The organism is Methyloterricola oryzae (assembly GCF_000934725.1).
GTDB lineage: Bacteria > Pseudomonadota > Gammaproteobacteria > Methylococcales > Methylococcaceae > Methyloterricola > Methyloterricola oryzae.
Genome location: NZ_JYNS01000015.1, coordinates 56450 through 104693 on the forward strand (window position 1 = coordinate 56450; position 48244 = coordinate 104693).

Annotated in this window: 42 protein-coding genes (1 of these 42 only partly in view); 25 read left to right on the forward strand and 17 right to left on the reverse strand. The window is 64.4% G+C overall.

Annotation, left to right across the window (positions count from 1 at the left end):
• Positions 1-604: the 5' portion of an efflux RND transporter periplasmic adaptor subunit gene (locus tag EK23_RS16910; protein ID WP_052808281.1), read on the reverse strand. It extends 593 nt beyond the left edge of the window; 604 of the gene's 1197 nt are visible here — the first part of the coding sequence; the start codon lies at positions 602-604; the stop codon falls past the left edge of the window.
• 446 nt (positions 605-1050) lie between these two features.
• On the opposite strand from EK23_RS16910, the gene EK23_RS16915 reads away from it, so the two are divergent.
• A complete protein-coding gene (locus tag EK23_RS16915; protein WP_158002533.1) occupies positions 1051-1608 on the forward strand; it encodes a DUF4136 domain-containing protein in 558 nt (185 codons plus the stop codon).
• A 55-nt stretch (positions 1609-1663) separates the two neighbouring features.
• On the opposite strand, the gene EK23_RS16920 is transcribed toward EK23_RS16915, so the two are convergent.
• Positions 1664-1930 (reverse strand): YMGG-like glycine zipper-containing protein, encoded by a 267-nt coding sequence (locus EK23_RS16920; RefSeq protein WP_235282168.1) that lies wholly within the window; start codon positions 1928-1930, stop codon positions 1664-1666.
• Between the two features lie 46 nt (positions 1931-1976).
• Entirely contained in the window at positions 1977-2369 is a 393-nt protein-coding gene (locus tag EK23_RS16925; RefSeq protein WP_045226571.1) for a Rap1a/Tai family immunity protein, read from the reverse strand.
• A 221-nt stretch (positions 2370-2590) separates the two neighbouring features.
• Here EK23_RS16925 and EK23_RS16930 point away from each other — a divergent pair, with 221 nt between their 5' ends.
• Entirely contained in the window at positions 2591-2950 is a 360-nt protein-coding gene (locus EK23_RS16930) for a SpoIIAA family protein (RefSeq protein ID WP_045226572.1), read from the forward strand.
• A gap of 19 nt (positions 2951-2969) precedes the next feature.
• On the opposite strand, the gene EK23_RS16935 is transcribed toward EK23_RS16930, so the two are convergent.
• The gene (locus EK23_RS16935; protein WP_158002534.1) at positions 2970-3470 is read right to left on the reverse strand and encodes a methyltransferase family protein; all 501 of its coding nucleotides are present in this window, start codon (positions 3468-3470) and stop codon (positions 2970-2972) included.
• Positions 3471-3800: 330 nt separating this feature from the next.
• On the opposite strand from EK23_RS16935, the gene EK23_RS16940 reads away from it, so the two are divergent.
• From EK23_RS16940 to EK23_RS16995, 12 genes are all read left to right on the forward strand, one after another.
• Positions 3801-4136 carry a hypothetical protein gene (locus EK23_RS16940; protein ID WP_235282169.1) on the forward strand — a complete coding sequence of 112 codons (336 nt, stop codon included), beginning with the start codon at positions 3801-3803 and terminating at the stop codon, positions 4134-4136.
• A gap of 110 nt (positions 4137-4246) precedes the next feature.
• Positions 4247-6856, forward strand: coding sequence for a heavy metal translocating P-type ATPase (locus EK23_RS16945; protein ID WP_082054290.1), 2610 nt, complete (start codon positions 4247-4249; stop codon positions 6854-6856).
• 39 nt (positions 6857-6895) lie between these two features.
• Positions 6896-7426 carry a hypothetical protein gene (locus tag EK23_RS16950; protein ID WP_045226574.1) on the forward strand — a complete coding sequence of 177 codons (531 nt, stop codon included), beginning with the start codon at positions 6896-6898 and terminating at the stop codon, positions 7424-7426.
• Between the two features lie 26 nt (positions 7427-7452).
• Positions 7453-7656 (forward strand): hypothetical protein, encoded by a 204-nt coding sequence (locus EK23_RS16955; RefSeq protein WP_045226575.1) that lies wholly within the window; start codon positions 7453-7455, stop codon positions 7654-7656.
• The gene (locus EK23_RS16960) at positions 7653-10025 is read left to right on the forward strand and encodes a P-type ATPase actuator domain-containing protein (protein WP_052808283.1); all 2373 of its coding nucleotides are present in this window, start codon (positions 7653-7655) and stop codon (positions 10023-10025) included. The genes EK23_RS16955 and EK23_RS16960 overlap by 4 nt, the downstream gene beginning before the upstream one ends.
• The gene (locus tag EK23_RS16965; protein ID WP_145998714.1) at positions 10022-10483 is read left to right on the forward strand and encodes a YbaN family protein; all 462 of its coding nucleotides are present in this window, start codon (positions 10022-10024) and stop codon (positions 10481-10483) included. The genes EK23_RS16960 and EK23_RS16965 overlap by 4 nt, the downstream gene beginning before the upstream one ends.
• 6 nt (positions 10484-10489) lie before the next feature.
• Positions 10490-11314, forward strand: a complete 825-nt coding sequence (locus tag EK23_RS16970) for an EcsC family protein (RefSeq protein ID WP_045226577.1) — start codon at positions 10490-10492, stop codon at positions 11312-11314.
• Between the two features lie 14 nt (positions 11315-11328).
• Entirely contained in the window at positions 11329-11706 is a 378-nt protein-coding gene (locus tag EK23_RS16975) for a hypothetical protein (RefSeq protein ID WP_052808284.1), read from the forward strand.
• 109 nt (positions 11707-11815) lie between these two features.
• Complete coding sequence (gene cax, locus EK23_RS16980) at positions 11816-12943, forward strand: calcium/proton exchanger (protein ID WP_052808285.1); 1128 nt, start codon at positions 11816-11818, stop codon at positions 12941-12943.
• Positions 12944-12957: 14 nt separating this feature from the next.
• Positions 12958-13689, forward strand: a complete 732-nt coding sequence (locus EK23_RS16985; protein ID WP_045226578.1) for an LCIB family protein — start codon at positions 12958-12960, stop codon at positions 13687-13689.
• 12 nt (positions 13690-13701) lie between these two features.
• Entirely contained in the window at positions 13702-14187 is a 486-nt protein-coding gene (locus EK23_RS16990) for a hypothetical protein (RefSeq protein WP_145998715.1), read from the forward strand.
• Between the two features lie 13 nt (positions 14188-14200).
• Positions 14201-15373, forward strand: a complete 1173-nt coding sequence (locus tag EK23_RS16995) for a transporter (protein ID WP_082054292.1) — start codon at positions 14201-14203, stop codon at positions 15371-15373.
• A gap of 213 nt (positions 15374-15586) precedes the next feature.
• On the opposite strand, the gene EK23_RS17000 is transcribed toward EK23_RS16995, so the two are convergent.
• The 8 genes from EK23_RS17000 to EK23_RS17040 all read right to left on the reverse strand — a co-directional run bounded on the left by EK23_RS17000 (position 15587) and on the right by EK23_RS17040 (position 27397).
• Positions 15587-16231, reverse strand: a complete 645-nt coding sequence (locus tag EK23_RS17000; protein ID WP_045226579.1) for a lysozyme inhibitor LprI family protein — start codon at positions 16229-16231, stop codon at positions 15587-15589.
• 1211 nt (positions 16232-17442) lie between these two features.
• Positions 17443-19524: a phosphate acetyltransferase gene (gene pta / locus EK23_RS17010; RefSeq protein WP_045226581.1), complete on the reverse strand. Its 2082-nt coding sequence runs from the start codon at positions 19522-19524 to the stop codon at positions 17443-17445.
• Between the two features lie 49 nt (positions 19525-19573).
• Positions 19574-20416, reverse strand: coding sequence for a polyphosphate kinase 2 (gene ppk2, locus EK23_RS17015; RefSeq protein ID WP_052808288.1), 843 nt, complete (start codon positions 20414-20416; stop codon positions 19574-19576).
• 54 nt (positions 20417-20470) lie between these two features.
• Positions 20471-22192 carry a SulP family inorganic anion transporter gene (locus EK23_RS17020; RefSeq protein ID WP_045226582.1) on the reverse strand — a complete coding sequence of 574 codons (1722 nt, stop codon included), beginning with the start codon at positions 22190-22192 and terminating at the stop codon, positions 20471-20473.
• Positions 22193-22215: 23 nt separating this feature from the next.
• Complete coding sequence (locus EK23_RS17025; protein ID WP_045226583.1) at positions 22216-22503, reverse strand: hypothetical protein; 288 nt, start codon at positions 22501-22503, stop codon at positions 22216-22218.
• A gap of 35 nt (positions 22504-22538) precedes the next feature.
• Positions 22539-23564: a hypothetical protein gene (locus EK23_RS17030; RefSeq protein ID WP_045226584.1), complete on the reverse strand. Its 1026-nt coding sequence runs from the start codon at positions 23562-23564 to the stop codon at positions 22539-22541.
• A gap of 16 nt (positions 23565-23580) precedes the next feature.
• Positions 23581-24771 (reverse strand): acetate/propionate family kinase, encoded by a 1191-nt coding sequence (locus EK23_RS17035; protein ID WP_045226585.1) that lies wholly within the window; start codon positions 24769-24771, stop codon positions 23581-23583.
• A gap of 196 nt (positions 24772-24967) precedes the next feature.
• Entirely contained in the window at positions 24968-27397 is a 2430-nt protein-coding gene (locus tag EK23_RS17040; RefSeq protein WP_045226586.1) for a phosphoketolase family protein, read from the reverse strand.
• A gap of 461 nt (positions 27398-27858) precedes the next feature.
• Between EK23_RS17040 and EK23_RS17045 the strand changes: the two genes are divergently transcribed.
• The 3 genes from EK23_RS17045 to EK23_RS17055 are packed head-to-tail and all read left to right on the forward strand — an operon-like array spanning position 27859 to position 30961.
• On the forward strand, positions 27859-28446 hold the full coding sequence (locus EK23_RS17045; protein ID WP_045226587.1) for a hypothetical protein: 588 nt from the start codon (positions 27859-27861) through the stop codon (positions 28444-28446).
• Positions 28447-28504: 58 nt separating this feature from the next.
• The gene (gene pyk, locus EK23_RS17050; protein WP_045226588.1) at positions 28505-29935 is read left to right on the forward strand and encodes a pyruvate kinase; all 1431 of its coding nucleotides are present in this window, start codon (positions 28505-28507) and stop codon (positions 29933-29935) included.
• Between the two features lie 36 nt (positions 29936-29971).
• Complete coding sequence (locus EK23_RS17055) at positions 29972-30961, forward strand: DUF6929 family protein (RefSeq protein ID WP_045226589.1); 990 nt, start codon at positions 29972-29974, stop codon at positions 30959-30961.
• Between the two features lie 16 nt (positions 30962-30977).
• Here the strand turns inward: EK23_RS17055 and EK23_RS17060 are convergent, their stop codons facing one another.
• A complete protein-coding gene (locus EK23_RS17060) occupies positions 30978-31472 on the reverse strand; it encodes a hypothetical protein (RefSeq protein ID WP_145998716.1) in 495 nt (164 codons plus the stop codon).
• Between the two features lie 584 nt (positions 31473-32056).
• Here EK23_RS17060 and EK23_RS17065 point away from each other — a divergent pair.
• Both EK23_RS17065 and EK23_RS17070 read left to right on the forward strand, forming a co-directional pair.
• On the forward strand, positions 32057-34531 hold the full coding sequence (locus EK23_RS17065) for a C25 family cysteine peptidase (protein WP_158002535.1): 2475 nt from the start codon (positions 32057-32059) through the stop codon (positions 34529-34531).
• A 189-nt stretch (positions 34532-34720) separates the two neighbouring features.
• On the forward strand, positions 34721-35278 hold the full coding sequence (locus tag EK23_RS17070) for a cohesin domain-containing protein (RefSeq protein WP_045226591.1): 558 nt from the start codon (positions 34721-34723) through the stop codon (positions 35276-35278).
• Positions 35279-35567: 289 nt separating this feature from the next.
• Here the strand turns inward: EK23_RS17070 and EK23_RS17075 are convergent, their stop codons facing one another.
• On the reverse strand, positions 35568-37253 hold the full coding sequence (locus tag EK23_RS17075; protein ID WP_045226592.1) for an ABC transporter ATP-binding protein/permease: 1686 nt from the start codon (positions 37251-37253) through the stop codon (positions 35568-35570).
• A gap of 63 nt (positions 37254-37316) precedes the next feature.
• Positions 37317-40994, reverse strand: a complete 3678-nt coding sequence (locus EK23_RS17080; RefSeq protein WP_235282170.1) for a GH36-type glycosyl hydrolase domain-containing protein — start codon at positions 40992-40994, stop codon at positions 37317-37319.
• A 226-nt stretch (positions 40995-41220) separates the two neighbouring features.
• On the opposite strand from EK23_RS17080, the gene EK23_RS17085 reads away from it, so the two are divergent.
• The 6 genes from EK23_RS17085 to queF all read left to right on the forward strand — a co-directional run bounded on the left by EK23_RS17085 (position 41221) and on the right by queF (position 47007).
• Entirely contained in the window at positions 41221-41658 is a 438-nt protein-coding gene (locus EK23_RS17085) for a hypothetical protein (protein WP_052808290.1), read from the forward strand.
• A 69-nt stretch (positions 41659-41727) separates the two neighbouring features.
• Positions 41728-42186 carry a glycine zipper domain-containing protein gene (locus EK23_RS23710; protein WP_045226593.1) on the forward strand — a complete coding sequence of 153 codons (459 nt, stop codon included), beginning with the start codon at positions 41728-41730 and terminating at the stop codon, positions 42184-42186.
• 18 nt (positions 42187-42204) lie between these two features.
• Positions 42205-42990, forward strand: coding sequence for a DUF3313 family protein (locus EK23_RS17095; RefSeq protein WP_045226594.1), 786 nt, complete (start codon positions 42205-42207; stop codon positions 42988-42990).
• A 72-nt stretch (positions 42991-43062) separates the two neighbouring features.
• Positions 43063-45060, forward strand: coding sequence for a DUF3300 domain-containing protein (locus EK23_RS17100; protein WP_045226595.1), 1998 nt, complete (start codon positions 43063-43065; stop codon positions 45058-45060).
• Entirely contained in the window at positions 45057-46076 is a 1020-nt protein-coding gene (locus tag EK23_RS17105; protein ID WP_052808291.1) for a DUF2950 domain-containing protein, read from the forward strand. Before EK23_RS17100 ends, EK23_RS17105 begins: the two co-directional genes overlap by 4 nt.
• 106 nt (positions 46077-46182) lie before the next feature.
• The gene (queF, locus tag EK23_RS17110; protein ID WP_045226596.1) at positions 46183-47007 is read left to right on the forward strand and encodes an NADPH-dependent 7-cyano-7-deazaguanine reductase QueF; all 825 of its coding nucleotides are present in this window, start codon (positions 46183-46185) and stop codon (positions 47005-47007) included.
• A gap of 45 nt (positions 47008-47052) precedes the next feature.
• Here the strand turns inward: queF and EK23_RS17115 are convergent, their stop codons facing one another.
• Complete coding sequence (locus EK23_RS17115; protein WP_045226597.1) at positions 47053-47484, reverse strand: hypothetical protein; 432 nt, start codon at positions 47482-47484, stop codon at positions 47053-47055.
• A gap of 226 nt (positions 47485-47710) precedes the next feature.
• On the reverse strand, positions 47711-48244 hold a 534-nt coding region (locus EK23_RS17120), incomplete at its 5' end, for a methane monooxygenase/ammonia monooxygenase subunit C (RefSeq protein WP_045226598.1).

A 48244-nucleotide genomic window follows, 5' to 3' on the forward strand; every position in this document is an offset into this window, starting at 1 on the left:
GGTCGCCGAGTTGGGCCTTGGAAATACCCGCAATGCCGTCGATGGGCGCGGTGATCCGGGTAAAGCCCAGTTCAAGCTGCGCCTTCTCGTAGGCGGCCCGCGCCGCGAGGACTTCCGCCTGGGTCGAGGCTTCGCGTCCCTCGGCGTTATCGCGGTCGCGCACGCTCACGGCCTTTTCCGGCAGCAGGCGCTTGATGCGGTCGAGATCCAGCCGCGCCGTCTTCAACAGCGCCTCCTGGCGCGCCAGGGTGCTCTTGGCCTCGTCCACCGCCGCCTGGAAGGTGCGGGGATCGATCTGATAGAGCAATTGCCCCTTCTTCACCAGATCGCCTTCCTTGTAGTTCTGCTTGATCAGATAGCCCGACACCTGGGCATTGATCTGGGCGTTGACCATGCCATCCAGGGTGCCCACCCATTCCTCCTGCACCGGGACGGTCTTCTGCACGACGCTGGCCACTTCCACCGTGGGCGTCGGGGCATGCACCTCCGGCTTCTTGTCCTCGCAACCGGCGAGGATCAATGCAAACAGGATGGGTATCGACAGTGGAACGGGGGGAGGGAGAAAGCGAGGGATTCGAACCGCCGGACCTTTATTCTTCGTCATAGCTACTTCCACTGTTCCTGTTTTGGAGGCGATTATCGACCCGACCCATCGGGCCAAGTCCATTCGGGGCTTGGATACCCCTGCGCGGCCACAGGCCACGTCAGGCAAGGCCGGGGCGTATCGGCCTGGGCATGGGCTCGCAATACCGGGCGGTTATCATGGGCCTGATCAATCATTAAAGGGCGACCCACTAAACATCGCAGCTGCATCCGGCCGGTTGCGCTCAGCCTCGCTATGCCGCCCGTCAGCATTGCGCCCAACATCATTCTTGCTTATTTTTCCTTGCCGCTCAATCGCCAACTGCGACACACAGCTGTTCCATGGCAACGCCAAAACCGCCACGCGGCGGCGGCGATCGGAGCTGATATACTCCGGACGCGAGGAACCCGCGCGGGATGCGATATCCACGCGCACCGGCCAACTACGCACTCACGGAGAGACCATCCATGTCACTGTCAGCTCGATTGCCCCTGTTATTCACCGCGGCCGCCTTCCTGAGCGCCTGCTCGACGGTCAGCGTCACCACCGACTACGACCACGCCACGGTCTTCACCAATTACAAAAGCTACGATCTGGCCACGGCCCCGGATCAGCTGCCGCTCTCGCCCACCAGTGAATCGGCGCTGGACGACACCTTACGCGGCGCCATGGCCCAGCGCGGCATCCGCGAGGTGACCAGCGGCGCCGATCTCAATGTAGTCAGCCACGCCTTCACCAAAGACAAGATCAACGTCTATCCCGCCGCGGGATGGGGTTACGGCGTTCCCTACCGCTATGGGCGCTACGGCATGTGGATGGGCGCGCCCATGGGCTACACCGACGTGACCCAGTACACCCAGGGCACCCTGATTTTGGACTTCGTCGACGCCAAGACGAAGAAACTGGTGTTCCGCGGCGTCGCCACCGACACCGTGGGTACCCCGGAGCAGAATGCCGAGAACATTCAGGAAGCCGTCCGCAAGATCATGCACGACTTTCCTTTGCCTGCCCCCGGGCAGCAATGATCCAGAAGTCATCCCAGGCGCGCCAGCCGAAACGGGCGCACCTATGAATGCTTAATCAGCGGCTCTGCTGACCTTGCTGGTAGCCTTGCTGATAAGCCGCCTGCTCCGACTTCTTGTGCTGGTCATACAGATAACCGCCAAGGAGCCCTGCCCCCGCACCAATAGCCGCGCCCATGCCGGCATTGCCGGCAATGGCGCCAATGATGGCGCCGGTCGCGGCGCCGCCCGCCGTACCGCCGGCCATGCGCCGCTGGGAATCGGACATGCCGGCGCAACCGGAAACGATCAAAAACACCGCCAAAAGGGAAAGGATTCGCTTCACTGGTATGTCTCCGCAAGGATCATGCTCAAATAACCGTTCCGCGCTTTCACTTCTTGCACGGCCAGTTCTCGACCAGGTACTTCATGGCCGTGTCCACCGGCCGTTCGTTCTTGTACTCCGGGTGCGCCTTGGCCCAGGTGATGTACATTGCGATGGCTTCCGTGCGCGTGGGTTTGGGGTCCGGCGGACAAACCAGGGGCGTCAGGCCCGGACGGCTATACAGGTCTTCCTGATAGCGGTAGACGCCCACCAGATAGCCCTGACAGAAATGGGTGGCAGCCACGTACAGGGGATCGTCCGGGGCGGCCGTGCACAGTTCCACCATGTCCTGGGTGGTCTGCGCCAGGAAGTTGTCCTGGGTGACCGCACCGCTATCCCCCGCCGCCAGAATAGCCGCAGCGGCTGACAGGCAGAGCCATCGGCGCTTGGATGATTTCATGGGTCCTCCTTTGCTCGCTTGAAATTGAGGTCGGCCCGGATAGCGGCCGCGTGTCCGCGCCCAGCCATGCATCTATAATGGCGACTGAGCGCCCCTGGCAGTTCAGGGCATCGAATATGGCGCGCCTTGATTATCCGCGCTTTCTCCCGAGGCTTGAAGGGCCGCCCCGAAACAAAAATTGGCGTCGGCATGACCGACTGAATGCACGAGGCACACACAGCATGGCTTATGAGATTGAAGGAATCGATGGCGACGTGATCCGCGTGCGCCTGAGCGGTGTCATCCACCTGGCCGATCATCAGGCCATCCAGGATGTGGCGAAAAAGCTCATCGATCAGGGACAAAAGCTCCGTGTGCTGGCCATTACCGAAAACTTTGCCGGCTGGGACAAGCAGGATGACTGGACCGATATCAGCTTCCTGGTGGACTACGGCGACGACATCGTCAAGATGGCCATCGTCGGCCCCGAGGCAGCCAAGGAGGACGCCTTCCTGTTCGTGGGCAAGGGACTTCGGGCGACGGCGATCGAATTTTTCCCCGCCGAGCAGCTTGAGCAGGCGGAGGCCTGGGTCCGCGCCTGAACCCCGGCGGTCCGGCGTGTCACCGGGCGTGCTTGTTCCAGAGCCTAGGCCACCAGCGGCCCACCTGGCGGCAATAGATCCGGTAGGCATCCCCGAAGCGGAGCGCCAGACAAGGCTCTTCGTGAAAGACCAAAGCCAGATGGAATGTCAGCCACAGTCCACCGGCATACGCCAGCACCCGCGCATTGCCCAGAATAAGCCCCTGGCCAGCGATGGCGAGCAGCACCGAGAGGTACATCGGATTGCGCACGTGCCGGTAAAAGCCCGAGACCACCAGGCATTTGGGCGGCGCCGCCGGCGCGGGCGTGCCCTGCCCGTCCCTGGCGAAATGGACCACCGACTGCAGCAGCCCGCACAGTCCAGCCAGCAATACGCCGATCCCGAGCACCGCTATCCAGCCGGAATCGAGCAGCGATGTGTCCGCTTCCCATCCGCTGAGCCAATAGGGAACCAGCCCCGCCACGGTGCCGGGCACCGCGAGCAGAAAAAGCAATGAAACCAGCACAATACGTAGTGACACAGACTTCATCACGGAAGGATCCCGGTACTTCTAAGGTCAAAGGCAGGCGGAGGCCGAGCGAGGGGGGGTCTCAAACGGCCGCAGCGTAGCCACATGATACCCCGCTTGCGGCAAAAGCGCGCCTGGGCAAATGCTCGTCTCCCCAGTAACCATGGGCACGAAGAATGGCTACTAAGGTCCTTATAGAATTCACAAAAATTTAATTGTCGACTCGCTTGACCAACGTTAGTATTGGTCAGGCATATCGAGGAATGGACGGGCGGCGTCACATCGCCTGCCGCCAACCTTCAAACCCAGGCCAGAGCGCCGTTGCCAACCAGGAGTGAATGGATGACCAGCCAGACCGTAACCGAACAAGCCGACCCCCTCAAATCCGTCGCCGACGCCATGAAGGACGCCGTGTCCCAGGCAACCGAAGACGCCGCCCGGGCCAAGGAACGCATCCGCGAAATCGGGCCGGACATCGCCAACTCCGCCTCGCGCTTCGCCTACACGGCCTCCTACATGGTCTCCTACGGTATCGTCTACGCGGCGGTCTTCGTCGCCAAGTCCGTTCCCCAGGAAAACCCGATCGTGGAGGGCTTCATCGACGGCGGACGGGCTGCCATCGAAGCGGTCAACGAAGCCAAGGGCATCACCGCCGGAGACGCTGCAGCGGCCAAATAAAGGGCGGCGCCCGAACGGAATTCCTGCCGAGCCAGGGCGCGCCAGCCTGAGCATCCGGCGAGGTCTCGCGGCCACGCCACCCAAAACGATTTGCCCCAGGGAAGTTTGTCATGTTCCACGACGTGCGCCACGCTTACTCCGCCCGCTACGACACGGCCAGGCCGCCTGCCCGAGCGGGGACATCGGATATCGTCATCTCCTTTCCCTCCCCCGGGATCATCCGCGTCAACAGCGATGCCCTTTTCAGCCACACCGAAAGCGCCGACTGCCGGCATTTTCTCGAACGCGCATTCGCTGTCGCCCAGATCGCGGGGGCGACCATCCACTCGGGCGAAACGCCCTGTGCCGACCTCAAATTCGACGCCTCAAGGCACCGGGCGAAGGACATCCTGACTGACTTGGCCGCGAGCCTGGGAGGAAGCGCGCCTGTATCGGAAACGAATGCGGAAGCGGGCAGCAAGAACCGCCTGCCCGCGGTGGCGCCGGCGGCGACGGCGCAGGACCGGCACGGACTGGTCCATTACCACCGCTACGGGCATGTGGTCACCGGCTTTCAGATCGTGGCCGAACGCACGGGATTCTTGAGAGCCAAAAACCCGGTGCTCTACCGCAAGAGCGGGCTGTGCCAGAGCATCGAGCGCGAACTGATGAGCGTGCTCGGCGTCGACCGCTACAAGACCCACTCCCTGCGCTGCACCGTCGAGGTGGAATTCGACCCGCGCCGTCTGACCCGGCAGCAGGTGCTGGAAATCCTCGACAGCGCCCTGGCGGCAGCGGAACACCAGGCGGAGTTGGACAAGCTGGACCTGGACCTCGCCATTTGCACTGGTTCCCTAGCCCTGGCCGGCGTTGCCCAGTTCGCGGCCCCTGCCCTGGTTCCGGCGGCTGCCGCCGTGTTCGCCTACACCACCATACCCAGCTTCGTCGGCGCCTACGAAGTGGTGTTCAAGGAAAAACGTCTGGGCGTGGACCTGCTGGATTCCATCGTGGTGCTGGGCTGCCTGGGCACCCTGCAGATCTTCCCCGGCGCGGTGCTGGCCTGGTGCCTGTCCTTCGGCCGCTCGCTGGTAAAAAAGACCGAGGACAACTCCAAGAAAATGTTGCTCAGCGCCTTCGGCAAGCAGCCGCGCTTCGTCTGGCTGCTCAAGGAGGGCGTGGAAATCGAGGTTTCCCTGGACCGTGTGAACGCCGGCGACATCGTGGTCGCGCACACCGGCGACATGGTGCCAGTGGACGGGCACATCACCGAAGGGATGGCCATGATCGACCAGCAAGCCCTCACCGGTGAATCCACCCCGGCGGAGAAAGGCGTGGGCGATCGCGTCTATGCCTCCACCATCATGGTGGCGGGCAAGATCTACATCTCGGTGGAAAAGGCCGGCAGCGAGACCGCTTCCGCCAAAATCAGTCAGATCCTCAACGACACGGCGGGCTACAAGCTCACCTCGCAGAACAAGGGCGAGCGCCTGGCGGACACCGCCGTGGTGCCTACGCTGGCGGCTGGCGCGCTGGCCTACAGCCTGCTCGGTCCCCATGCCGGCGTGGCCGTGCTCAACAGCGACCTGGGCACCGGCATCCGCATGGCGGCGCCCCTGGCCATGCTCTCCACCCTGGCCCTGTGCGCGCAAAAAGGCATCCTGGTGAAGGACGGACGTGCACTGGAACTGATGGGCGAGATCGACACGGTCCTGTTCGACAAGACCGGAACCCTCACCCGCGAGCGCCCCGAGGTGGGCCGCATCATCAGTTCCAACGGCTTCAAGGAACTGGACGTGCTGCGCTACGCCGCCACCGCGGAACAGAAATTCCACCACCCCATCGCCCTGGCCATCCTGCACAAGGCCGAGGAACTGGGCGTGGAACTGGCAACCACCGACGAGACCCAGTACCGCATCGGTTACGGCATCAGCGTGGGCATCGACGGGCACACGGTCCGGGTCGGCAGCCGCCGCTACATGGACATGGAAGGCATCGCCATCCCCCCCGCGGTGGAGAAAGCCCTTGCGGCCGCCCACCAGGAAGGCAACACCATGGTGATGGTGGGCGTGGATGACAAGCTGGGCGGAGCCCTGGAACTGCAGGCCTCCGTGCGCCCGGAAGTAAGGGAGATCGTCGAAGGTCTGCGCGCGCGCGGCATCAAGCATCTGGCCATCATCTCCGGCGACCACGAGGCGCCCACCAAGAAGCTGGCGGAGGATCTGGGCATGGACCGCTACTTCGCCCAGGTGCTGCCGGCGGACAAGGCCGACTATGTGGAAAAACTGCAGCAGGAAGGCCGCAAGGTCTGCTTCGTCGGCGACGGCATCAACGATTCCATCGCCCTGAAGAAGGCCAACGTGTCCATTTCCCTGCGCGGCGCCACGTCCATCGCCACCGACACGGCGCAGATCGTGTTCATGGAGCAGGGGCTTGGCAAACTCTGTGAACTGCGAGACATAGCCCACGCCATGGACCGCAATGTCCGCAACAGCTGGATCATGATCGTCGTGCCCAACGTGGTTTGCGTCGCCGGCGTGTTCCTGGCAGGCTTCGGCATCGGCGCCTCCGTGCTCACCAACAACGTCGCCGCCCTGGGCGCGCTGGCCAACGGTGTCTGGCCCATGCGCAAGGTGGCGCAGTTGGAGGCGGAGCGTCGCCACCGGCTGGAACTGGAGCTGAAACAGGCGGGTTTCGGCGGCGAAGCGCAGGAATCGGACCCCGCGCCGCTGTTACCGGCCTGATCTGGATTTCCCCCTTCGAAACTGCAGGAGTGAACAGCGATGGCAACCCGAAAACCCGCCTCGAAATCGGCCGCAGCCGCCAGTGAAGCCACCGCGGTCGCAACCGCCACCGGCCCCACGTCGGAAGAGGCGGGGACGGAGCCGCGCTTTCATTTCTTCCTGATCGACACCGGCTGGAAGTCCACGGCGGCTCGCGTGATCCGCGATAACTTCCGCATGATCCGGGAGTTCCAGAACCATGATCCCTTGTACGTGCTGTCGCGGGAACAGTCGGTCAAGCTGATCCGGGAGAATCCGGACCTGATCGGCAAGGACCCCATCATCCTGGTGCACGACCTGCAGGCCAAGGGCGGGCGCGGTGAATCGGGCTATCATGGCTTTCGCCTGTGCCTGGGACTCATCAAGAACAGCCAGCAGGCCCTCAAGGCCATGCAGGAGTTCCTGCGTTTCTTGCACAGTCATCGCAACTGCGCCGACATTGAACAGGCCATCCGTCAGAAACTGCACCGGCAGGGACTGGAGGGCGCCATCGACGTGATCCGCGAGGGCGCCCAGGAACTCATGGAATAACCCCCCCCAACCCACGAGGTTCACCAATGGACAAGGTCAGTGAAATCGTCACCACACTGTTTGGCGCCGTAGTCATAGCCGCCATGGGATTCGAGATCAACCGCCGGCGCAAGCATTTGCGCGAGGTGTATGACGTCCTCGACTCCGACACCAAGCATGTGGCAGCCACCCTGGAGGAAATGGTCAGCCAGGGCGCCCTGCGGCCCTATCTGGGAGAAACCTGGGAGTGAGCGATTCCGCCGCGCCGCGCATACGCCTTGAGCCCGACGCCCTGCGCATCAATGCCCCGGCGGTGTTCGGGGCCGATGCGGGGGAGCAGGCCCGCCGTTTTGCCGGGCGGGTATTCGCCCTTCCGGAAGTCGATTCCGTTCACCTGCGTCCCGCCTCCGCCGAGGCGGTGGTGCGCTTCCAGGTCGGACCGGACCAGCGGGCGGGCTTTCTTGAGCGATTCTCCGCCCTGCTCGCGGCGGCCGACGAAGCAGCCGGCCGGGTCGCACTTCCGGAGTGGCCGGCAAACCAGCCGGCCAGCCTGTTCCGCTTCGAGTCCCTGGTGTCCCTGTTCGAAGTCACCCGGCTGGAACCCGGCCAGCTGCAACTTCGGCATAGCGCCATCAGCCGCGACCCGGCCCTGCCGGGCCGTCTTGAGCTTGCATTGACGCCACTCCAGGGCGTGTCGCAGGCCAGCGCCAACGGCGCGACCGGCAAGCTCGCCGTGACATTCCAGCTGGACTGCACCGACCTGACGCAATTGATCCGCACCGCCGAATCCCAACTGGCCGCGCCCCAGACCGCCCTCGTGCGGCTGAATCCCACGCCCACCCAGTTGGGACTGGCCAACGCCACCCTGGGCCTCGCGGCGGTGGGCGAGTTGGCCTTGCCGGCGGTACTGCCGGTCTGCGTCGGCATGCTGGTGGCGACCAATCTGGGAACCATCCGCGAAGCCGGCCGCCAGATCAGTTCGGGCAAACTCGGATTGCCTGTCTTGTACACGGCGCTGCTGGGCTGCTCCATCACCACCGGTCAGATCGTGGCCCATGCCCTGATGGAATGGTCGTTCCGCTTCTGGGCCGGACGCACCGAAAAAACCATGGCCGAGCAGTGCCGCAGCCTGATCAACGACGCGCTCCCGGTGCCTGACCATGCCCATGTGGTGCGCTCGGACCAGGTGGACGCGCGCCTGCCCAGCGATATGCTGCGCCCCGGACACCACATCCGCGTCGCTGGCGGCGAATCGGCGCCGGCCGACGGGGAGATCGTGGCGGGCGTGGTCCTGGTGGACGAGGCTGCTGTAGCCGGCACGCCAGGCGCGGTGCGCAAGCGCCGGGGAGACATCCTCCTAGCGGGCTCGCGGGTCCTGGCGGGACGTGCCGAAGTGGCAGTGTCCGCCACCGCCATGAACACACGGGCAGCCGACCTGGCCCAGCAGATCATCGTCGCGGCACGCACGCTGACTACCGACCCTGATCTGCGCGGCAAGGCGCGGCAACTCTCCGACCGGGCCGTTCCGCCCACCCTGGCGGCAGCAGGAGTTGGATGGGCAGTCGGCGGTCTTTTCACCGTGGGCGCCGTGCTGCACCAGGATTACGCCTCCGGCGCCAACTTGGCGGTGCCCGTGCAGACCCTGAAGGACATGGGGCAGGCCCTGCGCTCCGGCTGCGTGGTCCGTTCCGGCTCAGCCCTCTCCCGTCTCGGCGAAAGCCGCTTCCTGGTGCTGGACACCGCGGCGCTCCTTGAGGAACCAGTCTTCGAACTGGCCAGCCTGGAAAGCCGCCTGGCCGAGGGGGAAACCAACAATCTGCTGCGCTACGTCGCCGGGGCCGCCTATTACCTGGGCGACGGACGCTCTTCGGCTTTGGCTGAGGTTTGCCGCAGCCTGGGGCTGGTGGTGCGCGTGCCGCAACTCATCGCCCTGGAGGAACGGCGTGTCGCCGTGCGCCAGGGCCAGCACACCATCGCCCTGAACAGCGATGAGACGAGCCCGGACGATCAGTCGCCGCCACCGCTGGTTGTGGAAATCGACGGGAATGAAGTCGCGCGCCTCTCGTTTCGCACCGGGCAGTTGGCCCGCGCCGCCGAGCCCATCCGTCAGTTGCGGGCTAAGGGCCTTCAGGTGTTCCTGCTGTCCAGCGGCCCGGAGGCGGAAACCGCCGCTCTGGCCCAGCGCCTGGGGATCGAACTCCACGGCGGGGACTTCAACCCTGAACAGAAGATCCGTTTTCTTCACGGCCTGCGCAAGCGCGGCGTCAAGGCGAGCTATGTCGCTCCTCGAATGAATCCCGAACTGGCCCGGGCAGCCCATGTGGCCGTAGCCTTGGGCGGAGCTAACGGCGCCTCCACCGGCGCCGACCTGGCCCTGCTGGGGGATTCGCTGCACGGGTTGGCGGAAGTCACCGCACTGGCCCTGGGTCATGAGAGCCGTGTGCGCGAACTCAGCCGGCGCTCTCTATTGCCGAACCTCCTATGCGTCGCCGGCGGCTATGCCGGGATGCTGAATGGCATCACCGCTGGCGTGCTGGCCAATATTGGCGTTTTCAATGTCTACCGGCAGGCGGCGGATTCCGGCGCTGCGGCAACGGCCCACGAGGGGATACGCGCATGAGCGAAGCTCAAACTCCAAAAAAGCCGCGAGCCAAGCGCAAAACCGGTGGGGATGCACCAGCGGCGGCCAAGCCCGCGCGCAAAAAGGCACAGGCCAGACCAGCACCGCCCCCGCCGGAACCGGAATCCGAGGCTATGCCTTCGCAATCCACCGCGATCGCTGTGGCGCCGGCCGAGCCTATGGACCCGGCCGACGAGCAGGTGGTGGAGCGCGCCGAGCATGTCAGCCGAGGTGCGGGTTGGGCTCTGATCACCGCCGGCATCGTCGGCCTGGTGGTGCCCGGCGTGCTGGGCACGCCCTTCCTGATTCTGGGCGGCATGGCGCTATGGCCGGGTAACCGCAAGCGCATCGAGCGCTGGCGTCAGGGCCATTCCCCCAAGGCGTTCCACGGCGCCATGAAGCAGATCAACCGGTTTCTGGATGATCTGGACAAGCGCTACCCGCGCAAGGGGCCCTGATCCTGCATGAGGGCAGCAAAGCTTCAGGCCAAGCTGCCGCAGCCGGCCCTGAGCGAGTACGAGGCATCCCAGGTCGCCGAAATTGCCGCCTGGAAGGCCAAAAGGCCGAGCCTGGTCACGCGGATCACCGGGGCTCTGGCGGCGCCGGTGGGAAAACTGGCCAACCGGTTGATGCCGCAAGGCGCGGTCAGCGCGGCCATCGAGGGCTTGAACAAGATGGCGGGCAGCCTAGCCCGGGACGACAGCATCCTCAAGGACGCGGAACTTCAGGCGGAAGGCATCCAGTCCCTGGAAGAACTGGCGCGAAAGCCCCTGGAATTTGCCGACGCGCTTTCCGGCCGCATCATCCGGGACGCCGGCACCATCGCCTTGGGCATGGGTGCCGCCACCGGAACCGGCGGCCCGGTGGCCGCCGCCGCGGGACTGCCGGTGCTGCTGGCAGGGGCCATGCGCGTCATATACCGGGTCTCGCAGGCTTACGGGTTCAGCATCGACCAGCCCGGCGACAAGGAACTGATGCTGCATGTGCTCGCCCTCTCCACGGCCAACAGCGCCGCGGATCGCAAGCGGGCCATGAGCAATTACCAACGCCAGATCGAGACGACTTTCTTGCGTCAGGCCTTCGAGGAGTCCGCGCAGAAGGCCCTGCAACGGGCGGTTCTGGGAGCGGAACTGGGCGTGCTGGTGCCGGGCTTCAGCATTGCCTTCAACGCCTACCTGAACCGGGAGTTCGTGAACCGGGCGGGCGAGACCGCCAAACGCGTGTTTCAGGAGCACTGGCTGCGGGAACGGGGCAAGGTCGCCTGGATCACCCCGTCGAGAAGCCTTTAAGAAGGGAAGGCGCCATGAGCGAGATCGAGAGCAAAGACCTGCATACCCTGGAGTCCGACGGCAAGGTCGTCTGGATCCGGGCTAGGCAACAGCCGGAGGCTCCGGAGGCTGCCGCTCCCGACCCTGTTGGCGACGAGCGCTTGCAGCAACTGCCGCGGGACGTCGGCTGGATGCTGTTCGGAGTCGGCTTTGCCGGCTTCGTGGCCCCGGGCATCTTCGGCCTGCCCTTCATGGTGGCGGGTGGCGTGATCCTGTGGCCGCAAACCGCCTCGCGCGTCCAGTCCATGATCGGATTCCGACCCCAGTCGCCCGCCGCCAAGGCCGGCATGAAGCAGATATCACGCTTTTTGGACGATCTGGAGCGGCGCTTCCCCTCACCGGGCAAGCCCTGACCGAACGCTGCCACGATGATGAGAAGGCGCGGCGCAAAAGCAGCCGCGCCAGGCCGGATGAATGGAGCGTAGGACCACGCTGAGCAGAATTTGCGATACAGGAGGCATTATGAGCGTCGGTGAGAAGAAGGCTTCGAAACATTCGAAGGCGTCCGAAGAATCCGGATTCAACGTGCGCAACGGGCTGCTGCTGGCCATCCCCATCGCTCTGGCGATGCGCTGGCTGGACGCAAGCCCCAGCCTGGTGTTCCTGGTGTCACTGGTCGCCATCTATCCCCTGGCCGAGATCATGGCGGAGGCGACCGAAGCCCTGTCGGCGACCCTGGGTTCCACCGTCGGCGGACTGCTCAACGCCTCGCTGAACAACGCACCCGAGATCATCATCGCCATGTTCGCTCTCAAAAACGGCCTGGGCGAGGTGGTGAAGGCCTCCATCACCGGCTCCATCCTCATCGAACTTCTCTTCGGCCTCGGCTTGGCCATGTTCGTGGGCGGGCTCAAGCACGGTACCCAGCGTTTCGACGAAGAAACCATCCAGATTCACGCGGGACTACTGACCCTGTGCGGCTTCGGCCTGATCATTCCCGCCGTTTTCAGCCTGTCATCGCCCAAGGAGGAACTGGAGCTGAGCTGGGAGATTTGCGTGGTCCTGTTGCTCATCTACCTGACCTCCCTCGGCATCACCCTGTTCCGCAAGGTGGAGGCCGAGCCAGGGGATGTCTCCGTCATGCCGGAAGTGGGGCTGGGCGAGGCGCCCGCCGAGGTCTGGTCGCGCGGCAAGTCCCTAACCGTGCTAACGGTATCGACCCTGGTGCTGGCGGTCATGAGCGAAGTGGTCACCGATGCCCTGGAACCCACCAGTGCACAGCTCGGCCTCACCCCCATCTTCAGCGGCATCATCCTGCTGGCGGGCGCAGGCGGCATCGGCGAGATCATCAGCGCCGTCCGTTTTGCCGGCAACAACAAGATGGACCTGGCCATCGAGGCATCCATCGGTTCCAGCATCCAGATGATCCTCCTCGCCGTGCCCCTGTTGGTGTTCAGCGCGCCGCTGTTGGGCGTGAAAATGAACCTGCTGTTCACCTCCGTGGAGGTCATGTCCATCGTGCTGACCGTCGTGGTCATTCGCACCATCACCAATGATGGTCGCTCCACTTGGCTGGAAGGTCTGATGCTGCTGGCGGTTTATTTCATGCTGGCGATCGGCTTCTACTATCTGCCGGTATCCGCGGCCTGACGGGGGCAACCGGAATGATCGCGTCCCACGTCCAACGGCATTACCCCGGCGCCATCACCGAAATCGACTTCGTGGAAAGGCTTCGCACCGAGGTGAAAAAGCACGGAGTGGATCTCACGAAGCTGCTGCTGGCCACCTCGATCTGCGCCGATGACATCATCCCCATGCGGGAGTCGGAGACCCCTTTGGCTAAGGCCAAGTCCAGGCTCAAGAAGGACTTCCTCGGCCCGTTCGCGATGGGGGGATTGGCGGGCCTGCCTTATTCCGGGTTGACCGGCATCCAGGCCCTGGCCCATCACGTGCCCGACGGCGGTTCCGTGCTGTTCGTGTATGGCCCCCACATTGGCATCTCTGCGGAGGGCACGCTGGGAAAACTGCAGCGCCCTGGCCAGCACAAGGAGACGGGTGCCTGCGGCGCGCTGCACGTGGCGGTGGAACATCTGCGCTCTTCCGCCGACTACCGGCCGCCCCACGACGATGACGATACCGAGCAGATGACCCTGGAGCGCCGTCTGCTGCCCTTCCGTGAGCGCATCCTCGCGGCGGAATCGCCCCTGAAGGAGGCCACGGAAGTGGCCTATGCGGTGATACACGAACTGATCCAGCGCTATGTGCGCAGCAAGAGGACCGAGTTCCACTGCGAGTACGTGGCCACGGCGGGCGGTATCATCATCAACACCGGACCTGACAGCGAGGACTACGTGGACCTGCGCCACCTCGACGTCCGCCGCCTGTCCGAACTTTGACGAAACAGGGACATGGCAAGCTGGAAAAGGACTTTGCGACGCTGCTGCCTGGCCCTGACACTCGCCGCCTCCGATGGCATCCAGGCCGACCCGCAGGTTCAGGCTGATGATTCCCTGGCCGCCGCCGACCAGGCCTACGGGCGGGAGCGCAAGCGCATCATCGCCGACAACCTGCAGCTCACGCCGGAAGAAGCCAAGCGCTTCTGGCCGGTGTACGAGCAGTTCGAGCGAGATCTGAATGTCCTGACCGAGCGCCGGCGGACGATCATCGCTCGCTTTGGCGAGAATTACGACGCCATGACCGACGATATGGCGCGGCAGCTGCTCCGCGACCGCCTGCAATTGGAAGAATCGCGGGCCGCCTTGAAGCAGCGATTTCTGCCCCGCTTCGAGCGGGTGTTGCCGATCAAGAAACTGGCGCGCTACTACCAGATTGAAAGCAAGATCTACGCGTCGGTGGAAGCCGGCATCGCGGACGAACTGCCGCTGCTGAAATAGCCGCGTGGCCCGCATGAATCACCGCAGCCCGCGCAACCACCCCGGCCGACGCCTGCCGAGGGGCGGTGCCGCGGGCTGTCTCGCGGGCATCCTGTTGATTTCGGGCTGTGCGCACCCGTTGTCCCCCTCGGATCCGGCAGCCGCTGCGGGCGGCACAGCGACGCCTGCGGCCACTCTGCCCCCCCTGCCCCATGAGGACTCCTTTGCCTACTTTCGCGAATACGGGCGATTGCAGGCGCGCACCGTCTGGTGCCAGTCAAGAGGCGAGCCGGTGCAACGCACGCCCGGCGCAAAACCGGCCTACACGGGTTACGAGCAAGTCCATGCATATGCTCAGCGGCGGGCGGAACAGGTACACGACGATTTCTTCAAGGGCCGCTTCAACCGTTCCCGCGCGCGCCTCCCGGAAAACATCGAACAATGGCGTTCGCAGCCGGACATCGCCAATCCCGGCCCCGACCTGGCCAACTTCCCCAACAGCGCGTTCACCCTGCCCAAGGGCCGTGCCTATGTGGAACTGTCACCCTTCACCTACTACAGCAACAGCCAGGACACACCGGCCCAATACAATGCCGAATTCCTGCTGCGCTACGGAATCAACGACGATGTGGAACTGCGCTTGTTCGGCAATGGCGTCAGTTGGCAGGGCGGTCAGGATTCCACCTGGGGCTTCTCCCCCCTGGCCTTCGACACCAAGATCCAGCTCTGGACCGAAAAGCCGGATTACTTCCTGCCCGCGGCCGGATTCGAGGCCTATATCCAGACCCAGTGGCTGGGCAGCGCCGCCTTCAACGGCGGCACGCAACCTTCGTTCACCTTTAACTTCGATCAGTCACTGCCCTTCGACATCGACTTGGAGTACAACCTGGGCGTCACCCGCGTGCGCGATGCCCTCGGCAACGACGATTGGGAATTCAGCTTCCAGTGGGGCTTGCAGCGCGACCTCTTCAACAAGGATTTCGCCATCTTCGTTCATGGCTTCTACAACGCCATGACCCTGCCGCGCCTGCCCAACGCCCAAAACCCGACCGCCAATCAGAGCGAGAAGCTGACCCAGAATGCGGTCGGCGCCGGCTTCCTGTGGACCGTCAACCAGCGCCTGGCGGTCTATGCGCAGACCAGCGGCGGCACCAACCGCCACACCCCGTCCATCCTCAGCATGGTGGGGCTGGCACTGGCGTTCTGAGGCGCCGCCGAGCGCAGGGCGTGTAAGGCGGAGCGGCTAATGCTGGTGCCGCAGCCGTGGCCGTGTATGACGCCACGCTGGCTCGGGCACAAGGTAATTCCTGCTGGTCCCTTCTCTTCACGCGACTCCGTTACCCGCATTCGAACCAAAGCCCAGTAGGCACCCCCTGCGCCAAGCGAATGGGAGTGCAAGACGACTCTCCACCACCTCCGACTACCGTTTCTTGCACTGCAGTTCGTCGGTATTGCCTGTGTCCGTGTTCAGCCAGCTGAGCTTCAGCTCGTTGCCCTTCTCCTCGAGGCTGACATTCTGTCCCTCGTAGTGTCCGTCGTCGGGGACGCCCACGCGCCACAGGGTCACGGTGCGATCGCCACGCTCCAAGCGAATCGTGGGCGGATCCGTCTCGAAGAAATTCGCCACGACCTCATTCGCCGGATTGTTCTGACAGGCATACGAAACCGTCTTCGGTGGCATAAGCCTCCAGACCGATTGCAACTCCGAGGTGCGGAGGCGGTACTGGGCTTCAACACAGCCCTTTAAGCTGTCGACGGTCCAGGTCGCGGTGATCCAGGTCTTTTCCTTTGCTTTCCAGCAATCGTTACGGCCCTTCACCCAACCCCGCTGTTCGGCTCGCAGTTGCGCCGCCAGCTTGCCGCTGGCCTTGGCCGAAGCGGCCTTGTAGACCTTGTCGAGTTTCTGATCGAGCGCCGCCAGGGAAGCGTCGCTGCAGAGCAGCTTCTCCACCTCCCCCTGCGCCTTTGCACAGTTGAAGGTCGGCTTCTCCGCCAGAGCAACTGCCGGGATGCCTGCGGAGCAAGCAAACAAGACAGGTACAACAACCCACCACCCATGTTTCATTTCGGCTTTCCTCATGTTGTCATTTGAAAGGCAGCCACATGTTACTGCCTGAGCTTCCAGAAATCCCACTCCGCGAGGGTGCCGCGAATTCATGGCTTGGTAATGGAAAGCCCGAATATCCGGCATAGGATGCGCGGGCACAGGTGGCGAGGTTGGGGTCCCTGGCATTAGCTTGAATAGGATGTGCCGACGAAGGAGTCGCATCAACCCAGATAAAAGAGCCGGTTCCCACACAGAGCATGGGAACCAGGCAAGAGAGTTCGGGATTTGCAGCCCGTAGGCCGCGCCGAGCATCGCAGCTTGCAGACGGAAACAGCCCGAAGGGGCGCATCAGGGACGAGGCGCGTCTATCGAGGGGCAGGAGCCCCTTCGATAGACCCCGGCTGGAAGCGAGAAGCGCAGGGAGTAAGCGGCCTCCGGGTCGCCTTTTCTTTGGGTCCTTTCTTTTGGCGACGCAAAAGAAAGGACCTCGCCCCCGGTGCGAAAACCGGAATCAAATAACGTCGCGGAGCGACACATGCAATCACACATCTACCGATGCGCCTCCTTCGTCGGCACATCCTATGCGGGCTGCCGACTCCCGGAGAAAGCGAGAAAAGAACGTCGCAGAGCGACGCATTCGGAACCCCATTCCCGCTGACGTATTTGTTATGGCGAAAAGGTTCGGATTGCCATTTCCAAAATGTGCCAAGCAACGAAAAAAACTGCGCCTGCGATCAGCAATCGGAATTGCCATATTCCAAAAAATTGGGCCCTTTTTATATTGCTATCTAGAGCAGAACGGACACCACGCATCGCCGCAGCCAATAATTCGGGATGATCTGGCTGCTCGGAGTGAACGCCGTTCTGCAACTGAAGCAGAGAGTAATTTGCCATTATGGATGTCTGTACCCAAAGCAAATTTCTACAACCGAAGTAGAAACTAAGTCCCCATAGAAGCACGGCTATTCCGAGCGGGATCATCGGCAAACTCATTTTGGTGCTAGCCGTTTACTGTAATGCGAACCCGACAGCGGCCCCGGCCGCCCCAAGCAAAAAGTAGGTGTACTTTTCTTGCCCGGTTCGATGCTGGCTATGTAATTCTTTCAGAGCATCGTTTGACATAGTCTCCTACGAGCCCATAACAAATATTTAATCGGACCTTTTTATCCTCCCCAACTGGAAGAGAAAAAGAAAGCCGTGACACCTTCACCCAAATACTAATCCGCACTTCACCCCATCTGCGCCTGAATCGCCGTTATGGCGATGGTATTGACGATATCCGGCACCAGGGCGCCGCGACTGAGGTCGTTGATGGGTTTTTTCAAACCCTGCAGCACTGGGCCGATGGCGATGGCGTCGGCAGCGCGCTGCACTGCCTTGTAGGCGTTATTGCCGGCACTGAGGTCTGGAAAAATGAAGACGTTGGCGCGCCCCGCCACCAGGCTGCCGGGAGCCTTGAGCTTGGCCACGTCGGCGTCGATGGCGGCGTCGTACTGCAAAGGACCTTCCACCAGCAAGTCAGGCCGGCGCTGGCGCACCAGGGCGGTGGCGGCCCGCACCTTGTCCACGTCCGGCCCCTGCCCCGATTCGCCCGTGGAATAGGAGAGCATGGCGACGCGCGGCGCGATGCCGAAGGCCTCGGCGGTCTGCGCCGAGCTGATGGCGATGTCCGCCAGTTGCTCCGCCGTGGGGTCCGGATTGATGGCGCAGTCGCCGTAGACCAGCACCCGGTCGTCCAGGCACATGAAGAACACGCTGGAAACGATGGAGATGCCGGGCAGGGTCTTGACGAACTCCAGGGCCGGGCGGATGGTGGCGGCGGTGGTGTGGGTGGCGCCGGAGACCATGCCGTCCGCCTGGCCCAGGTAGGCCATCATGGTGCCGAAGTAGTTGGGGTCGCCCAGCAGGTCGTGGGCCATCTCGCGGGTGATCCCCTTGTGCTGGCGCAGTTGAAAGTACTGCTCGGCGAAAGGCGCGCGCTGCTCGGACTGCAGCGGGTCGATGATGGGCACCTCGCCCAGGTTCAGGCCCAGGGAGGCGATCTTGCGCCGCACATCGTCCACCTCGCCCAGCAGGGTGATGTGGCAGATCTCCCGCAGCACAGCCATTTCCGCCGCCCGCAGCACCCGCTCGTCGGTACCCTCGGGCAGCACGATGTGGCGCTTCTGGCGCTTGGCGCGCTGCATCAGGTCGTATTGGAACATGAGCGGCGTGACACGCTCGGACTTGTCCAGGCTCACCCGCTCGGTCAGTTCCGGGATGCGCATGTGCGCTTCCACCAAGCCCAGGGCCGCCGCGATCTTGCGCCGGTCCTCGGCGCCGATGCGCGATTCCACCGCGTGCACCTGAATGGCGGTGGTGAAGGTGTCGCTGGGCACGCTGAGAATGGGTATGCTGGTGATGCCCAGCCCCGCCAACATCCCCTGGATCTGCGGCGCCGGCTGCAGGTCGCCGGTGAGCACCAGGCCGGCAATGTGCGGGTAGCGGCCGGACAGCCCCGCCGCCAGGGCGCCGAGGATGATGTCGGAACGGTCGCCGGGCACGATGACCAGGCTGCCGTCCTCCAGATGATCGAGGAAGTGGGGCAGCTCCATGGCCGCCACCTTGATGCCGGTGACGCCGCCGGCCAGCAACTCGTCACTGCCGCTGACGATCTCCGCCTGGATGGCCCCAGCGATCTCGCGCACCGTGGGCCGCTCCAGGCGCGGGTCTTCCGGCACCACATAGCAGGGGTAGTCGCCTGGCAGGGCGCGGCTCAACTCCTTCTCCAGGGATTGCAGCGCCTCCGGCTCCGCCCGGTTCACCACCACCGCCAGCACCTCGCAATGGTGATCCCGCAGGGTATTCACCAGCACCTGGGTGGCTTCCAGGGTGTCCGCCAGCGGGCGCTCGCAGCCCTTGATCACCGCCACGGCGGGCAACCCCAGATGATTGGCCATTTCCATGTTGAATTCCAACTCGAACACCGCCGAGGCATCGCGGTAGTCGGTGCCGGCGCAGACCACGAAATCGCACTGGTCGGCCAGGCGCATGTAGCGGTCCAGCACCTGCCCGTACAGGTCCTCGGAACGCCCCGCCGCCATCAAAAGGCGAGCGGTTTCGTAGCTGCAGCCGGCCATGTCCGCGACCGGAAACGGCAGTTGATAGCGCGAGGCCATGAGGCCCAGCAGCGCGTCGGTCTCCCCCTCCTTGACGATGGGCCGGAAGAAGCCGACGCGGCAACGCCCGGCAAGGTAGTCCATCAGCCCCAGGGCGATGACGGTCTTGCCGCTCTGGGGCGCGGCGCTGGTGATGTAGATGCCTTTGGTCACTGGGAATTCTCGTCCTGAAGGGGCGCGGCAGGGTCCACGCCGTCACGGTTCAATAACGCTCTTCGATCCAGCGCCGATTGGCGATGCTGGCGACGTCGTCGTAGGCGTGTTTCATGTCGCGCTTGGGCAGTTTGACCTTCTTCTTCGGCAGATGCTCATAGGGAATCTGCTTGAGCAAATGGGCAATCAGGTTGAGGCGCGCCCGCTTCTTGTCGTCCGAGCGCACGATGTGCCAGGGTGCCTGCTCGCTGTCGGTGGCCGCCAGCATCTCATCCCGCGCCTTGGAATACTCAAACCAGCGCTCGCGCGAGGGCAGATCCATGGTGGAGAGCTTCCATTGCCGCACCGGGTCGTCGATGCGCGCGCGGAAGCGCCGTTCCTGTTCCGCGTCGCCCACTTCCAGCCAGTACTTGAGAAGGATGATGCCGCTTTCGACGATCTGCTTCTCGACGAAGGGGCAAAGTTCCATGAAGCGGGAAACGTGCTGCTCGCTGCAGAAACCCATGACCCGTTCCACTCCGGCGCGGTTATACCAGCTGCGGTCGAAGATCACGACTTCACCTGCCGCGGGGAAATGGGCCATGTAGCGCTGGATATACATCTGCGATTTCTCGCGGTCGGAGGGCGCCGGCAGGGCCACGATCTTGAACACCCGCGGACTGACCCGCTCGGTGATGGCCTTGATAGTGCCGCCCTTGCCGGCGGCGTCGCGACCTTCGAAGACCAGGATCACGCGTTGTCCGGTGGCCTTCACCCACTCCTGCACGGCGCACAGCTCCGCCTGCAGCTTGCGCAGCTCCTTCTCGTATTCCTTGCGCTTGAGCTTCTCCCGCGCCTCAGCCACGGCGGCTACTTTCTTGCTAGGTGACTTTTTCTCGCGGTCTTTCTTCATGGCACGTTTCCTCCGAAAACTGAAACCGGCGCGGCGCCAGAGGCACCGCTACTTTCATCGCGCGCCGTCTGCTGCGCCCGAAACCTGCGGTGTCGCGGCCCGCTGCGAGTCCCGCTCCAGCGCCGACTCCACCGCCGAGCGCACGCTCAGGAAAATGTTATCCGTTCCGAGCTTCTCGGCCACACCCAGGGCCTGCCCGAACTTGCGCATATACAGCTTGGGGCGGGCGATCACCAGTTGGACGCCCCGCTCTTCCAGCGCCGCGTGCACATCCCGCAGGGCCAGCGCGCCGGTGCTATCCAGTTGGCTCACGCTCTCGGCGTTGAAGATGAACCACCGCGGCGGCAAGGCGCTGCCATCCACCAGGGAGAGCACGCGCGCCTTGAAGTACTCGGCGTTGAAGAACAGCAGGGGCGCGTCGAAGCGGTAGATGATGATGCCCGGCAGCGGGCTGGAATCCTCCGCCAGGTTCAGGTCGTTGTAGCCTTCAAGGCCGGGCACCCGCCCCATCAAGGTGTCGGGCGGGCGGTAGATCTTGATGAGGACGTTCAGCAGCGCCATCAGGATGGCGATCACCACCCCGGGCAGCACTCCGATGGCGAGCACGCCCACCGTGGTCACCAGGGACAGGGTGAACTCGAAATGGTCGATTCCGCGCAGGCGCTGCACGCTGGCCAGGTCCAGCAGGCCCCAGGCGGAGAAGATGAGCACCGCCGCGAGAGCCGGGATCGGCAGGTAGCCGAGAGGCCCGGCCAGGAACAGGGCGACGCCGGCGGTGGCCAGTGCGGCTGTGACCGACACCAACTGGGTCTTGCCGCCGCTGGCATCGTTCACCGCCGTGCGCGAATCGGCCCCGGTGACGGCGAAGCCGCCGAACAGGCCGGAGAAGATATTGGCCAGGCCGATGGCGCGCATCTCCTGGTCGGCGTCGATGCTGTAGCGGTTGCGCTCGGCGAAGCTGCGGGCGGTGAGCATGCCGCTGGTGAAGCTGACGATGACCAGCCCCACCGCATTCATGAAGATGCCCTGGACGCCCTGGTAGCCGATGCCCGGCAGGGCGAAGGCGGGCAGGCCGGAAGGCACCTCGCCTACCCGCTTCACCTGCTCCGGATCGGGGCCGGCCAGGTAGACCCCGATGCCCGCGATCAGCAAGGCGATCAAGGCCATGGGCGAGCGCGGCGCGAAGCGCTTGAGCAGAATCAGGATCAGCAGGGTCGCGAGTCCTACGGCCAGGCTGGGCAATTCCGCCTCGGCATGGCGCCGGGCCAGCTCCAGCAGGGACGGTCCGAAGTCGCGGTGCTGCACCACGATGCCCAAGAGCTTGCCCAACTGCCCGACGATGATGCTGAGGGCGATGCCGTTGAGGAAGCCAATAAGGATGGGCCGGGCGAAGAAATTGACGATGAAGCCCAGGCGGGTCATACCGCCAATCACCATCAAGAGACCGGCGGTGATCGCCAGGGCCGCCGATAGCCGTAGGTAATAGGCGCCATCGCCGTGCGCCAGGGGCATCAGCAGGGCAGCCAGCATGGCGCAGGTAGCCGCGTCGGGCCCCAGGACCAGTTGGCGGGAGGAACCGAACAGGGCGTACACCAGCACCGGCAGCATGCTGGCGTAGAGGCCGGTCTCGGGCGGAAAGCCGGCCAGGTTGGCATAGGCAATCGCGGTGGGTATCTGCACGGCGGTCACCGACAGCCCCGCAATCACGTCCCGCGCCAGCCACTCCCTCCGATAGACGCGCAGGTCCCGCAGCAGCGGGAGCCAGTCGCCGAGCATGCCCTACCCCCCGCGGCGGTCGATCAGCAACCGCCGCTGGCCTGTTCGTTCTTCAGGGCCTGATCGGAGATCTCCTTGTATAGGTGCACGGCCTTCGCGAAGATATCCTGGTATTCCGGGTGGCGGTCCACCATGGGCCGCACTTCCTCGGCGCGCTTGAACAGCTTCTCCAGGAACTCGATGTCCCAGTGGTCCAGCTTCTCGCCGCGATCGACCCGCTCCTTGATCTCCAGGGCCTTGGGCACCGTCTCCGAGGCCAGCCGCTCCAGCAGGGTGATGGCAACGCCCAGTTCTTTGTTTTCGTCGGTCATGTCGTTCTCCTTGGGTCAGAGGCTGTGGATCAAATTCAAAGGTAACGGGCGGCGCTCTTCCACATGTCCGGCGCCTCCGGGATATCGCAGCGGGCGATGCGCCCCAACAGGATGATACGGGTCACTCCGCTGCCGGAGTAGAGTTCCGTCAGGTTCAGGTCATGGGCCGCCGTCGAGGTGGATTCCGCCACCCGGATGCCTCGGGAATCCAGGCGCAGGCGCAGTTCACGCGCCGCCAGCCAATCGGAGGGCTGGCCGAACACCTCCAGCAGGCATTCCAGGGATTCTTCCAGGCCCAGTTGGTCGCTGCGGAACTCGCCGTATTCCGCGTCGATGCGCTCGATCTCCGCCTCCAGGCTGGCGGCGTCCGGATGCTCGCCGTTGGCCTCCTTGAGCATGGGCCCCAGCCCGAAATCACCGGCGTGCAGGGCATCCAGCTTTTGTTTGAGGAGACGGCGCTGGCGGTCCAGTTCGCGCCGGCTGCTGCGGGCCTCCATCAAGCGTTCCAGCGCCCGCTCCACCAGGAAGTCGAAGGCCCTGATCTTAAGCTGGCGGCGGCTGTCCGGGTCGCTGCCGGCCGGCCCGATGTAGCGGTGGCCGGTGAAGTTCACCGCCACTTGCAGCACATCTTTGCGCACCCGGTCGCCATCCAACTCCATGCCGAGCACCTGGCGCTCCTCCCGCGCCATGGTGAGCAGGCCGAAGACCTCATCCGGCGGTGGCCCGCTGACGCTTTTGAGAAAATCCCGCAGCATGCGGAACTTGCCGAACACCTCGCTCATGTGCTCGGCGGAGACGAAGAACGATTTCAGCCGCGGGTCCTCGCCATAATGCCTCGGGCCTATGGGGGCCGGCTCGGGCAAGCGCTCCACCAGGGCGATGACATGCTCGATGGCGCCGGCCACCGGATCGCGCAAATGCTTGCGGTAAGCGGGCAGCGCGCGGATGCGCGGGTCGGTGCCGGCCAGCAGGCGTTCGATGCCCTTGTCGATCAGGGCCTCGTCGATGCCAGTGGCGGACTCCTGTGGGGAGTTGAAAAGGGAACTGAGAAAACGCAGCATGCTCGTGTCGTCGGAATCATCGGGCGACGGTCAATCCCAGGACGCGCGCCGTGTGTGCCGCGATCATGCCTTCCTCGTTGGCTGGAATCATCAGCACTTTCACGCGGCTGCCCGGCGCCTGCAACTGGGTGCCATGCCCCTCATTGGTGGCCATGTCCATTTCGACCCCCAACCAGCGACACAGTTCGCCTACCCGCGCTCGCACCGGAGCCGCATGCTCGCCGATGCCGCCGGTGAACACCAGGCAGTCCAGGCCGCCCAGGGCCGCGGCCAGGGAACCGATCTCGCGGGCAATGCGGTAACAGAAATATTCCACCGCCTCGCCCGCCTCGGGCCGGTCGCTGTCCAGCAGATCGCGCATGTCCGAGCTGATGCCGGAGAGCCCCAGCAGCCCCGAGCGCTTGTACAGCAGATCGTGCAACTGCTTCGCCTCCATGCCTTCCTCCATGAGCAGGTGCAGCAGCACACCGGGGTCGACCGCGCCGCTGCGGGTGCCCATGGGGATGCCGTCCAGGGCGGTGAAGGACATGGTGCTGGCCACGGACCGGCCATCCCGGATGGCGCAAAGGCTCGCCCCGTTGCCCAAATGACAGACCACCGTGCATCCCGAAGCCGCGGCGGCATCCAGTTCCGGCAGGCGCTGGGCGATGTATTCGTAGGACAGGCCATGAAAACCGTAGCGGCGGATGCCGCGCGCCTCCAGTTCCCGCGGCAGGGCGAACAGGCGCTCGATGCGGGTCTGGCTGGCGTGGAAGGCCGTGTCGAAGCAGGCCACTTGCGGCAGCTGCGAGAAGCGCTCCGCGATGAAGCGGATGGGTGCCAGATTATGCGGCTGATGCAAAGGCGCCAATGGCACCAGGGCCTCGATTTCGGAAAGCACCTGCGCATCCACGCGCAGCGGCTGCACCAGTTTGTCGCCGCCATGGACGACCCGGTGACCCACCGCGGCGGGCGTAAATTCCGGATGTTCCTGCTTGAGCCACTGGAACAACCAGGTGAGCGCCTCGCCATGACTCCCGGCGGCCAGCGGACTCTGTAAAAGCTGCGCCCCGCCCGCGTCCTTGACGGTGATGCGCGGGCCCGATTCCACGGCGGGGCCGAGGCGGTCGGCCAGGGCGGTCAGCAGCGTGCGCCCATCGCGCAACAGGGAAAACTTGAGGGTGGCCGAACCGCAGTTTACGACGGCGATCAGGGGGGATTCAGACACGTAGATCTCCAGACAGAAAGCCGCCGCCAGGCCAGGCCGGGCGGCGGGTCAAGATGATGAATGCGAGACGCTCCCACGCGGAGCATGGGAGCGAGGACACTGTGAGACGCCCCCGTTACTGGTTCCCATGCTCCGCGTGGGAACCAGCCTGACTCAGGCGCTCCACGCCTGAGCCCTCGCCGCGACGCCCCCGCCCTTAGTACGGCCAGCGCCAGGCGACGATCTCCGGCATGTCGATACCATGCTCGTAGGCGTAGCGGCGGCAGGCCAGTTGCTGGTTGCGGAACTTCTCCTTGGCGTGGGCGCCTGCCACCGCGATGCGGGGCACGCGGTCGATGACGTCGATGGCCAGGCTGAAGCGGTCGATCTGGTTGTTGATGGCCAGTTCCAGGGGCGTGTTGATATTGCCCTTTTCCTTGTAGCCGCGCACATGCATGTTGGCGTGATTGGTGCGGCGGTAGGCCAGGCGATGGATCAGCCAGGGATAGCCGTGGAAGTTGAAGATGATGGGCTTGTCCACGGTGAACAGGCTGTCGAAGTCGCGCTTGCTCAGGCCGTGGGGATGCTCGTTGTCCGGCTGCAGCTTGAACAGGTCCACCACGTTGATGAAGCGGATCTTCAGGTCCGGGAACTCCTCCCGCAGCATGGCGACGGCGGCCAGCGCCTCCAGGGTGGGAATGTCGCCCGCCGAAGCCATGACCACGTCCGGCTCCTGGCCCTGGTCATTGCAGGCCCAGTCCCAGATGCCGATGCCCTTCGAGCAGTGGGTGATCGCCGCGTCCATGTCCATGTACTGCAGGTGCATCTGCTTGTCGCAGACGATGACGTTGACGTAGTTCTCGCTGCGCAGGCAGTGGTTGGCCACGGACAGCAGGCTGTTGACATCCGGCGGCAGGTAGATGCGCGTCACCTCGGCGCTCTTGTTCACCACCACGTCGAGGAAACCCGGGTCCTGATGGGTGAAGCCGTTGTGGTCCTGCCGCCACACCGTGGAGGTGATCAGCAGGTTGAGGGAGGCTATCTCCTCGCGCCAGGACAGCTCGTTGCAGATGGAGAGCCATTTGGCGTGCTGGTTGAACATGGAGTCGATCACATGCACGAAGGACTCGTAAGTGGAGAAAAACCCGTGCCTTCCGGTGAGCAGATAACCTTCCAGCATGCCCTCCATGGTGTGCTCGCTGAGCATCTCCATGACGCGGCCGTCCGTCGCCATCTCGGTGCCGTCGCTGTCCTCGGGGAAATACTCTGCGATCCAGAACTTCTTGCTGACCTCGTATACCGCCTGCAGCTTGTTGGAGGTGTTCTCGTCCGGACCGAACACGCGGAAATTGTTCATGTTCGCCTTCATGATGTCACGCAGGAAGACGCCCAGGGGCTTGGTGTTCTCCGCCTCGATCTGACCCGGCTTGGGCAGGCTGAGACCGTATTGGCGGAAGTCCGGCATGCGCAGGGCCTTCTTCAGCACGCCGCCATTGGCATGGGGATTGGAGCCCATGCGGCGGTTGCCCTTTGGGGATAGTTCGCGCAGTTCCGCCGACGGCGCGCCATCGGCGTCGAACAGCTCCTTGGGCTTGTAGCTGAGCATCCAGTCTTCCAGCAGCTTGAGGTGGGCCGGGTTCTTCTGCACATCGGCGATGGGCACCTGATGGGCGCGCCAGAAGCCTTCCACCTTGTGGCCATCGATGGTGCCGGGTGCGGTCCAGCCCTTGGGACTGCGCAGCACGATCATGGGCCAGCGCGGCCGGTGCGCCACGCCCTTGCTGCGAGCCTCGCTCTGGGCCGCCCTTATGGCGCTGATGCAGCGGTCCAGAGTCGCCGCCATGGCCTGGTGCATGGAGGCCGGGTCCGAGCCCTCGACGAAATAGGGCGTGTAGCCGTACCCCTTGAACAGGTCCTCCAACTCCTCATGGCTGATGCGCGCCAGCAGGGTCGGATTATTGATCTTGTAGCCGTTCAGGTTGAGGATCGGCAGCACCGCGCCGTCGCGGATCGGGTTCAGGAACTTGCTGATGTGCCAGGAGGTGGCCAACGGGCCGGTCTCCGCCTCGCCGTCGCCCACCACCGCCGCGACGATCAGCTCCGGATTGTCGAAAGCCGCGCCGCAGGCATGGGACAGCACATAACCCAGTTCACCGCCCTCGTGGATGGAACCCGGGGTCTCCGGCGTGCAATGGCTGCCGATGCCGCCGGGGAAGGAAAACTGCTTGAAGAAGCGCAACAGGCCTTCCTCGTCCAGGCTCTTGTCCGGATAGGTGTCGGAATAGGAGCCTTCCAGATACACCGGCGCCAGAACGCCCGGCGCGCCATGGCCGGGGCCGGCCATGAAGATCATGTCCAGGTCATCGCGGCAGATGACGCGGTTGAGATGGGTGTAGGCGAAGGACAGGGCCGGGCTGGCGCCCCAGTGCCCCAGCAGGCGGTTCTTGATGTGCTCCGGCTTCAAGGGCACCCGCAGCAGCGGGTTGTCCCGCAGGTAGATCATGCCCAAGGCCAGGTAGTTGCAGGCCCGCCAGAAAGCGTCGATCTTGCGCAGTTCCTCGGAGCTGAGCGGCGCTTCCTGCACGGTGGCGCGGGCGGGGCCGAAACTGCTGATCGCGGTGAGGGATGACTCCGTGTTGGTGCTCATTGCATTACTCCTTCATGTGTGAAATCGGGGCCGCGCCCAGGGTTTGGGCGATCGGCGGCCAGGATCGGCGCGAGAAATGAAGCGTGGCCCACAGGCGGCCGCATGCGGCGTGATGGTATTGACGCGTCTCCGACATGTGACGCCGTGGCCAATGCGCTCACGACTCAGCGTCATCCGTTGAATGGGAGGAACCCGGTCTGGCCCGGTTCCAGCGAACCCGAGGCATCGTATTCATAGGGATTTAACGCCCCTTTGCCGGGGCCGTCAACTCAGGAACCGCGTAGGAAATCCCGAGTCTCGCCCGGCCGGCGTAGGCTTCCGTTCGAAGCCCGCGGTTGAGCCCGCTCACCCGCCCGCTTATCATCTGCTAAGGCAGGAGAGATCAGTCGCTTAAAGACCGGCCCCCGCCCGTCGATCGCTATAAACTTAGCCTATTCATTTGACCGCAGGGTGACAGGCCCATGAGCCTCAGCGAAAAGTTTGCAGGATTTGAGCGTTTCAGTACCGACTGGCGGCGGCTGTTCGGTCGCGGCCTGACCCAGTTGCTGATCGGCGTGGCCCTGACCATCGCCTCGGCCTTTAATCCCGACGGCTCCCTCATGCACGCCGGCGAATTCTCCTGGCTGCCCATGGCGGCCTTCGTCATCCTCTTCGTCGGGCTGCTGGAATGCCTGGACGCCATCATCGCCAAGGAACTGCGGGATTTCTTCCTGCACCTGCAGAACGGCGTGCTGGATGTGGTGGTGGCCCTGCTCATCGTCTTCAGCATCAGCGGCAACCCGGACCGCCTGAGCCTCTTGCTGGTGGCCTACCTGCTGGTCAAAGCCATCATCCGCATCATCCTGATCTACGCCACCCGACTGACCCAGCGCACTTCGGCGGTGGCGGGCTCGGCGGTTTCCATCCTCCTCGGCCTGCTCATGTGGGCGCAATGGCCCAGCTCGGAGGCCTGGTTCCTGGCCTTCTGCCTGAGTGCCGACATCGGCCTGCGCGGCTGGTCGCTGATGATGTTCGGCCTCTGGCTGCGCGAGCAGAAGCCGGCCGCATGAGCCAGTCCGGCCCACGCCCGCCCCCCGCCCACCTTCAGCTGTCATGCCCATGAATGCCATGAGTCCCCTGCCCCAGCGTACCCGCATCGTCGCCACCATCGGCCCCGCCAGCAACTCGCCCGAGGTCATCCGGCAGATGATGCTTGCGGGCATGAACGTGGCGCGGCTGAACTTCTCCCACGGCAGCTACGAGGAGCACGCCCAGCGGGTGCAGATGCTGCGCGGGGTGGCCGACGAACTGGACCTGCCCCTGGGCCTGCTGCAGGACCTGCAGGGCCCGAAGGTGCGCGTGGGCACCCTGCCCGGCGAAGGCATCACGCTGATCGAAGGCGCGAGCCTCACCCTGCTGCCCGAGGCTGAGTACCGCGGAGCGGCCGGCACCGTCGGCATCGACTACCCCCATTTGGCGGAGGAAGCGCAGGCCGGCACCCAGATCCTGCTGGATGACGGCCTGCTGGAACTGGCGGTGGAAGCGGTCGCGGGACCGGGGCTGCGTTGCCGCGTGGTCGCCGGCGGCCTGCTGAAATCCCGCAAGGGCGTGAACCTGCCGAGCCTGGACCTGCGCCTGCCCTCACTCACCGAGAAGGACAAGCGCGACCTGGAATTCGGCGTGCAGCAGGGCGTGGACTTCGTTTCCCTGAGCTTCGTGCGCCGGCCCGAGGACATTCACGAGCTCAAGTCCCTGCTGGCCCACTGGGGCGCCGCCGACATGCCTGTGCTCGCCAAGATCGAAAAGCCCCAGGCCATCGCCCGGCTGGAAGCCATCGTCAACGCCTGCGACGCCATCATGGTGGCGCGCGGCGACCTGGGCGTGGAAATGAGCCCGGAGAAAGTGCCCCTGATCCAGAAGCGCATCATCCGTTTGTGCAACCGCAAGAAGATCCCGGTCATCACCGCCACCCAGATGCTGGACAGCATGACCCACAACCCCAGGCCCACCCGCGCCGAGGCCAGCGACGTGGCCAACGCGGTGATGGATGGCACCGATGCGGTGATGCTCTCCGGCGAATCCGCCGTGGGCGAATACCCGGTGGAATCGGTGCGCATGCTGGCGCGCATCGCGGCGGACGTGGAACCCGAGCGCCCCGTCGTCAACTACGAGCCGGACGGCGGCGACGACACTCAGGCCATCAGCGAGGCCATCGCGGCGGTGGACAAGGTGCTGAACCTGCGCGCCATCGTGGCCTTCACCGAAACCGGCCGCACCGCCAAGCTGGTCGCCGAAGAAAGGCCGCGGGTGCCGGTCATCGCCCTCACCCCACACCTCAAGGTCTATCGCCGCCTGACCCTGGTCTGGGGCGTACGGCCCGTGCTGCTGCCCAGGCCCATCGCCACCTCGGAGGAACTGCTGCGGGAAGTGGAGGCCAGCCTGCTGGCCCGCCGCTTCGCCGCCCCCGGGGACAAGATACTCATCGTCGGCGGCTTGCCCATGGGGCATTCCGGCGGCACCAATTTCCTCAAGATCCACACCTTGGCCCAGCCTGACTGAGATCCGCGCGCTGGCCATCAAGAAGGAGAAGTGCTGATGGACTCTTGCCTGGTTTCACGGCGCGACCCGGAACTACGCGCCACCATCGTCTCCCGCACCCCCCTCCTCTATGCGGAAGGCGCCGATCACCGCGCCGACCGCCCCGCCCATGTGCGCGCCGGTTCCAGCCTGAGCTGGTTCAATCAGCGCCTGGCGGTGGTGCAGGACGACGCCAACTTCATCGCGCTGATCGACCCGCCGTCCGGGCATGTGGAAGCCCTCACCCTGCCCCGGGGCCACGAAGGCCTGCGCCAGTTCGACGACTTGCGCGGCAACAAGCGCCACAAACTGGACCTGGAGGCCTGCCTGACCGTGCCCGGGTGCGGCGGGGAGTCGTTACTGGTACTGGCCTCCGGTTCGAAAAAGCAGCGTGATGCGGTGGTGCGGGTGGATAGCGACGGTCGCTTGCGCCTGCAACGGGCCCCCGAACTCTACCGGCGCCTGCGCAAGACCGAGGCATTCGCCGGCAGCCAGCTCAATCTGGAGGGCGCGATCTACCGCGATGGCTCCGTGCGCCTGTTCAATCGCGGCAATGGCGAGGCACGGGACGGACTGCAGCCAGTCAATGCCATCTGCGATCTGGACTGGGAGGAACTAAAGGACTATCTGGACGACCCCGACGAAAAACGGGTGCCGAAACCCGGCGGGATACGCCGCTACGACCTCGGGAATCTGCGCGGCGTGCGCCTGACCTTCACCGACGCCACGGTCTCGACCCAGGGCCTTTTGTACGTGGCTTCCGCCGAGAATACCGAGGACGCCGTGAGCGACGGTCCGGTGGCTGGTTCGGCCGTGGGCCTTTTGGGCGATGACGGGGAAGCTCGCTGGACGGCCCTGTGCGAAGCGAACGGCAGCCTAAGCGCCGCCAAGGTGGAAGGCATCTGCACCGGGGCCGGCGCGGGGGAAATTTACCTCACCGTGGATGCCGACGACCCCGCCCAACCCTCCGAACTGCTGAAGGTCGCCCTGACCGGGCCCTGGGACTGACGCCCCGCGGCCGTAATCAGTCCTTGGGCATCAACGGGATGGACGCGCCCAGGTCCACGTCCTCGGCGGCATTGGCCACGCTCTCAACCTGCGCGAAACGCACGGCGATGCGGTTGGAAAGGGCCTTCGCGATCTTCTTGTAATAGCTCTCCAGCAGACTGTTCCGCGCACGCCGCAGTTCAAAGGCGGTCTTGCCCAACTGCCCGGCCTTGGCTTCCGACATGGACTCGAAGTTGGCCGCGTAGTCCTCGATCAGCTTCATCCGGCGATCGGACAGCTTGGTCAGTTCCGCCTCGTACTGGTGGTAGATGGACCAGAACTTCGCTGCCTCCTGCTCGCTCAAATTCATGGACTCCTTCACGAACTCGCGCTTCTCCATGCGCATGCTGGCGCGGAACAGCTTGAAGCTCTCCTCCTCGTCCGGTGCGGCTTTCGACGCTTCCCCCCAAGACAGACTTCCCGATGCCGCGATCACGGCAGCCAAGCCCCACGCGATCATTCGCCTCTTCATGCTGATTCCCCCTTGTTTGAATCCTTTGTCCTACCCGAACCGGCCCGCCGACACTATCACACCTCCCCTGAGGGATCGCAACGTGTAGCGCTCGCAATCGACACGCACCCTCCCCACCGCGCAGTTTCTCCAGAGTTAACCCCTCCAGCAGGCGGCAACCCTAAGAAAGTTTACCGTCAAAATTATACCTAGCTAATACCCCGATAGCAGATTACTTGAAAACCGCTCCGTAAAAAGTAACGGCTACGCCCGTGAATTTATCTCAACTCAAAAAATGCCAGACTACTATCCTCTTTGTCATGGTATTTAAGCAACCACTAAATACCTCAGTAACTCTGCCATTCACAGTATATTTTTTAGTATTTTTCCGTATCTCATCAGAGTTTTTCTATGGGTAATTCTGGACTTGCCGCAGAGTTGTCTTGCACCAACCTTCAGGGGTCGAATTATCACCCCGCTAGGAGTCAGCAATGAAGAGCAGAAATATGATAGCCGCTCTCGTATTCCTATCGAGTCCACTTGCCACACCGAATGCGGAGGCAGCGGTTTCGGTTCGATTACTCGAGCAAAGTACGGAATCAACGGTGCTTGAAGTACAGGTGGATGACCCCAAACTGGAGGTCGTCGATACACCGGCCGGAAAATTCGAACGCTTCTCACAGGCTGAGTTGTCGCAGGGCGGAGTCATTGGCGAAAGCCCGGGAGGCGCCGAATTGCCGGTCATAGGCTTTCCGCTTGCTTTGCCCATCGACCTCAAATCGGCCGCCGTCGAGGTGACACCCCAGGGTGATACCTCCAGTATGGAAGCGCGGATTTATCCGGCTCAACCGCCTGAAACAGCCTCCTCGAAAAATCCTGAGTTACCCAAATTCGAATTCAATCAGGATTTATATCAGCGAGGCCTTTTCAGACCCGGCCAGTCCCTGCAGAGCAAGGCTATTTTCAAGGGCGATGCCAATGTGGAGAGCTTCCGCTTCTCTCCCTATGGGTATGAACCGCTCAAAGGACTGCTCACATGGAACAGGACCTATCTGATCAAGATCATCCATACCGGTGGCCGCTGTTTCTTCGTGGACCATCTGGCCAACCCTGAAAGCGCTCGCCTGATGGATGGCATAGACCAGAAGATTCAGAACCTCCCAATCCCCGCGCTCTCCTATACCTTGAACCGGGAATTTGCTCTCAAGCAATTCTGTCCGCCGCTTGAAATACCTCCCATCATTACGGGAGACCGATTCATCATCGTTACCCATCCGAACCTGCTTGCAGCCGCCAATACCCTGGCCACGCACAAGATCGCCCAGGGCATCTCCACTCTGGTGGTCAGTACCAGCACCATCGCGCCACCGCCCTTCGTGTCGGCATCGGCCACGCAGATTCGAAACTGGCTGGCGAACTATTACAACACCCACCTGATCAAGCCCAAGTGGGTCTTGTTCCTGGGCGATGCCGAGTTCGTACCCACCCACTACGACACGAACAATTCCTCGGACAGCGCGAAGAATGCCAGTGACATCTGGTATGGACAGTTCCTCGCGGGCATGACAGCCGAATCCATACCGCCCTTCGGCATCGGCAGGATACCCGTGGACACGCTGGCCCAGGCCAACACGGTCGTGAGCAAGGTCATCGCCTTCGAGACGGCTCCACCCGCGAATGCCCTGTTCGGCCAGGATTTCTACAGCCGACTGACCTTCGCCTCCTATTTCCAAGGCAGCGGCATTACCGATCAACGCTGGTTCGCGGAGACCTCCGAGATCATCCGGAATCACCTGCTCGGCCTGGGGTACTCGGTGCGTCGCATCTATGCCGCCAGTGCCTCCTCGGACCCGCAATTCTGGCGCGGCGGCGGGGCGATTCCAGCAGACCTGCGCAAGCCCGGTTTTGCCTGGAACGGCACGGCCGCGGATATCGCCGCCGCGGTCAACCAGGGAACGGTGCTGCTCTACCATCGGGATCACGGATGGTGGGACGGCTGGGGCGATCCTTCCTTCGGGATCCCCAACCTGGCCGCGATTTCCGTCACCAATAATCAGTTTCCCGTGGTGTTCAGCATCAACTGCGCCAGCGGCATCTTCGATGGCGAGACCGTGGATCTGCCCGCCAATATCGTCGGCAGCGGCTACGGCGCGGGCGTTGGCACCTGGTGGTCCGAAGCCTTCCTGCGCAAGGCCGACGGCGCCTTGGCGATCATCGGCGACACCCGCTCGAGCAGCACGATCGACAACAACCATTTGACCTTCGGCCTGTTCGACGCGGTGTTTCCCGGATTGATCCCCGGCTACGGCAGCGCAACGCCAGTGCTGCGCCTGGGAGACACCCTGAATCGCGCCAGAGCCTATATCGCCGGTGTGGATTCGGGCAGCGCGCCCAATTTCCACCCCCTGGACACGGGCGGAAGTCGGCCGGGCGTCCAGGGACTGCGCCAGGAATTGAATCTCTACAATCTCCTGGGCGATCCCACGGTCAAACTCCGCGTCAGTCCGCCCTGGAAGTTTCCGAACATCGACATCCTGGTGGAGAAGGGCATCGCCCACCTGAAGATTCCCCCGGTGTGCCTGACCTGCCCGCCTGAACTGAAGCCCGAGTGGATCACCGCCGTCGCGCTGGACCCAACCTCGGGACGGATCATCGGCCGCGGCCTGATCGACGACACCGGCGTGGGCAGCATCGACCTGCATGGCTTCCAGGGCAACTTCGTGGTGAGGGCGGCTTCGCCCGACGGCGCCGCGGGTCAAGCCGCCCTGGTGGAAGAGGATGACGACGGCGATGGCGTGTTCGACAGCAATGACAATTGCCTGAAGGCCAAGAACCCCGATCAGTTGGACGGGGATTCGGACGGCTTCGGCAATGCCTGCGATGCGGACTTCAACAACGACCGTTTCGTCAACAGCCTCGATCTGGCCCTGCTACGCCAAAAGTTCGGTACCCGCGAAGCCACCATGGGTGTCGACATCAATGGCGACGGGATCGTCAACAGCATTGATCTGGCGCGCTTCCGTCAGATGTTTGGCGCGCCGCCGGGGCCCTCCGCCTGGATCGTGGGCAGCGCTCGCTGAGGTCGACGAACCAGCGAACCGCAAAGCCTTTTGTGGCTCCCGCGGCACAGGGAAGCGCCGCCGAAATCCGCGGCCCAAAACCGTTGATTTTGACCGTCGGCGCGGACTCCTGCCCGCCGGCGGACGCTGGGAATTCCGGGATGAGTTGCTCCAGCGCTGATGCAAACCAACCACTGAAAGGAAAACGCCATGAACAAGACCTTACGCAATCGTATCGCAGCCGCCGCCTTTGCCTTTTTTGCCCTGAGCGCCAACGCCTTCGGCGGAACCCTGGCAATTTCTCCGGCAAGCAAGGATGTCGGCGTCAACGACAGCTTTCAACTCGCCGTCTTGGGAACCGGATTTGTCGAAGACCTGATCGGCGGGGGATTCAACCTGAGTTTCGACCCGGCGATTCTGCGGCTGGATGGCGTCAGCATCGCCTCCATCTGGGAGTTCGCGCCTTCCGGCGGACTCACGGACAATGCCTCCGGAACCCTCACCGATGCGAGCTTCAATACCTTCGCCGCGCCGAAAACCGGCAACTTTGATGTGGCCGTACTGAGCTTTACGGCCCTGGGCTCCGGCTTGTCCGAGATTACCCTGGCGGGCTCCCCGTCTTTCCCCTTCGCGGACATCAACGCCAACGCCGTGACCCCCGTCTTCACCGGCGCGACCGTGAACGTAACCGCCGTTCCAGTGCCGCCGGGATTGGCTTTGTTCGTTTCAGGCCTGATCCCGCTCCTGTTCCGCCGCAATCTGGCGTAGGCCGTTTAAGAAGGAACTTCCAGGGCGCAGGGACGCGCCACGTCACTTCCCAATCCATTTTCCAGCCAGACCAAGCCCGTAGGGTGTGCTGGGCGCCGCGAAGCGCACCGGTACTTCAATCCACTCACGGCCATAGTGCCGGGAGAAACATTGTTTCGGCTAATTTCTGCTCCACCGTTGTCATCGGGGATTTCTAGGCATGCTGCACCAGCGATGACACCTTTGCGCAGTGGAGACCCTTCATCGCCCGCCCCCGGTTGCGGCCCTGTGGCGAAACACGAAACGAAATTCAGCGGCCTTGGGCTTTGCATTCCCAACCCCCGCCTTCCTTGAACTCCAGCACCGCGTCGTAGAGGTGCGTGGGCGCTTCGCCCTTGGGATTGTCGATGTAGCCGATGCCGTGCTCGCGCAGCAGTTCCAGCAAGGTTTCCAGTTGTTCGCCGCCCACCGCCGCTCCGATGCGGTCGAGGAAAACGAAGGCGGGCTTGGCCAGCAGCACATGGATGAAGGCGAGCAGTTGCTGCTCGCGCAGGGACAGCAGGGCTTCCCAGTCCTGCTCCTTGTCCAGCCCTCCGGCGCGCGCCAACGCAGGTCCCAGTTCGAGCCGGCGCAGCAATTCTGAGACCTGATCGTCGTTGACCTGCGCCCCGCCGCCGGCTCCTAGCACCTGGCGCAGGCTGCCCGGCGGCAAATAAGGCCGCTGGGCGAGAAACTGCACGCCGGCCTCCGGCAGCACGATGCGCCCGCTGCCGGCGCAGACCAGCCCGGCGGTGGCGCGGAACAGCAGCACCCGCGCCGTCTGGTTCGGCCCCGCCAGCAGCACGCGCTGACCCGGCGCGATGGTGACGGTCAGCCCCTGCAACAGTGTGCCGCTGCCTTCTTCCACGCCGTTCAGGCTCAGGTCCTGGTAGGCCAGTTCCGTGCCTTTGCACTCCAGTCGGAGGGGCGATCCATCCTGCGACTGCGCACGCTCCATGGCCTCCACCAGATAGCTCAGCCGCGCCACCACGGCGGCGAAGTTCGAGATGGACTGGAATTGGGTGATGATCAGCGAGAACGCGCCCACCAGCATCGAGAAGGCCATGGCCGACTGGGTCACCACGCCGAACTCCACTTCGCCGTCGATGAAGGCCGGCGCCACGAACAGGGCCGGGATGATCTGGATCATCCAGCTGTAGCCGGTGGAAAAGAAGCCCACGTTGCGGTTGATGGCGATGATGCGGCGCAGATTGCCCACCAGGTCCTCCAGGCGCTGCATCAGGCGCTCGACCAACCGCTCCTCGCGCCGCGCGACCCGCAGGGCCTCGGCGTTCTCGCGCACGTGGATGAGGCTGGAACGGAAGTTGGCTTCCTTGTCCAACTGGAAGTAGTTGAGGCCGACCAGGGGCCGGCCGAGCACGATGGTCATGAACGAGCCGCCTGCGGCATAGAGCACCGCGACTATGAACAGCAGCGGGCTGATGGACCAGAGCACGCCGGAGAAAGCCAGCACGGTGAAGCTGCTGTTGAGCAGCATCAGCACGAAGGACAGGGTGGTGGTGGTGAACACCCGCACGTCCTCGGCAATGCGCTGATCGGGGTTTTCCAGGTCGCCGCTGGCGTTCAGGCGGTAGTAGGTGCCGTCCTCCAGGTACTGGACGACGGCACGCCGGGTGATGAAGTGCCGCCAGAGCAGGCCCAGGCGTTCCTCCGCGAAGCGTGCGATCACCGAGACCAGGGTGGAGCCGGCGAACACGCCAATGTAGAACAGGGCCTGGCGGATAAATTCCGCCTTGTTGCGGTCAGCAATGGCGGTCATGAAATCACGGCCCACATAGCTGTTGAGCACGTTCATGCCGTTGATGGCAAATAGCAGGCCGAACAGCCCCCCGAACAGCAGCTTGGCCTTCCAGCCATCCTCCGACGCGGCGAAGTTGCGTACGGCGCGCACGAAGCGCGCGCCGGTGACCTTATGGGGTATCTTCTCTTTGTCCACTACCTGCGTCCCGAAGCTGCAATTCCATGGCCTGACGGGCGGGCCCCGGCGGCCCGCGCCGGCTCAGGGCTTGTCGGCCTTGGGCTTGCCGCCGCGCCGGCCGTTCCTGGGTGCCGGGCTCTTGCGCGACTTGGCGGGTTCGGCCGGTTCCACCGCCGCTTTTTTGGGCGCCGGCTTCTTTTGGGTTTCGCGCTTGGGCACGGCCTTCTTCACCGCGCCGGCCTTGGCTGGCTGGCTTTCCGCCTCGGCCGCCGTGGCCTCGGGCTGCTCCGGCGCAGCGGCGGCCGGCGCTTCCTTGGTTTCCGCTTCTTGGGCCGGTTTTGGCTTAGCCGGCGCGGCTTTCCGTGCGGCGACCTCCGCGCCCAGATGCACCGTCAGGCGGTTCAGTCCTTCACGCAGGGCATCGCGGAAGGCATCCAGCGGCACTTCCGCCGCGCCGACGCGATAGGGGTTCTCGCCTCGCATGAAGGGCAGTTCCGCGCCGTTCACTTCCACCGCGACCGGCCCGCAGCCCGAGCCCTTGATGCGGTAGGTCACTTCGCAAGCGCGCCCCTCCAGGCTCAGCTCCGCCCGCAGGCCATCCAGCTCGGCCGGCATCACCGGATCGAACAGCATCCGCCCGTGCTCGCGGCGTAGCCCCAGGAAACAGCGCAGGATCAGACTCATGCTGATGCCCGCGCCGCTGGAATAGACCCGCCAGCCCCCTTCCAGCGGCACTTCCCCGCGCAGGGCTTTCGTATAGTCCGCGTAGGCCTCGTAGCGGTCGGCGAAGGCGGCGTCCGAGCTCGAATAGTAGCAATTGGCCTGACGCGGACTGGCCGCCGGCACCAATTCGCGCAGGGCGATGGGATTGGCCTTGCACAAGGCCGCGTAAAAGCCCTGCGCATCGCCGTAACACCAAAGCGACTCGACGTAGCGCAGATGGGCGTGGGTGTACATCAGGCCGATCTCGCGGCCGAAGAAGCTGCTGCTCTCGGCCCGCTGGAAATAGGTCTGCGGCCCGCCGTGGTAGGCCATGGGCCGGTCGAACAGGCGCGCGCCATCCTGGCCGGTGAGATGCTGGCCGATCAGGTCGAAATGCTGCGCCGCCTGCTCCGGGGTGAACAGGCCGTTAATCACCGCATGGATCATGGCCAGCAGGCTGTAGGAAAGGCCGGTGGCCTGGTCCCGCGGGTGCAGCAGGTAATCGATGGCGCCGTCCTGCTTGAAGTAGGCGAAGCCGGTCAGCACGCCATCCACGATCAGCAGGCGCTGGAAGTCCGCCTTGACCTGCGCCGCCAGCGCCGCGTAATGCTCGGCCGGCTCATGCAGCGCCAGGCGGCGGGAGGCTTCCGCCAGGGCGGTCAGGGTCTGGTAGTGCAGGGTGACGGTCCAGGCGCTGCAAAGGCGCTCGCGCATGGCGGGATCGGCCGGCTGCAGGGAATCGTTCCAGTCGCCGTGCCCGTAGGCGGCGAGCTGCGTGTCCGGAATGCGCCGCCGCGCCATCAGCGCCAGCGCCCGCTCCACGTGCTGGCGGATGCTGGCGCGCTCGGCCTGGGCCTCGCCCTCGCCGTCGAAGAACGGCAGTTCCTCGTCCAGCAACGAGCCATCGCCGGAAGCGATCAGGTACTGGGCAAGTGCCAGCACCGGCCAGAAGACGATGTCGCCATGGGAATCGCTGGGGCGGATGTTGCGCTCGCGGTCGAAGAACATGAACCACTGGGGCCAGTCGCCGTCGGGGTTCTGCTGCTTGAAGACGCGCAGCAGGAGATCGCGCACCGGCTCGGGTCGGCCCAGGGCCAGCAGCATTTCCACCGGCCCCTGGCAGACGTCGCGGGTGCCCCAGCCGCCGCCGGAATACTGCTCCAGCCCCCTGGGGCTGAGATAGTGCACCAGGGCATTCTGCGCCAGCCAGGGCAGGATCTCGCCCAGCCGCGCCGCGCCGCGGGCGCCGTCCGAGCCTTCCTGCGGGGCGACGCGCAGGCCGGCGCTCACCTGCCGCCAGTAGTCATCCGGCGTCTGCGCCGCCAGCGGCGTGCCGCTCACCAGGTGGCCGGTGATGGTCAAGCCGATATTCCGCGCCGCCGCCGTCAGCAGGCACAGGTAGGGCTGGTCGCGCGTCGCGCCGTCGGTGAACAACATGTCGTCGGTGCCGACGCGCTCGATGGGCGTCGCGAAGCTCGGGGTCAGGCGGAAACCGCCCTGGGGAAAGCGCCAGCCCACGTCGCAGTCCGCCACGGGCCCCACGAAGATGCCCTGCCCTTCGCGGCGGCATTGCACCGGCCTGGCGGCGGCGCCGTCGTCGCCGTTGATGGCCACGTGCAGGGAAACCAGGAAGCGGCAGGGTCGTCCCAGCAGCACGTCGACGCTCAGGCCCAGTTCGTGGCGATCGGTGCCGGCGCGGCTTTCCACCCGAATCAGGCCGCCGGCATGCTGGTAGTGCCAGCGGCAGGCCTCCGGGCTCATCTCGAAGGCCGAGGGCACGTCCAGCAAGCGCCAGGCCCCGTCCAGGTCGGCGAATACGCGCAGGCCGTGGGAACGGAACAGGCCCAGGTAGCTGTGGGTGGTGGACAGGAAGCGGTTGATGCTCACATGGCCCTGGGTCACCATGGAATGGAACACACCCGCCATCCAGGCCGTGGAAGTGAGACCTGCCTCATCCGGCGTCAGGCTGTTGCCGCTGCGCAGGATCTGGCCATGGGGACGCAGGACCTGCCCCTCCTTGGCTTTCAGGACCACATGGCTGCGCTCGCCGCAGAAGAACGAAAGCAACTGCCCGTCCTCCGTTTCCTCCTCGCGCCGGCCGGCGCCGAACAGGGCGCTGACATCGGCTTCGGACAATTCCAATGCGTCCAGCAAGGGCGCGCAGGCAAAGAGGCTTGGCGCGGGAGCCTGCCCCTCGGATAGCGGCGCGTCATGCCCCGCCTGGGCTTCGGGCAAGGCCAGGATCGCTTCCACACAGGCCAGATCCGCCGTCGACGTGGCCTCCGGGTGGTGCGGCAGGTAAAAGCCGAAGAAGCCGCGCGCGGCCTTCTGCCCGGACTGAAGGCACAGGGCCTCATCCTGGATCGCCGCCATGGCATGCTCATGCTGACGCCGGACGCCGGGCAGGCCCTGCATCACGCCTTCGGGCTGGGCGCCAGCGCGGGCGGCGAGCCCGTAAAGCTGCAGGGCATCGGTGGCGAAGCTCACGCCCTTGCCCAGGGAGCCGATCAGGCACCAAGGGTTACTCCCGCCCATGGACTGGTTCTGACGGCAGGCCAGCAGCGTGCCGCGTTCGGGGTGATTCAGCGGCGCATTGTCCAGATACTGGCTGACATAGTATTCGTTGAGGCGCACCGCGCCATAATGGGCCAGAGCCAGATCCTGGGCGTAGATGAGGTCCAGTTCCGCCGCCGCTTCACCGTGATTTTCCAGTTCCACATGCCAGAACCAGGCGGCCTGGTCTCCGGCCAGGGTCAGCATCACGCGAAAGCCGATGTCGCCCCAGGCTCCAGTCAGCGCCAGGCTCAGGCCGTCGTAGTGAACGCGCGCCGGGCTGCGCGGGCCGAGCAGCGGCACGGCCTCAACTGTCTCGCCCAGCCGCCGCAGATAGAGGTTGGCGGGACCGCCTTCGGCCTCGTTGCCGAGGAACAGGTTGAGGATGATATCGCCATGGTCCATGCGCCTGATGGATCCGTTGGCGTTGATCTCGACGCTTAGCCCGGAGGCGCTGGCAAGGCGAAGGGGAGCGAATCCGGTGGAAGGGGTTGCGGTGCTCACGGTGCTGACTCCTGTTCTTATAGTGGGCGAGCCGCCGGCGCCTTGCTGCGGCAGCGGCGCGGCTAGTGTCGCACAGGCGCGAATTCCCTGGATAGCCCGATGGCTCCGCATCATCCCCGATGTACAGGGGATGAGACCGGGCTTATGGTTGACGCGGCGGCGGGCGGCGACTTGCCCAGCCGTGCGGTCTCTGCCTCAGCACCCAACTTTCATCGAGGTAAACGCCATGTCAATCTCCAACACCTTTGTCCCCTGGAACATCGCCGCTTTCGGTTTGCTCTTCGCATCCATCGGCACCGCACAAGAAGTGACGCTGCAGCAGGCCCAAGCTGAGTGCCAGTCCATCGCCCAGCAACAGGCGGGAACTGCCCCCACACCCCAGCCCCAGGCGGGTGGTAGAATGCGCGGCGCTGCGGCCGGTGCCATGGCGGGCGCCGTCAAAGGACGTTCCAAGGCCAACCAGTATGGGAACGTTTCCGACGAGGTCGCCGAGGAGTACACTCGCAACCAAATGCAGGATGCCGCCAAGGCGGGTGCGGCTGTTGGCGCCGCCCGCCAGCGTCAACAGCGCCGCGCCGGCCAAAAACAGCAGACCACGTCAGGCGACGCCTATAGCCAGGCTTTTGCCTCCTGCATGGCGGCCAAGGGCTATCCCGGGCAGTAATTCCGTCTGACACTATTGAGCCAGGGAAGGCTACCGCCTTCACTTTTCACCCAACGGAGACCCTAATAAATGCCCAGAGCTTACACCCGCACCCTCCTGGCCTGCGCCCTCGGCATTGCCGCTTGCGCAGCCCAGGCGCAAGGCGAACTTATGATCTACCCTAAGCAGGGCCAAAGCCCGGACCAGCAGTCGCGCGACCGTTACGAGTGCCACACCTGGGCGGTGCAGCAATCCGGTTACGACCCGTCCAATCCCCAGGCGGCCAGCACCGGCAAATCCGGCACTGGCAAGGAAATGCTGCGCGGCGGGGCTCGGGGCGCGGCGGCGGGGGCCGCCATCGGCGCCATCGCGGGCGATGCCGGCAAGGGCGCCGCCATCGGGGCCACGGCCGGGGGATTGGGCCGCGGGTTCAAAGAGCGCGACCGCAAGCGCCAGGAGCAGGAGGCAGGCACCGCCTCGCCGGCCCAGCAGTCTTATCAACGCGCCATGGCCGCCTGTCTGGATGGCCGTGGCTATTCAGTTAAATAGGAAACCCAAGGAAAACCGATGACGCAAACCCATGCAGGAATACATGGAAAAGCCCTGACAGCCCTGGCAGTCGCCGTTCTGCTGGCAGGCTGTTCCACCGTTCAGGAAACCAGCAACGAGGCCAAGGCCGTGGCGGTGGAACCGGCACCGGATGCCGGCTTCATCCAGGACCCCAAGCGCCAGACCAAGCGCGCCGATCTGCCGTTCCAGAAGGTGTGGATCAAGCCCGGTTTCGACAAGTCCACCTACAAGGAACTGATCGTCGCGCCGGTAAACACCCAGTACATGCTGGAAATGGACTGGATGCACGAACTGAGTTCGGCAAACTGGGCCAGCGACGTCAAGAGCGATATCGCCGAACTGGCCCGTTATTTCCACCATCAGGTAGTAACCGAATTCAAGGACGATCCCCATCACCGGTTCCGGGTGATCCAGGACCCCTCGCAACACAAGCAGCCCGCCCTGCGCCTGGAACTGGCCCTGATCGAGATCGATCCTTCCCAGCCAGTATTGCACGCCTTGGGCTGGCTGCAGCCGGGCGGCGGCACCGCGGCGGGACTCATCAACCAGCGGCGCGCCGCCTTCGAGGCCCGCCTGCGCGACGTCAGCACCGGCGAGGTGGTGGCCACCTTCGCCGACCGCGACTCCCAGGACGTGGGCCCGCTGGACCTGACCCGGCTCACCTGGTACGGCCCTGCCAAGGGCATCATGGACCGCTGGGCGAAGCAGTTCGTGCAGGTGGCCAACCGTAAGCCAGGCGAAGCCGTCACCGACCCGACGCCGTTTACCCTGCGGCCGTTCTAAATCCGTTCCTTACCGGTGGGCCGTCCGAGAGCGGCGGCCCGCCCTGCAAACCCTGGGCGTGGAGATGAAGCGATGAAAGCTGCCTCTGCAATACCTGGAAATTCCCGCCGTCCGCCTGCTTACGGCGCCCTGCTACTGGCGCTGGCCCTGCTGCCCGCGGGCTGCGACCGCAAGAGCGAAGAAACCCCCAAAGCTAGCGCGCAACCCGCCGCACAGCCGGCGACGCCTGCGGCTCCACCCGCCGAGCCCGCTGCCGCACAGCCCCCTCCCGCAACCCAGGCGCCAGCGCCCACCCCAGCGCCGCCACCGGCGAAGCCGCTGACGGAACTGGAATCCCTGGTGGCTCCGATCGCCCTGTATCCGGACCCGCTCCTGGCGGAATTGCTGGTGGCGTCCACCTATCCCCTGGAGGTGGTGCAGGCGGCGCGCTGGCTGGACAGCAAGCCCGACCTGTCGACCCTGAACGGCAAGGATTGGGACGCCAGCGTGCAGCGCCTGGTAAGCGTGCCGCAGGTGCTGAAGATGATGAGCGATCACCTGGACTGGACTACGCAACTAGGCGATGCCTTCCTGGCCGAGCCGGCCGAACTGATGGACACCATTCAGGTCTTGCGCAAGCGGGCCAAGGACTCGGGTTTCCTCAAGGACACGCCCGAGCAGAAGGTGGCGGCGCAGCAAGTGGAGGCCCGCGCGCCCGACGCCGGGGCGACGGAATCCGACGCGGGCAGCGAGGTGAAAGTAACGCCCGCCGTGCTGAAGAAGGAAGTCATCACCATCGAACCGGCCAAGGCGGACACGGTCTACGTACCCCAGTACAACCCGCAGACGGCCTACCAGGCGCCATTGGCGCCGCCGCCCGCGACCACCGCGTCCTACGCCTACCCGGCCGCAGGAACCGCTGCGGCTCCCGCCTACTATCCGGCCTATTATCCGCCGCCGGCGACCACCACCACGACCACCTCCAGCACCGACACCTGGATGACCTTCGGCGCCGGCGCGGTGGTGGGCGGACTGCTCACCTGGGGCCTGATGGAATGGGCCGATGACGATGACTGGGACGACCACTACCATGGCGGCTACTACCCGGTGAACCACTACTACGGCGGCGCGGTCTGCAACAACGGCAATTGCTGGAACGGTGGAGGCGGTGGCAATTACGACCGGGGCAACATCAACCGCAACACCAACATCAACCGTGACGTGAACATCTCGGGGAACGAGATCAACATCGACCGTGGCGGCGTCTTCAGCCAAAACAACCTCAGGCCCGCCCAGCGGCCCGCAGGCTGGACGCCGGATGCCCGCCACCGGCGCGGCCAGAAGTATCCCGAAGCGGTGCAGCAGCGTCTGGGCCGCACGGAGCAGCCCGGCCTGGCAGGCCAACGCCTGGGCGCCGCGCAGACCCTGCCGGCCTCCACGCGGGGTTTCGGGGGGCGGTCCGGAAAAGTGGCCGAGGCGCCTAAACCTGTGACCTTTCCCTCGGACAGACGCTTGACCCAGGAAGAAGTCCGGCAGCAACTGGCGCAGCGTCCCTCCATCACCGAAAAGCGGATGGAACAGTCGCGCCGCTCCGCCGAGGAAAGGCGCAGCGCGGCTGGCCAGAACGGGCGTGAAGGCGCCCTTGCGGGGCTGCGCGAATCCGGCAAAACTGCTCAGGTAGACAGCCGCCGCGGCGCCGAGAGCCGCCAGCAGGCGCTCGCCACACGGCAAGCAGGCGGGGATGGGACTCGCCCGCAAAAGCTGCAGACCCAGCAACCACGACAGATGCAGACGGAAAACCGGCAGCAGCCACTGCAAACACGCCGCGCCGAGCAACGCCAGGATTTTGGCGGGCGCGAGCGGGCGCAGGCCATGGACAACCAGCGCCGCGCCGAGCGGGCCCGTCCCAACGCCTTCGAAGGCGGCGGTGACAAGGCCAAGGCCTTCAGCCAGCGTGGTGCCGCAAGCCGCCAAGCCTCCTTCGCGGGCGGCGGTCGTCAAGGGGGCGCGGCGGCCGGCGGCTTCAGCGGCGGAGGCAGGGGAGGTGGCGGCGGTGGAGGCCGGCTGGGCGGCGGAGGAAGACGGCGATGAGACCCGAACGCCCGATCCCCTGCCCGACCGGCAACGGCAGTTCACCGAACCGCTTACCGCACATCCTGACCGAGGATTTGACCATGCTGCGTACACTCAAAGCGATTTCCCTCTCCCTCCTGGCTATCTGCCCGCTGCTGGCCGGTGCAGAACCTGCTTCGCCGCCGCAGAGCTTTCAAACCGCCGACGAAGCCGCCAAGGCTCTGGTGGATGCCACCCGTGGCAACGACCCGGCAGCCTTGACCGCCCTGTTCGGCGCGGGACACGAAGATCTGCTGTCCTCCGGGGATGAGGTGGAGGACAAGCACAATCGCGCCAATTTCGTGAACATGGCCAACAAGAAGCTGACGGTGGAAACCGTGCGCGAGGACAAGGCCTTCATGCACGTGGGCGAGTCAGACTGGCCCTTCCCCATCCCCCTGGTGAAAACAGCCTCGGGCTGGCAATTCGACGCCAACCAGGGCAAGGAGGAAATCCTCGACCGCCGCATCGGACGCAACGAATTGGCCACCCTGGATGTGATCCGCGGCTACGTGGAAGCTCAGTTCGACTACGCCAACACCGACCGCGATGGCGACGGCGTCTCCGAATACGCGCAGAAGCTGCGCAGCGAGCCGGGCAAGCAGGATGGCCTGTTCTGGGAGCCCGAACCCGGTCAACCCGCCAGCCCCCTGGGTCCCCTGGTCGCCGAAGCCCGGGCCGGCGGCTATCAACTGGCCAAGGGCGGCGAAGCGCCGGTGCCCTATCACGGTTATCTGTTCCGCATCCTGACCCGTCAGGGGCCGGCGGCGCCCGGCGGCAAGTACGACTATGTCATCAACGGCAATATGATCGCCGGTTTCGGCCTGGTGGCCTTTCCCGCCCAATATGGCACTTCCGGCATCATGAGCTTCATCGTCAATCACCAGGGCCAGATTTTCCAGAAGGACCTGGGGCCCCAGACCGCCAAGCTGGCGGAAGCCATGAAGGAGTTCAATCCGGACCCGTCCTGGACGCCAGTGGAAGCCGCTCAGTAGCGGAGGACCTTCGTTGCGTGCGTGACCCGGAAGCACACCGGCGGGCGGTTAGAGGTTAAAATGGCGCGGCTATCAATCCGCGCCACCAAGCGCCTGCGTTCCCCTCATGCACCGCATCGAAGATTCACCGCTCGGTAAATCCACCCGTTATGTCGACCGCTACGACCCGACCCTGCTCTACCCGGTGGAGCGCGCGCCTTTGCGCGGGGAATTGGGCATCGGCGAGGCCCTGCCCTTTTCCGGCTGGGATATCTGGAACGCCTATGAACTGTCCTGGCTGAATGGCAAGGGCAAGCCGCGCGTCGCCCTGGCCAGTTTCCATGTGCCCGCCGATTCCGCCAACATCGTGGAGTCGAAATCCCTCAAGCTGTACCTGAACTCCTTCAACCAGACGCGTTTCCCGGGGGATGAAGGCGAGGTGTCGGCGATCCTGCAGCGCGATCTGAACAACGCCTTCGGCGGCGCCGTCGAGGTTGAACTGCGCGCGCCGTCGGCCTGCCGGACCGAGTCGTTCGAACGCTGGGATGAGGGCTGCCTGGACGAACTGGATGTGGAGGTGGACCGCTACGCCCCGGCACCGGATCTGTTATCTAGCGGCGGCGAGTGCGTGGAGGAAAGCCTGTGCTCGAACCTGCTCAAGTCCAATTGCCCCATCACGGGACAGCCGGACTGGGCCAGCTTGCGCATCGACTATCGCGGCCCCCGCATCGAGCGAGCGGGGTTGTTGCGCTACATCGTCTCGTTTCGCAGCCACGGGGGATTTCACGAGCACTGCGTGGAACGCATCTTCATGGACCTGATGGCACGCTGCCAGCCCCAACTCCTGACGGTGTACGCCCGTTACGCGCGCCGCGGCGGACTTGACATCAACCCCTTCCGCAGCAGTTTCGACGCACCGCGGCCTGCCAACCTGCGGCTGTTCCGGCAGTGAGCGCCGCGCGCCCGGAAACTGGGCGCGCGGAGCCTGCCAGTTTGATCAAATATCGCGAATTTCCAGGCCCTGCAGATCCCAGCTGGCCAGATCGCTGTCGGCGCCGCCGGTGTATTCCACGTTACAGGCGAAATTCTTGCGCACCCAACTGCCGGACTCATCCTGCTCGGACACCTGCGACCTCACCAGATAGCGTCCGCCGGACAATTCCCAGGTCTTGACATCGTTACTGGAAAATTCCACCGGATGCTCCGCGCCCAGGGATTGGCGCACGAATTCATTGCATTGGACCACCGCCACGGGAGTCAGGTCGCGTCCCGCCAGGTCGCTAGTATTCTCCTCGAACAAGTCGGATGCGACCACGCTTTCGACGAAGGGCGTGACCGCCTCGTTCTGCAGCACGTACAACCCGGCCACGAAGGCAAGCAGAAGCACGACGGACCAACGGCTGTTCTTGATTTTTTCAATAATGGACATGAAGCCTCCTCTGCCGGCGACGTTGTCCGGACAGTACGACTGAAATCATCTGGAATGATTCCATGACCAGGAAACCCTAAAAACCGGCCTTGTCATGGAGGAAGGAAACCGGAGCAAGGGCTTGCCCGGTGAAAGGCAGGGGGGCTTAGCCCCCTGCCCCGTCGGCCCGGCCAGGGCAGACTTGCTTCTACGGATTTGAGCTAGGCTCTCATCCCGTCACGTCGTATTAGACGTCCGGGCACAGATCCTTGCCGATCAGGTTGTTGAAGCTCGCGCTCACCTGCAGCCAGACACCCATGATAGCCAGGGCCAGCCAGCCGAAGAACACGAAGCCGTAGTGCAGAGGAGCTACGAACAGCTCTTCCATGAACCAGAAGGTGTGACCCCACTCGTTCAGACCCACGTTCGGCAGAATCATGAAAGGACCGACCACGGTGATCAGGTACGGCAGGGACAGGCCCTCGGCCCAGAACGGGCAGCGGGTCTTCGCGTACAGGAACGCGCCGAAACCGGTGATGATGTAGATCGGGTAGCTCAGGTAGAACTCGATGATGTGCGACGGGGTGAAGTCGGTGTCGCGCACGATCGTCTGATGCCAGGTGCCGTCCTGCTCGGTGAAGTAGGAAGCGCCCCAGTAGATGGCCCACGCATAGGCAAACAGCCAGATCAGGTGGGTCATGTTGCGACGCAGCTCTTCACGCGGGGTGATGGCAGCCAGGTTGCGGTCACGGGTCTTCCAGATGTAGCCCCACAGGATGGA

Bases quoted from the DNA above. Each gene is read 5' to 3' on its own strand.
- EK23_RS16915 (WP_158002533.1), top strand. From the start codon at position 1,051: ATGTCACTGTCAGCTCGATTGCCCCTGTTATTCACCGCGGCCGCCTTC.
- EK23_RS16950 (WP_045226574.1), top strand. From the start codon at position 6,896: ATGGCAACCCGAAAACCCGCCTCGAAATCGGCCGCAGCCGCCAGTGAA.
- EK23_RS17040 (WP_045226586.1), bottom strand. From the start codon at position 27,397: ATGAGCACCAACACGGAGTCATCCCTCACCGCGATCAGCAGTTTCGGC.
- EK23_RS16940 (WP_235282169.1), top strand. From the start codon at position 3,801: ATGACCAGCCAGACCGTAACCGAACAAGCCGACCCCCTCAAATCCGTC.
- EK23_RS16965 (WP_145998714.1), top strand. From the start codon at position 10,022: ATGAGCGAAGCTCAAACTCCAAAAAAGCCGCGAGCCAAGCGCAAAACC.
- EK23_RS16925 (WP_045226571.1), bottom strand. From the start codon at position 2,369: ATGAAATCATCCAAGCGCCGATGGCTCTGCCTGTCAGCCGCTGCGGCT.
- EK23_RS17095 (WP_045226594.1), top strand. From the start codon at position 42,205: ATGACGCAAACCCATGCAGGAATACATGGAAAAGCCCTGACAGCCCTG.
- EK23_RS17115 (WP_045226597.1), bottom strand. From the start codon at position 47,484: ATGTCCATTATTGAAAAAATCAAGAACAGCCGTTGGTCCGTCGTGCTT.
- EK23_RS16955 (WP_045226575.1), top strand. From the start codon at position 7,453: ATGGACAAGGTCAGTGAAATCGTCACCACACTGTTTGGCGCCGTAGTC.
- EK23_RS17000 (WP_045226579.1), bottom strand. From the start codon at position 16,231: ATGAAACATGGGTGGTGGGTTGTTGTACCTGTCTTGTTTGCTTGCTCC.
- cax (WP_052808285.1), top strand. From the start codon at position 11,816: ATGAGCGTCGGTGAGAAGAAGGCTTCGAAACATTCGAAGGCGTCCGAA.
- EK23_RS17085 (WP_052808290.1), top strand. From the start codon at position 41,221: ATGTCAATCTCCAACACCTTTGTCCCCTGGAACATCGCCGCTTTCGGT.
- EK23_RS16945 (WP_082054290.1), top strand. From the start codon at position 4,247: ATGTTCCACGACGTGCGCCACGCTTACTCCGCCCGCTACGACACGGCC.
- EK23_RS17100 (WP_045226595.1), top strand. From the start codon at position 43,063: ATGAAAGCTGCCTCTGCAATACCTGGAAATTCCCGCCGTCCGCCTGCT.
- EK23_RS16975 (WP_052808284.1), top strand. From the start codon at position 11,329: ATGAGCGAGATCGAGAGCAAAGACCTGCATACCCTGGAGTCCGACGGC.
- EK23_RS17105 (WP_052808291.1), top strand. From the start codon at position 45,057: ATGAGACCCGAACGCCCGATCCCCTGCCCGACCGGCAACGGCAGTTCA.
- EK23_RS17060 (WP_145998716.1), bottom strand. From the start codon at position 31,472: ATGAAGAGGCGAATGATCGCGTGGGGCTTGGCTGCCGTGATCGCGGCA.
- queF (WP_045226596.1), top strand. From the start codon at position 46,183: ATGCACCGCATCGAAGATTCACCGCTCGGTAAATCCACCCGTTATGTC.
- EK23_RS17070 (WP_045226591.1), top strand. From the start codon at position 34,721: ATGAACAAGACCTTACGCAATCGTATCGCAGCCGCCGCCTTTGCCTTT.
- EK23_RS16995 (WP_082054292.1), top strand. From the start codon at position 14,201: ATGAATCACCGCAGCCCGCGCAACCACCCCGGCCGACGCCTGCCGAGG.
- EK23_RS17055 (WP_045226589.1), top strand. From the start codon at position 29,972: ATGGACTCTTGCCTGGTTTCACGGCGCGACCCGGAACTACGCGCCACC.
- EK23_RS17025 (WP_045226583.1), bottom strand. From the start codon at position 22,503: ATGACCGACGAAAACAAAGAACTGGGCGTTGCCATCACCCTGCTGGAG.
- EK23_RS16985 (WP_045226578.1), top strand. From the start codon at position 12,958: ATGATCGCGTCCCACGTCCAACGGCATTACCCCGGCGCCATCACCGAA.
- ppk2 (WP_052808288.1), bottom strand. From the start codon at position 20,416: ATGAAGAAAGACCGCGAGAAAAAGTCACCTAGCAAGAAAGTAGCCGCC.
- EK23_RS17030 (WP_045226584.1), bottom strand. From the start codon at position 23,564: ATGCTGCGTTTTCTCAGTTCCCTTTTCAACTCCCCACAGGAGTCCGCC.
- EK23_RS17020 (WP_045226582.1), bottom strand. From the start codon at position 22,192: ATGCTCGGCGACTGGCTCCCGCTGCTGCGGGACCTGCGCGTCTATCGG.
- pyk (WP_045226588.1), top strand. From the start codon at position 28,505: ATGAGTCCCCTGCCCCAGCGTACCCGCATCGTCGCCACCATCGGCCCC.
- EK23_RS16970 (WP_045226577.1), top strand. From the start codon at position 10,490: ATGAGGGCAGCAAAGCTTCAGGCCAAGCTGCCGCAGCCGGCCCTGAGC.
- EK23_RS23710 (WP_045226593.1), top strand. From the start codon at position 41,728: ATGCCCAGAGCTTACACCCGCACCCTCCTGGCCTGCGCCCTCGGCATT.
- EK23_RS16990 (WP_145998715.1), top strand. From the start codon at position 13,702: ATGGCAAGCTGGAAAAGGACTTTGCGACGCTGCTGCCTGGCCCTGACA.
- EK23_RS16930 (WP_045226572.1), top strand. From the start codon at position 2,591: ATGGCTTATGAGATTGAAGGAATCGATGGCGACGTGATCCGCGTGCGC.
- EK23_RS17045 (WP_045226587.1), top strand. From the start codon at position 27,859: ATGAGCCTCAGCGAAAAGTTTGCAGGATTTGAGCGTTTCAGTACCGAC.